The organism is Bacillus sp. FSL K6-1033, from assembly GCF_038630765.1.
GTDB classification, from domain to species: Bacteria; Bacillota; Bacilli; order Bacillales; family Bacillaceae; genus Bacillus; species Bacillus altitudinis.
Genome location: NZ_CP152041.1, coordinates 3,588,612 through 3,646,282 on the forward strand (window position 1 = coordinate 3,588,612; position 57,671 = coordinate 3,646,282).

52 protein-coding genes, 2 pseudogenes and 1 riboswitch (1 of these 55 only partly in view) are annotated in these 57,671 nt (G+C 39.2%); of the genes and pseudogenes, 26 read left to right on the forward strand and 28 right to left on the reverse strand.

Annotated elements, in window-relative coordinates; translation table 11 throughout:
- The 9 genes from MHH31_RS18410 to MHH31_RS18450 form a co-directional block, all read left to right on the forward strand.
- On the forward strand, positions 1-900 hold the 3' portion of the coding sequence (locus MHH31_RS18410; RefSeq protein ID WP_045033658.1) for a glycosyl hydrolase 53 family protein. Its footprint begins 309 nt before the window's first position; only the last 900 of its 1,209 coding nucleotides appear in the window; its start codon lies beyond the left edge, outside the window; the stop codon is at positions 898-900.
- Positions 901-923: 23 nt separating this feature from the next.
- On the forward strand, positions 924-3,005 hold the full coding sequence (locus tag MHH31_RS18415) for a beta-galactosidase (RefSeq protein ID WP_342495095.1): 2,082 nt from the start codon (positions 924-926) through the stop codon (positions 3,003-3,005).
- Between the two features lie 154 nt (positions 3,006-3,159).
- Positions 3,160-3,813 carry a YIP1 family protein gene (locus tag MHH31_RS18420; RefSeq protein WP_025208265.1) on the forward strand — a complete coding sequence of 218 codons (654 nt, stop codon included), beginning with the start codon at positions 3,160-3,162 and terminating at the stop codon, positions 3,811-3,813.
- 23 nt (positions 3,814-3,836) lie between these two features.
- Complete coding sequence (locus MHH31_RS18425; RefSeq protein WP_025208266.1) at positions 3,837-4,181, forward strand: uberolysin/carnocyclin family circular bacteriocin; 345 nt, start codon at positions 3,837-3,839, stop codon at positions 4,179-4,181.
- Between the two features lie 66 nt (positions 4,182-4,247).
- Complete coding sequence (locus MHH31_RS18430) at positions 4,248-5,945, forward strand: hypothetical protein (protein ID WP_342495096.1); 1,698 nt, start codon at positions 4,248-4,250, stop codon at positions 5,943-5,945.
- Positions 5,942-6,649, forward strand: coding sequence for an ABC transporter ATP-binding protein (locus MHH31_RS18435; RefSeq protein ID WP_342495097.1), 708 nt, complete (start codon positions 5,942-5,944; stop codon positions 6,647-6,649). The genes MHH31_RS18430 and MHH31_RS18435 overlap by 4 nt, the downstream gene beginning before the upstream one ends.
- A complete protein-coding gene (locus MHH31_RS18440; protein WP_025208269.1) occupies positions 6,646-7,179 on the forward strand; it encodes a stage II sporulation protein M in 534 nt (177 codons plus the stop codon). Before MHH31_RS18435 ends, MHH31_RS18440 begins: the two co-directional genes overlap by 4 nt.
- Before the next feature lie 9 nt (positions 7,180-7,188).
- Complete coding sequence (locus MHH31_RS18445) at positions 7,189-7,485, forward strand: hypothetical protein (RefSeq protein WP_041508030.1); 297 nt, start codon at positions 7,189-7,191, stop codon at positions 7,483-7,485.
- A gap of 257 nt (positions 7,486-7,742) precedes the next feature.
- Entirely contained in the window at positions 7,743-9,071 is a 1,329-nt protein-coding gene (locus tag MHH31_RS18450; RefSeq protein WP_024720446.1) for a citrate:proton symporter, read from the forward strand.
- Between the two features lie 44 nt (positions 9,072-9,115).
- Here MHH31_RS18450 and MHH31_RS18455 read toward each other — a convergent pair whose 3' ends face one another.
- The 7 genes from MHH31_RS18455 to MHH31_RS18485 all read right to left on the reverse strand — a co-directional run bounded on the left by MHH31_RS18455 (position 9,116) and on the right by MHH31_RS18485 (position 15,872).
- Complete coding sequence (locus MHH31_RS18455; RefSeq protein ID WP_007497283.1) at positions 9,116-9,544, reverse strand: DUF4064 domain-containing protein; 429 nt, start codon at positions 9,542-9,544, stop codon at positions 9,116-9,118.
- Between the two features lie 26 nt (positions 9,545-9,570).
- Positions 9,571-10,521, reverse strand: a complete 951-nt coding sequence (locus MHH31_RS18460; protein ID WP_135009501.1) for an ABC transporter permease subunit — start codon at positions 10,519-10,521, stop codon at positions 9,571-9,573.
- The gene (locus tag MHH31_RS18465; RefSeq protein WP_268356620.1) at positions 10,518-11,447 is read right to left on the reverse strand and encodes an ABC transporter ATP-binding protein; all 930 of its coding nucleotides are present in this window, start codon (positions 11,445-11,447) and stop codon (positions 10,518-10,520) included. The genes MHH31_RS18460 and MHH31_RS18465 overlap by 4 nt, the downstream gene beginning before the upstream one ends.
- Positions 11,448-11,775: 328 nt before the next feature.
- Positions 11,776-12,108, reverse strand: coding sequence for a zinc ribbon domain-containing protein YjdM (locus tag MHH31_RS18470; RefSeq protein WP_052320572.1), 333 nt, complete (start codon positions 12,106-12,108; stop codon positions 11,776-11,778).
- Positions 12,109-12,201: 93 nt separating this feature from the next.
- The gene (locus MHH31_RS18475; protein WP_342495098.1) at positions 12,202-13,341 is read right to left on the reverse strand and encodes a glycerate kinase; all 1,140 of its coding nucleotides are present in this window, start codon (positions 13,339-13,341) and stop codon (positions 12,202-12,204) included.
- A 29-nt stretch (positions 13,342-13,370) separates the two neighbouring features.
- The gene (locus MHH31_RS18480) at positions 13,371-14,642 is read right to left on the reverse strand and encodes a GntP family permease (RefSeq protein WP_178929708.1); all 1,272 of its coding nucleotides are present in this window, start codon (positions 14,640-14,642) and stop codon (positions 13,371-13,373) included.
- Positions 14,643-14,759: 117 nt separating this feature from the next.
- Positions 14,760-15,872, reverse strand: a complete 1,113-nt coding sequence (locus MHH31_RS18485; protein WP_138279194.1) for a sugar diacid recognition domain-containing protein — start codon at positions 15,870-15,872, stop codon at positions 14,760-14,762.
- A 160-nt stretch (positions 15,873-16,032) separates the two neighbouring features.
- Here MHH31_RS18485 and MHH31_RS18490 point away from each other — a divergent pair, with 160 nt between their 5' ends.
- The 5 genes from MHH31_RS18490 (at position 16,033) to MHH31_RS18510 (ending at position 22,942) form a co-directional block, all read left to right on the forward strand.
- A complete protein-coding gene (locus MHH31_RS18490) occupies positions 16,033-16,683 on the forward strand; it encodes a TetR/AcrR family transcriptional regulator (protein ID WP_342495099.1) in 651 nt (216 codons plus the stop codon).
- A 69-nt stretch (positions 16,684-16,752) separates the two neighbouring features.
- The gene (locus tag MHH31_RS18495) at positions 16,753-18,006 is read left to right on the forward strand and encodes an MFS transporter (protein ID WP_342495100.1); all 1,254 of its coding nucleotides are present in this window, start codon (positions 16,753-16,755) and stop codon (positions 18,004-18,006) included.
- Positions 18,003-20,330: an ABC transporter permease gene (locus tag MHH31_RS18500; protein ID WP_342495101.1), complete on the forward strand. Its 2,328-nt coding sequence runs from the start codon at positions 18,003-18,005 to the stop codon at positions 20,328-20,330. Before MHH31_RS18495 ends, MHH31_RS18500 begins: the two co-directional genes overlap by 4 nt.
- A 13-nt stretch (positions 20,331-20,343) precedes the next feature.
- Entirely contained in the window at positions 20,344-21,105 is a 762-nt protein-coding gene (locus MHH31_RS18505) for an ABC transporter ATP-binding protein (protein WP_024720456.1), read from the forward strand.
- A gap of 658 nt (positions 21,106-21,763) precedes the next feature.
- Positions 21,764-22,942: an aspartate phosphatase gene (locus MHH31_RS18510; protein ID WP_024720457.1), complete on the forward strand. Its 1,179-nt coding sequence runs from the start codon at positions 21,764-21,766 to the stop codon at positions 22,940-22,942.
- A 93-nt stretch (positions 22,943-23,035) separates the two neighbouring features.
- Here MHH31_RS18510 and MHH31_RS18515 read toward each other — a convergent pair whose 3' ends face one another.
- The 5 genes from MHH31_RS18515 to MHH31_RS18535 all read right to left on the reverse strand — a co-directional run bounded on the left by MHH31_RS18515 (position 23,036) and on the right by MHH31_RS18535 (position 29,538).
- The gene (locus MHH31_RS18515; protein WP_008347382.1) at positions 23,036-23,884 is read right to left on the reverse strand and encodes a PRD domain-containing protein; all 849 of its coding nucleotides are present in this window, start codon (positions 23,882-23,884) and stop codon (positions 23,036-23,038) included.
- Positions 23,885-23,915: 31 nt separating this feature from the next.
- Complete coding sequence (locus MHH31_RS18520) at positions 23,916-25,382, reverse strand: glycoside hydrolase family 1 protein (protein ID WP_008347383.1); 1,467 nt, start codon at positions 25,380-25,382, stop codon at positions 23,916-23,918.
- Between the two features lie 4 nt (positions 25,383-25,386).
- Entirely contained in the window at positions 25,387-27,246 is a 1,860-nt protein-coding gene (locus tag MHH31_RS18525) for a beta-glucoside-specific PTS transporter subunit IIABC (protein WP_212357181.1), read from the reverse strand.
- Between the two features lie 330 nt (positions 27,247-27,576).
- Positions 27,577-28,530: a hypothetical protein gene (locus MHH31_RS18530; RefSeq protein ID WP_342495102.1), complete on the reverse strand. Its 954-nt coding sequence runs from the start codon at positions 28,528-28,530 to the stop codon at positions 27,577-27,579.
- 114 nt (positions 28,531-28,644) lie between these two features.
- The gene (locus MHH31_RS18535; protein ID WP_342495103.1) at positions 28,645-29,538 is read right to left on the reverse strand and encodes a hypothetical protein; all 894 of its coding nucleotides are present in this window, start codon (positions 29,536-29,538) and stop codon (positions 28,645-28,647) included.
- A gap of 182 nt (positions 29,539-29,720) precedes the next feature.
- On the opposite strand from MHH31_RS18535, the gene MHH31_RS18540 reads away from it, so the two are divergent.
- A complete protein-coding gene (locus tag MHH31_RS18540) occupies positions 29,721-30,272 on the forward strand; it encodes a PadR family transcriptional regulator (protein ID WP_008347390.1) in 552 nt (183 codons plus the stop codon).
- Positions 30,273-30,276: 4 nt separating this feature from the next.
- Positions 30,277-30,765 carry a DUF4188 domain-containing protein gene (locus tag MHH31_RS18545; RefSeq protein ID WP_268430801.1) on the forward strand — a complete coding sequence of 163 codons (489 nt, stop codon included), beginning with the start codon at positions 30,277-30,279 and terminating at the stop codon, positions 30,763-30,765.
- A 10-nt stretch (positions 30,766-30,775) separates the two neighbouring features.
- Here the strand turns inward: MHH31_RS18545 and MHH31_RS18550 are convergent, their stop codons facing one another.
- Positions 30,776-31,399 (reverse strand): CoA pyrophosphatase, encoded by a 624-nt coding sequence (locus MHH31_RS18550; protein WP_008347394.1) that lies wholly within the window; start codon positions 31,397-31,399, stop codon positions 30,776-30,778.
- A 170-nt stretch (positions 31,400-31,569) separates the two neighbouring features.
- Here MHH31_RS18550 and MHH31_RS18555 point away from each other — a divergent pair, with 170 nt between their 5' ends.
- Both MHH31_RS18555 and MHH31_RS18560 read left to right on the forward strand, forming a co-directional pair.
- Positions 31,570-31,776, forward strand: a complete 207-nt coding sequence (locus MHH31_RS18555; protein WP_008347396.1) for a helix-turn-helix transcriptional regulator — start codon at positions 31,570-31,572, stop codon at positions 31,774-31,776.
- Complete coding sequence (locus MHH31_RS18560) at positions 31,773-32,453, forward strand: DUF3169 family protein (RefSeq protein WP_342495104.1); 681 nt, start codon at positions 31,773-31,775, stop codon at positions 32,451-32,453. The genes MHH31_RS18555 and MHH31_RS18560 overlap by 4 nt, the downstream gene beginning before the upstream one ends.
- Positions 32,454-32,500: 47 nt before the next feature.
- Here MHH31_RS18560 and MHH31_RS18565 read toward each other — a convergent pair whose 3' ends face one another.
- Complete coding sequence (locus MHH31_RS18565) at positions 32,501-33,847, reverse strand: amino acid permease (RefSeq protein WP_342495105.1); 1,347 nt, start codon at positions 33,845-33,847, stop codon at positions 32,501-32,503.
- Between the two features lie 162 nt (positions 33,848-34,009).
- Positions 34,010-34,089: riboswitch (glycine riboswitch) on the reverse strand.
- Positions 34,090-34,365: 276 nt separating this feature from the next.
- Here MHH31_RS18565 and MHH31_RS18570 point away from each other — a divergent pair.
- The 3 genes from MHH31_RS18570 (at position 34,366) to MHH31_RS18580 (ending at position 38,132) form a co-directional block, all read left to right on the forward strand.
- Positions 34,366-35,382 (forward strand): LacI family DNA-binding transcriptional regulator, encoded by a 1,017-nt coding sequence (locus MHH31_RS18570; protein ID WP_007497313.1) that lies wholly within the window; start codon positions 34,366-34,368, stop codon positions 35,380-35,382.
- Between the two features lie 647 nt (positions 35,383-36,029).
- On the forward strand, positions 36,030-37,211 hold the full coding sequence (locus MHH31_RS18575) for an MFS transporter (protein ID WP_342495106.1): 1,182 nt from the start codon (positions 36,030-36,032) through the stop codon (positions 37,209-37,211).
- A gap of 18 nt (positions 37,212-37,229) precedes the next feature.
- Entirely contained in the window at positions 37,230-38,132 is a 903-nt protein-coding gene (locus MHH31_RS18580) for a shikimate 5-dehydrogenase (protein ID WP_008344408.1), read from the forward strand.
- A 47-nt stretch (positions 38,133-38,179) separates the two neighbouring features.
- Here MHH31_RS18580 and MHH31_RS18585 read toward each other — a convergent pair whose 3' ends face one another.
- From MHH31_RS18585 to MHH31_RS18620, 8 genes and pseudogenes are all read right to left on the reverse strand, one after another.
- Positions 38,180-39,373, reverse strand: coding sequence for an MFS transporter (locus tag MHH31_RS18585; protein WP_024720468.1), 1,194 nt, complete (start codon positions 39,371-39,373; stop codon positions 38,180-38,182).
- A gap of 779 nt (positions 39,374-40,152) precedes the next feature.
- Positions 40,153-40,413 carry a hypothetical protein gene (locus tag MHH31_RS18590; protein ID WP_234833504.1) on the reverse strand — a complete coding sequence of 87 codons (261 nt, stop codon included), beginning with the start codon at positions 40,411-40,413 and terminating at the stop codon, positions 40,153-40,155.
- Between the two features lie 17 nt (positions 40,414-40,430).
- Positions 40,431-40,817, reverse strand: a complete 387-nt coding sequence (locus MHH31_RS18595) for a hypothetical protein (RefSeq protein WP_342495107.1) — start codon at positions 40,815-40,817, stop codon at positions 40,431-40,433.
- A gap of 21 nt (positions 40,818-40,838) precedes the next feature.
- Positions 40,839-41,327 carry a DUF2247 family protein gene (locus tag MHH31_RS18600; RefSeq protein ID WP_342495108.1) on the reverse strand — a complete coding sequence of 163 codons (489 nt, stop codon included), beginning with the start codon at positions 41,325-41,327 and terminating at the stop codon, positions 40,839-40,841.
- Positions 41,317-41,438 (reverse strand): annotated as a pseudogene (locus tag MHH31_RS18605) (tRNA-Val4); the annotation flags it as partial. The gene MHH31_RS18600 and the pseudogene MHH31_RS18605, both read right to left, overlap by 11 nt.
- A gap of 49 nt (positions 41,439-41,487) precedes the next feature.
- Positions 41,488-41,817, reverse strand: a complete 330-nt coding sequence (locus MHH31_RS18610) for a hypothetical protein (RefSeq protein ID WP_135009491.1) — start codon at positions 41,815-41,817, stop codon at positions 41,488-41,490.
- Between the two features lie 10 nt (positions 41,818-41,827).
- Positions 41,828-43,546, reverse strand: coding sequence for a T7SS effector LXG polymorphic toxin (locus tag MHH31_RS18615; protein WP_342495505.1), 1,719 nt, complete (start codon positions 43,544-43,546; stop codon positions 41,828-41,830).
- Positions 43,547-43,747: 201 nt separating this feature from the next.
- A pseudogene (locus tag MHH31_RS18620) lies at positions 43,748-44,981 on the reverse strand (TerD family protein).
- A gap of 160 nt (positions 44,982-45,141) precedes the next feature.
- On the opposite strand from MHH31_RS18620, the gene MHH31_RS18625 reads away from it, so the two are divergent.
- Complete coding sequence (locus MHH31_RS18625) at positions 45,142-45,303, forward strand: hypothetical protein (protein WP_025208294.1); 162 nt, start codon at positions 45,142-45,144, stop codon at positions 45,301-45,303.
- Positions 45,304-45,354: 51 nt separating this feature from the next.
- Here the strand turns inward: MHH31_RS18625 and bglA are convergent, their stop codons facing one another.
- Positions 45,355-46,794: a 6-phospho-beta-glucosidase BglA gene (bglA, locus tag MHH31_RS18630; protein ID WP_342495506.1), complete on the reverse strand. Its 1,440-nt coding sequence runs from the start codon at positions 46,792-46,794 to the stop codon at positions 45,355-45,357.
- Positions 46,795-46,803: 9 nt separating this feature from the next.
- A complete protein-coding gene (locus tag MHH31_RS18635; RefSeq protein ID WP_342495109.1) occupies positions 46,804-48,702 on the reverse strand; it encodes a beta-glucoside-specific PTS transporter subunit IIABC in 1,899 nt (632 codons plus the stop codon).
- Positions 48,703-48,856: 154 nt separating this feature from the next.
- On the opposite strand from MHH31_RS18635, the gene MHH31_RS18640 reads away from it, so the two are divergent.
- Entirely contained in the window at positions 48,857-49,567 is a 711-nt protein-coding gene (locus tag MHH31_RS18640) for a GntR family transcriptional regulator (protein WP_342495110.1), read from the forward strand.
- A 49-nt stretch (positions 49,568-49,616) separates the two neighbouring features.
- Here MHH31_RS18640 and MHH31_RS18645 read toward each other — a convergent pair whose 3' ends face one another.
- Positions 49,617-50,627 carry a hypothetical protein gene (locus MHH31_RS18645; protein WP_342495111.1) on the reverse strand — a complete coding sequence of 337 codons (1,011 nt, stop codon included), beginning with the start codon at positions 50,625-50,627 and terminating at the stop codon, positions 49,617-49,619.
- Between the two features lie 119 nt (positions 50,628-50,746).
- Positions 50,747-52,933 carry an Ig-like domain-containing protein gene (locus MHH31_RS18650; RefSeq protein ID WP_342495112.1) on the reverse strand — a complete coding sequence of 729 codons (2,187 nt, stop codon included), beginning with the start codon at positions 52,931-52,933 and terminating at the stop codon, positions 50,747-50,749.
- Positions 52,934-53,186: 253 nt separating this feature from the next.
- On the opposite strand from MHH31_RS18650, the gene MHH31_RS18655 reads away from it, so the two are divergent.
- A complete protein-coding gene (locus MHH31_RS18655; protein WP_342495113.1) occupies positions 53,187-54,083 on the forward strand; it encodes a PhzF family phenazine biosynthesis protein in 897 nt (298 codons plus the stop codon).
- Positions 54,084-54,122: 39 nt separating this feature from the next.
- Here MHH31_RS18655 and MHH31_RS18660 read toward each other — a convergent pair whose 3' ends face one another.
- Positions 54,123-54,983, reverse strand: coding sequence for a LysR family transcriptional regulator (locus tag MHH31_RS18660; protein ID WP_342495114.1), 861 nt, complete (start codon positions 54,981-54,983; stop codon positions 54,123-54,125).
- A gap of 153 nt (positions 54,984-55,136) precedes the next feature.
- Between MHH31_RS18660 and MHH31_RS18665 the strand changes: the two genes are divergently transcribed.
- Positions 55,137-56,810 carry a DUF2075 domain-containing protein gene (locus MHH31_RS18665; protein ID WP_342495115.1) on the forward strand — a complete coding sequence of 558 codons (1,674 nt, stop codon included), beginning with the start codon at positions 55,137-55,139 and terminating at the stop codon, positions 56,808-56,810.
- Entirely contained in the window at positions 56,776-57,081 is a 306-nt protein-coding gene (locus MHH31_RS18670; RefSeq protein WP_096882108.1) for a nucleotide pyrophosphohydrolase, read from the forward strand. Before MHH31_RS18665 ends, MHH31_RS18670 begins: the two co-directional genes overlap by 35 nt.
- Before the next feature lie 83 nt (positions 57,082-57,164).
- On the opposite strand, the gene MHH31_RS18675 is transcribed toward MHH31_RS18670, so the two are convergent.
- Complete coding sequence (locus tag MHH31_RS18675) at positions 57,165-57,671, reverse strand: LURP-one-related family protein (RefSeq protein ID WP_096882109.1); 507 nt, start codon at positions 57,669-57,671, stop codon at positions 57,165-57,167.

Below are 57,671 nucleotides of genomic sequence, written 5' to 3' on the forward strand. Positions count from 1 at the left end.
TTAAATACCGCCATTGCTCTCTCGAAACGTGCAAAAGCACAAAATATGAAAGTGCTGCTTGATTTTCACTACAGTGATTTCTGGACCGATCCCGGTAAACAGTTCAAACCGAAAGCTTGGACCAATCTCTCCCAAAGCGATTTAGAAAAAGCTGTTGGCACTTACACAAGCGATGTACTTAAAGCGATGAAAGCACAAAATGCCCTACCAAATATGGTACAGGTCGGGAATGAATTAAATTCAGGTATGCTTTGGCCGAACGGAAAGAGCTGGGGTGAAGGCGGCGGTGAATTTGACCGACTCGCTGCTTTGCTAAAAGCGGGGACAAATGCTGTCCGCTCTGTCGATTCAAACATCAAAGTCATGCTTCATCTTGCACATGGAGGGGACAATGGCGCATCTCGCTGGTGGTTTGATGAAATCACCAAACGAGGCGTTTCGTTCGATACGATCGGTTTATCTTACTACCCGTATTGGGACGGGGGATTTAGCGGTCTTACTAACAACATGAATGATATTAGCGCCCGCTATAACAAGGATGTCATCGTGGTAGAAACCGCCTACGGCTTTACAACAGCAAATGGTGACAACCTCGATAACTCATTTAACCAAGATTCAGTCAATACGGCCGGTTATCCAGCATCACCACAAGGGCAGGCATCTTTTATACGAGATCTATCAGAAAAAATTTCACAAGTAAAAAACAATCGCGGGAAAGGGTTCTTTTATTGGGAGCCGCTTTGGATTCCAGCAAAAGGTGCGCCATGGTCTAGTCAATACGGGCTCGCTTATATTCAAACAACCGGCACAGTCGGGAATGCTTGGGAAAATCAGGCCATGTTTGATTTCAACGGAAAAGCCCTGCCTTCTCTTGATGTATTTAAACAAATGACACCGTAATTAAACAGATAGGACGTGACAAAATGGGAAAGCGTTACCCACTCGTTCACCCAAATGTGAAAGGCTTTTTGCATGGTGGCGACTATAATCCTGATCAATGGCTTCATATGCCGGAGATCATTGACGAAGATTTTCGATTAATGAAGCTTGCACACTGTCAAACATTCTCTATCAACATTTTCGCTTGGAGCAAGCTCGAGCCAAAAGAAGGGGAATATGATTTTGCCTGGCTGGATGATATCATGGACCGCTTGGCAGCGCAGGGAGCTCACGCCATTCTCGCCACGCCAAGCGGAGCAAGACCTGCTTGGCTCTCGCAAACATATCCAGAAGTCTTACGCGTTGAAGCAAACCGCCAGCGCAACTTACACGGACTTCGCCATAATCATTGCTTCACCTCACCGGTTTATCGAGAAAAAACGAATACACTCAATCGTTTGCTTGCTGAACGCTACAAGGACCATCCAGCGCTGATCATGTGGCACATTTCAAATGAATACGGCGGTGAATGTCATTGTGATCTTTGCCAAGAAGCATTTAGAGACTATTTGAAAGACAAATACAACCATGACCTTGAAGCTTTGAATCAAGCATGGTGGACGGGATTTTGGAGCCACACCTTTACCGATTGGTCGCAAATCGAGTCACCTGCACCGCACGGGGAGCACATGATTCATGGCATGAACCTAGACTGGAAGCGTTTTGTCACAGCACAAACGATCAATTTTTATCAAAATGAAATTGAACCACTACGAGAATTAACACCTCATGTGCCAGTAACCACCAATTTTATGGGCGACTATCCGCATATGCGTCCATTTCTTGGACTGGATTATCATCAATTTGCAAAAGAAGTCGACGTGATCTCATGGGATAGCTATCCAGCATGGCATAGCGGCAGAGAATCCACTGCAGAATTAGCGTCAAACGTCGCCTTCGTTCACGATTTGTATCGTTCATTAAAGGGCGGTCAGCCGTTTCTTGTGATGGAAAGCACACCAAGCCTCGTGAACTGGCATGAAGTGAATAAGGTGAAGCATAAAGGAATGGCACACCTCTCTGCCATGCAGGCGATTGCCCACGGGTCCGACTCCGTCCTTTATTTCCAGTGGAGACAAGGCCGGGGCGCCTCTGAAAAATTCCACGGCGCTGTTGTGGATCATTCAGGACATGAACACACGCGTGTGTTTCAAGAAGTCGCTAATTTAGGAAAACAGCTGGAGCAGCTTCAACCGATTGCGGGTACATCCGTTCAACCAGAGGTCGCCATCATATATGATTGGGAAAACCATTGGGCAATTGATGATGCGCAAGGCTTAAATAATACCAACAAACGCTATGTAGAGGCTTGCCAAACTCACTATCGCAGTTTCTGGAAAAAGGGTATCCCTGTTGATATTGTCGGGATGGAAAAGGATTTCTCATCCTATCGAGTGCTTGTGGGGCCAATGCTCTACATGATCAAACCAGGCGTGGCAGAAAAGATCGAAGCATTTGTCAAAGAGGGCGGCATTTTTGTGGCAACGTACTGGAGCGGCATGGTCGATGAAAACGACCTCTGTTTCCTCGGTGGTTTCCCTGGCCCTCTCCGCCATGTACTTGGTGTTTGGGCAGAGGAAATCAACACATTGATGCCAGATGAACACGTCTTAATGACCACAGGAAATGGACGCACCTACCATGTCGGGCAATATTGCGAATCCATTCACCCAGAATCAGCCTCTGTGTTAGGGCATTTTGAGAATGGCTGCTATGAAGGACAGCCCGCCCTTACTGTCCGTCCATTTGGCAAAGGGAAAGCATACTATATGGCTTCTGAAAATGAGCAAGCGTTTTATGATGATTTTTACGAAGATCTCATCACAGGAATAGGGATAAAACCGATCCTATCCTCTTCAATTCCAGAGGGAGTCAGTGTCCAGAAACGAACAGATGGATCGCAGGACTTTGTGTTTATGATGAATTTTACAGATAGTAAAAAGGTAATTTTGTTAGAAGATCAAATCACTTATGAAGATGCATTCCACTCTTCAAATTTAACAGGAAAAATAATACTAGATGCCTATGAATATTTTATATTAAAAAGAAAAAAAGAATGTCTTTAAAGACATTCTTTTTTTCTTTTTATGCAAGAACCAACCTTAAATTCAGCTTAAATTCAGCTTATAAACAAAATTCTAACTTGAAATAATATGGCAAAACATGATACATTATTTGTGAGAATTAGCAAAAAAACACTTTTTGAATCAAGGAGCATTTATGGATAATAAACACAACTTTATTACTCTAATACATCATTTCGTCTTTTCTCCTAAGAACTTTCTCTTAATCAAATACTCTAGTGAAAAAAATTATCGTCATTCTTGGTTTGTTTTCCTGGCTGTGTTAAGTCTGTTTTTAGGGTTTTATTTAGCTATTTTCCCCACAATCTCTACATTAATTAATCATTCTTTTAAAACAAATGGGATTGATTATACTGCTGATATGAGCATACTCATTATGATGATTACACTAGCATTAGGGATTGTTCAATTTACAGCAATGGTTCTTGTAAGCTTCTTTATAATACATATCATTGGGATATTATTTGGTGGTGTTGCTACTGCTAAAGAGTTTTTCCCAAGTTTTATTTATTCTATCATACCGGTTGCTATCAAATTTATAATTCTCATTATCTTTTCTTTCTTTTTAGGTAGTGATTTTGCATTTTCAGTTATTTATCCAAATTCTCAAAAGCCAATTGATATTATATTGAATATTATCATCGACCCCTTTTTTTGGTGGTCTACCATTCTAGGGTGTATAGCAATTAAAGAAATACACAAAATTTCCTATATAAAAACTGTCATAATCGTTTGTATAACAATGTCTTTAGGTATTATTTCTCTTTTTTCAACTAGCTTATTTTTGTAAACTGAAAGGAGGTGAATTCAAATATGAAAAATAGCAATCTTTTTAAAATTGCGAGTGTTACAAGTATAGTTTCTCTTTTTGCCATCGCTACTTTCCTTATGGGTTCTTCAGAAGGTATTGCAAGTTTAGCTTCTATTGATTTCAATTCAGGTAATCAATTTGCATTAGACCTTGCAACAAACTTAGGAATTAGTCGCAAGACCGCTTATGCTGCTATAGGTGTTATCATGACTACTGGCGATGTCCTAACAATACTTAGTCTATTAGCTGTTGTTTTGGGTGGAACTGGCCTTGTCACTGCTGCTATGGTAGCTACTGCGAAAAAATTGGCTACAAAACACGGCAAAAAATACGCTGCAGAATGGTAAAATCCAAAGTGAAGAAATTGAGGAGTATAATTATACTCCTCCTTCTTTTCGTCTAGGAGGAATATAATGCTCAACAAAAAAGTTTTTATGGCAAACTTTAAACTTACATATAGACGTACTTTAAACCGTTTGATTTACTTTTTCCCATCAAGCGAAAATTTACTAAAATCAAATAGACTTATTTTTGTTTTTACACCCTTTTTTTTAGTCTACCTTTTTATTCAATATAAGGCTTCAACTACTCTTTTGCCTAATGTACCAGTCCATATCTTATCATTAGGTACAAATTTTATTATTCTTTTTTTTGTTTTGAATATTTTAAAATCATCAACTGATGTTTTACATCGATATGTATACCCTGAAGATTTCCTTCTTTTACATACTTTAAAGACAGATCCCAAAAAAGTTCTATTATCGAGATTTTTCACAACAATTTTTCTAAATGTTTTATTCAAATTAACAATAATAGTATTCCCTATACTTTTTTTCATAAATTTTTATACAAGTAATAAATTATACCTTTTTTTATCATTTGTACCACTATTTATATTTATCTTTGGCCTTACATGCATTTACTCATTACTCACATATATCACTTATTCTAAATTTTTATACAAAATCTTGAATTCCAGGTTAATTAGTCTGTTATCTTTTATAGGAATTGCACTCTTATCTGCTCTTTCAACTACTTTTTTTGGTTGGATCGGACTTAACTACTTTTATGAAAAAGATCTTCTTGAAGCTATTGAAAATTTCATATCTGTATTTAGATTAGAGACGATATTAACAAACACATGGCTTCCTACTAACTGGTACCTACTTTCAACAAAAAGTGATATCTATTTATTTATCATATATTCTTTAGGTTTAATTGCACTAGGATTTCTTTTACTCTCTATTTCCTATCTAATAGTTTTGAAAGTGTTGATTATAAAGGAAGCAACACCTAATAATCTTTTGCCGAGAATAAAACCAATCAAATTACCTTTTTTAAATTATTTAATAAATTTCTTTCCCCGGCAAAATATCGCAATTTTAAAAAAGGATCTTACTGCTCTATTAAGAGCTAATTTTACTATCAAGAGACGCTTAGTGCTATCTGTAAATATGATTGCAATAGAATTAGGTGTATTGGTAGGAATTAGTTTAAATCAAAAGTGGTTTGACTTCTCGGAACTTTTTGTTATTTATCCAATTTTATTTGCCGTAACTTACAACACTTCTTTATTAGGAGAAGGCTTGCTTGGGATAACTTCAGCAGATGCAGAGCGCGAAAATCTATATATTTATAAGAATTCAGGCGCTTCTATCTTCAAGTTGATTGCAGGAAAATCAATACTGCATTTATCTATAATTCTTATTATAATGAATTCATTATTTTTAGTTATATTATTATTATTCAACTTAGATACTATGACTCAAATTATTTTGTATATCATGATTAATTCAATTAGTCTTATTATAGGTTCTGGCCAAGTGATAGGTACTTTCCTCTATCCTCGTTTAGACTGGGAAAATTTAGAGGATATTGGTTCGTCTGTTAAAGCCTCATTTTTTGAACATACTATTCTTGGGGTACTACTAGCATTTTACCTCCAATTGTATGGGGTCTCAGGTGCTCTCGTTACTTTTGAAATTATTGATAGGAGTATATTCTTTTTACTTATTGTGACTGGAACATGTCTATTTTTCATTGGAATTTCTCTATTTTATTATTTTTGGATTAAAAGAATAGGAACGAAACATTGGGAGATGAAAACATGAAAATTGAGAATCTATCTTTCAAATATAAAGATAAACAAATTTTAAAATCTATAAATTTAAAAATAGAGCAAGGTAAGGTATATGGATTACTAGGACCGAATGGTGCTGGAAAATCAACACTTTTAAAATGTATTCTCGGGATTATGAAACCATACGAAGGTAATATTACTATCAAGGAGAAAACTATATATTCTGAGAGATCTTCCTATCTTAAGTATATAGGTTATGTTCCTGATTCTCCTTTTATCTATCATTATTTAACCCCTAGAGAGTACCTGGAATTTATTGCTGACTTACAAGACGTACCCTCTGAAATGAAGGATAATAGAATTGAAGTTTTGTTAGATCAATTTAACTTAAAACAAAATGAGAATGATATGATTTCTACATTTTCATTTGGTATGAAACATAAATTATCTGTTGCTGGAGCCATAATTCATGAACCTGAAGTTTTAATATTAGACGAACCATTAGGTGCGTTCGATCCTCCCACTACAAAGATGATGAAAAACTTTCTTACACGTTATGCTGAACAAGGTAATACTGTGATCATGTCTACACACCTTGTTAATATCGCTCAACAACTATGTGATAGAGTTGGTATTTTAATTAACGGTGCTCTTGTTAAAGAATATGATCACCTTACAAACATTCAGCACTTTGAAGATTTAATTATAAAAGATATGGATACTTTACTAAAATGACAGGAATAATAATCAGAAATAAACGTATACTTTATATAGCAAGTATTTTATACATAGCAGGTATAGTTCTTGGGGTTATTTTTAACAATATTCTACCTAGTCTTAGTCCAGAAACTGTTGATGAAGTTACAGTTCTGGGATATTTCAAACATAACTTTGCTGCAAATTTATTTCTCATTTTCTCAATGTTTACATTTGGTATTTTGACATCTATCTTATTATTATTAAATGGATTTTTAGTAGGCTTATCCTCTTTACAAAGTATTACTGATCATGGTAACAATTTGTTATATATATTAACTGCTTTAATTCCTCATGGTATCTTTGAAATTCCTGCCATGATATTATCAGGTTCACTTGGTTTCAAATTGTTAGACTTTGTCTACTTAAAAATAAGAGGGCTACATTCCCCCAAGAAACATTTCTTTTCGGATATTTTATTTTTTACTATGGTGATATGTCTGTTGACATTACTTGCTGCTTTAACAGAAGCATTATTAACGCCCTTTTTACTAAAAAAAATTCAATAGGAGGTCCTTATGTTTATTAATAAAAAAAAGATAGATAAATTACTAGATGATCATTTAGAGGAAAACAAGGGAGATTCTAAAAACACAATTAATAGTTCTTTTATAATTGTATTTTATTTTTCAATACTCTTATCAATCTGTACTTTCTTTTTTGATTATAGATTTTTTTTAATCACTTTGTTTGGTCCAACCATTTTAGTGACTTTTATATCTCCTCCCCTACAATTTAATAAAGGAATTTATAGAGGTTGCTCTGCATTATATTTATTACTATTAATTATAGTGACATTTTTCTGGATCAAGTAAATTATCAACTGTTAATAAAAAACGTCCGAAACAGACGTTTTTTATTTTACCATTTTAAGTGGATTTTTTTCTAAATTTTTTGACATGTTGAACACCGCGCCACGATTGGATTCACCATCCTTTTTTACCATTGTATAGGTATGAAAGCGGTTGCCTAATACTCATATTTTTGATACTCTTTTTTTCAATGCAAATGTGGGATTGCATTGGTAAAAAAACAAACAAATGTAAACGGTTTATTGTAGGGGGAGGGGCTTATGTTAACGTTTGTTGGATTGTTGATTATTTTAACGATTGTTGTTTTGCTGATTTGGGGGAAAGCAAGTCCAATTGTCGCAATGGTCATGGTGCCTTTAATAGGGGCGCTCATCGCAGGATTTGGTATCAATGACATTCAAACTTTCTTTGAACAAGGGATTATCAAAGTTTTGCCAGTGGCGACCATGTTTATCTTCGCCATTTTATTTTTTGGCATTTTACAAGATACAGGGTTCTTTGAACCTGTAATTAAAGCGTTAATCAAGCTGACAAAAGGGAATGTTGTCACAGTTGCGATGGGAACTGCCTTGATTGGAGTCATCGCACACTTAGACGGAGCAGGCGCTACAACCTTTTTATTAACTGTACCTGCACTGCTTCCGCTTTATAAAAAATTACATATGAGTCCTTATTTATTGCTATTGTTAATCGGGACGAGTGCTGGATTAACCAATATGATTCCATGGGCTGGCCCCACAGGACGGGCAGCTAGTGTCCTAAATATGGACCCATCTGAACTGTGGGTACCGCTTATTCCCATTCAGCTGATCGGGGTCGTGCTCGTATTAGGAATGGCATTCATTTTAGGAAAAAGAGAAGAAAAACGAATTCGGGTGAAAATCGCGGCAAATGAAATAGCTGCTGTCCAATTAGAAGGCGCTGATTGGGATCGTGCCATTCAATCGATCAGCGAAACAGGCGATGCGTCTTTAAAGCGTTATCACTTAATGTGGGTCAATCTCATTCTATTTTTAGCTGTTGTTGTCCTTCTCGTGCTGAACGTGATTCCTGCTAGTTATATGTTTATGATTGGTCTTTCACTAGCACTTCTGATTAACTTTCCAAATGTGAATGTACAAATGGAGCGAATTAAGGCGCATGCCCCGAGTGCACTAATGATGGCAGCTGTAATTTTCTCCGCAGGTTCTTTTTTAGGAATTCTTGAAGGAACGGGCATGCTGAAGGCGATTGCAGTGGACAGTATTCACATTTTGCCAGCTTTCTTACTGCCATTTTTACATATCATTGTGGGGATATTTGGGGTTCCGCTTGATATGCTGACAAGTACGGATGCCTATTATTATGCACTTCTGCCGATTGTCGAATCGATTACATCAGAGGTTGGCGTGTCAGGGACATCTGCGGCATACGCCATGATGATTGGAAATATCATCGGCACGTTTGTCAGCCCTCTTGCACCTGCTGTATGGCTTGCCATCGGTCTTGCAGGGGTCGATATGGGGAAACATATCCGCTACTCCTTCTTTTGGATGTGGGGGTTCAGTATTGTTTTACTCATCATCGCCAAACTGATTGGCATCATATAAAAAGAAAGACATGCGCAAACCAGCGCATGTCTTTTTCTTTTGAATTATGAAGGATATTCACTCGTGTGAATATCTGTTTTCGGTTTTCTAATGAGTGACATCAATCCAACGATCAGCAACAAGATCATCGGAACGAAAGCAAGACCAACAGTTCCAATTAAAAGAGTCACAGCCGAAACCAAGAAAAGAATACCAGAAAGCACGGCACGGCGGTCTGTTTTCAAAACAATCACACCAACAAGGGCTAAGACAGCCGCAATTGCGGAAACAACCATAAACTGAACGCCAAAGGCATGAACCGATGCCTCAAGTGTTTCAACTGGCAAGGCGCTGCCTTCCTCTTGTAAAATTTCATTCATTTCTTCATAAAATGCTGGGTCCACAGAGAGCATCAATGCCCCAAAACCAACACCAATTACGTTGAGGACAATACTGATAATCCCCATAATTTTTTCACCTTTACGCTTAATCATTGATAGAAACCTCCTAAAAAGTTAAATTAACCTGTTTTTACTTCTCGCTTTTGGAAGAGTATTAAAGCAACCGCCAAGAAGATGGCCCAATAAATGACTAGGACCGTTAGTGAGAAACCTAGGGACATGCCTTCGATATAAGTAGGTGTTTCTGCGAAATACTGTACAGGATCGTTGGCAAACAATAAGTATTTCGCCCAATCAAAGAAGAACATCAAAATGCTTGTGATGGATGCTCCGACAACATAGGCTAATACACTAATTGCTATGGAAATGGCCTCACTTCTAAACACCGTTGAGATGGCAAAAGAAAGTGTCCCTAATACAACAAACATAGCACAATGCGCCAAATAATAAGAGACCATATTTGCAAACTGAGACCGTTCAATGACTTCACCATTTTGATAAGCTAAATACACATAATCATTGTTTAGTCCAAAGAATATCGCACCTAAGATAAAGGATAAGATAAATAGGACAGCGATCAGGAAAAGTGAATATAGTTGAACGGTAAAGTATTTAGACAAAAGAACCTTCAACCTGGATGGCGGACGAATCAGTAATAATTTAATTGTACCATGCTTATATTCAGCCGAGACAATTGTGGCTGCAATAATAATCACAAATACACCGACCAGCTGAAGCAAATTAGCATTTGTTTTCACATAAGTCCATGCATTTTTACCGAATTGATCGGCTGGAGGTAAATCATGTTTGATTCGATACTCATTGATCGCTATATCGGTTTCAAGGGATCTCTTATAAAATCCTATATTATCCTCTTTCAATTCTTGCTTATTTGCTTTATTGATTTCTTGCAACTCAGTTTTCCAATCACCGGATGCTTGATCTCCGTCATTTGTTTTAAGTGCAAAAATCAACGTCGCAATCATACCTAAAACAAGAAGCCCAACCATAATCCAAGTACCCACACGATAACTGATTTTCATCCACTCGTTTTGAATGAGGCGAATCATACGTCTGCCTCCTTTTTACCTGTTAAGCTTAAGAACTTATCTTCTAAGGTTTGTTTTTCTATTTTGATTTCGTACAAATGAATAGAAGCCTCGCTCAAATGACGAATCAATTGTGGCATTTTCTCTTCTAGGATGGAGAAGAATAAGTACTGCTCCTCTTCTCTAACTGCGATGCCTTCCTCAAATGCTTCAATGAGCTTTTGAGCTTCTTCAAGCTCACTTGATGCTACTTTCATTCGATAATTGACCAAATCATCCTGCTTCGTCTCTGCACGCTGATCCTCAATCGCAATCAGCTTTCCTTTTTGGATAATGGCGAAACGATCACACATCAATTCCATTTCTGACATGAGATGACTTGAAACAATGACAGCAAGACCTTCTTCCTTTGCCAGCCTTCTCAAGTAATCTCGTATCATACGAATTCCCTCTGGATCTAGTCCATTGGTCGGCTCATCTAAGATTAGCAGTTTCGGTTTATGTATCAATGCCTGAGCAATCCCCAAACGCTGCTTCATTCCTAATGAAAACGTACGGACACGCTTATGTTTCACATGCTGCAAACTAACTAGTTCTAGCAGTTCATCAATTCGACCTTCATCCACTTTTCCATTCATTCTGGCAAAATGAACAAGGTTTTGTCTTGCCGTTAAATGATTATACATTTCTGGATTTTCAATAATTGCACCGACATCTTGGATGGCATGCTGATATGAGGTTTGAATACTATGACCATTAATCAGAATGTCACCGGATGTAATGGGAGAAAGACCGACCATCATGCGAATGGTTGTCGTTTTTCCTGCGCCATTCGGCCCTAAGAAGCCAAAGACTTCGCCCGCTTGGACAGAGAAACTCAAGTCTTGAACAATCTTTTTCCCGCGAATATGCCTAGATACATTTTGCAGTTCTAAAACGTTCGTCACGTTACCTCTCCTTCTTTGTCTAAGTATCATCTATCATCTATTTCCTGATAAACACCATGATCCGTCAAAAATAGAAGAACACTTCCATATGGTACAGCAATGCCCAAAAGTTGTGAAGGGGATTAGGCAAAATTTAGAGAATCATCTGCCTTTTTTAAGGTAGAGTTAAGAAAAGCGTGAATTTTTATAAGAAAAGAGGCTTGATTTTTTAAAAAAAGAATGATTTTCAATAGGTACATATGTATGAAATGATGTTTAAGATTATACCTTTCACCTATAAATATCGAAATAAAAAAGAGGCTGATGATCGACAGCCTCTTTTCATATATTATACTTTCTTCACAAACTCCGATTTTAACTTCATCGCGCCAAAGCTAGGAATTTTACAATCAATATTATGATCGCCTTCGACTAAACGAATCCCTTTGACCTTCGTTCCTATTTTTAAAACCGAAGAAGAGCCTTTGACTTTTAAATCTTTAATCACAGTGACCGTGTCACCATCACTTAATAGATTTCCATTCGCATCTTTGACAACAAGCTGTTCCTCTTCCGCTTGTTCTAGCGACCACTCATGCGCACATTCAGGACAAATAAGCATGCTTCCATCCTCGTATGTATAGGTTGAACTGCACGATGGACAATTCGGTAGATTAGACATTTGTGTTTCCTCCAACTTTCTTTTTCATTTAGAACCATTTTACCACATTTCTATAGAAAGGGATGTGATAGAAAAGGAAACATTTTTCATCATTTACTTATCTCTTCCAAATGTCATAACAGCCGCAATATTCCTTGCTGTTCTCTCTACATGCACACTAGCATCATGCATGGCTTCAGCCAGAGTCGTGACACCAGGGACAATACTAAAAAGTGCATCAATGCCATGATCATGTACGACTGCACTGTCTTTTGAGAGGGACCCAGCGATGCCAATGACATGGAGTCCATATTGTTTCGCAGCTTTGGCTACACCGATTGGCGTTTTGCCGTAAATGGTCTGCTGATCAATCCGCCCTTCCCCTGTAATGACTAGGTCAGCGTCCTTGAGTACGTCAGCAAAATGTACGGCTTTCAGTACAATATCAATTCCCTTTTGCAGATCAGCCTGTAAAAAGCCTAATAAACTCGCACCAAGTCCTCCTGCCGCTCCTGCACCTGCCGCATCCCCAAAGGAGACATGAAGCTGCTGCTTAGCCACTTGTGCTAAATGAGATAAATTCTTGTCCAACAGTTGAACCATTTCTGTATCTGCCCCCTTTTGAGGACCGAACACAGCAGACGCTCCTCTTTCACCCGTTAAAGGATTATCCACATCACACGCCACTTCCAGACGGACTGATTGCAATCTTGGATCCAGTCGAGATAGATCAATAGAAGCTAATTGATTCAGTGATCCACCGCCCGGCGTGAGGTCTTGGCCTGCTTTATCGAGAAAAAAAGCCCCTAAACCTTGCATCATGCCAACGCCACCATCATTTGTTGCGCTTCCACCAAGCCCAATGATTAAATGCTTCGCTCCTTTATCCAGCGCTGCAAGCATTAATTCTCCTGTCCCTCTAGACGTCGTGAATAAGGGGTTCCGTTTTTCTGGCGGGACAAGATGTAATCCTGATGCTGCTGCCATCTCTATGACAGCTGTCTGACCATCTCCCAACATACCAAAAAAGGCATCCACAGGTTTGCCAAGCGGGCCCGTGACCACTTGCTTGACAATGGTTCCGCCTGTCGCATCCACTAACGATTGAACTGTGCCTTCTCCTCCATCTGCCATTGGGATTTTCATATATTCTGCATGTGGCAAAATAGAGCGAAATCCTCGTTCAATGGCACATGCTGTCTCATAAGCAGATAAACTTTCTTTAAATGAATCTGGTGCGATCACAATCTTCATCCAAAAAAACCTCGTTTCTCATTAAGTCCTCAGCCGAACAGCTGGAAAATACCAAAGATAATGGTCGATACAACGGTTAATGTCAAACCAATTAACGATTCAAAGGGCATTAATTTCAACCGTTCTTTTATATCCATTTGAACACTTCCAGCCGTTGCATGGAAAAAGCTTCCGTGCGGCATATGGTCTAGCACAGTTGCGCCAGCGTGAATCATAGCTGCGCCTGAAAGGGCAGATACACCAAGACCAATAAGAGTTCCGCTAAATACACCACTTGCAACTGCCGTCCCTGCAGTTGTCGAAGCTGTGGCTGCCGACATAAAAATTCCAGACGTTGGTGCAAGCAAGTAAGGAGGTAATCCCGAAGCGTCAAGCGCCTGAATAAATACCTCTTTCATGGAAGAATTCGATACAATTCCAGCTAATGTACCTGTCCCTAGTAACATGATCGCTACACCTGACATTTTATGCAGCCCTGACATCGCATAATCATTGAGAAACTTCCCTTTTTTCATGAAAAGAGCGCCTACAATTCCTCCTATTGGTAAGGCAATCATTGGATCAATATTTATTTGAAACAACGGCCTCAAAGCTAACAAGAGAATGGTCACAAGCGGGCCTACAAGCGCTTGTAGAAAACCAGGTACTTGAACCTCGCCTTGGTCAGCTCCCTCTTCCAAAACAGGTGTCCCTTTATTCGCAAGCTTTTTGGCTAATACATACGTGACGGCTATTCCAAACATAGCCGGAATGACACCTGCCGCCATCAGGGAAGTAAGCGGGACACCAAAGGCATCAGAGGCTGCAATGGCATTCGGATTCGGTGACATGATATTCCCCGCCTTCCCTCCTCCAATCATCGCAAGTAAAATACCCGTTTTAGAAAGTTTTGCACGCTTGGCAATGGCAAGTGCGATTGGTGCTACTGTAATGACTGCTACATCTACAAAAACACCCACCGTTGTTAAAATCATTGTTGCAAGTGCGAGTGCTAAAAGTGCCCTCGCCTCTCCAAGTTTTTTCACGATGGCCTCCGCAATAGATAACGCAGCACCCGACTCAATTAAAACACCTGCCAGTACACCTGCCGCCATGATTCGGAGAACAGCCGGAATCATGTCCTTTGCGCCTTCCATCATGACGTTCACGGTCTGCACAACATCTACACCGCCAACCAAACCGCCAATAAATGCGCCTGCCAGCATGCCATAAGCAGGTGATACTTTTCTTAAAATAAGAACAATAGCGATCACAAGCGCAGTCAATGCGCCCAATGTACTTACTGTCACATCTCCACCCATACTCCATCCCTCCTGATTGTCTTTTCTTAATTGTAAGCGTTTACCCATTGGGATCGAGTTGTGAATCCAGATGAACTTCTTTTATTTATTTCTTCATCCAGTTGTGCAAATGCACAATTAAGACAGTTGATTGTCCAATTGTGCTATGTACAGCTCCATCAACTGTTTCACATGACGAGGATCTTTTCCGGTCAATGCCTGGATTTTATCTAAACGATATCGCAGTGTATTACGGTGAATAAATAGACGATCAACGATTCTTTGTAAATCCCCGCCCTCTTCAATGTAAACCTTCAACGTTTGAACGAGTTCCGTTTCTTGTATCAGCGGATGATAAAAATCACTCCACCGTTTGCCCTCTTTGGCGGCTCTCGCTTTTATAAACAAGCTTTCAAGCTGATAAGATTCAAAAACATATATGCTTTCCTCTGGATGGAGCACCTTTCCTAATCGCAGGGCTTCTCTCGCATGCTGAAAGGACAACGGTAATTGACTCATGTCCTCAGCGACAGTTCCTACACCCACTAGCACTTGTCCATCAACTGCACCTGCCATTGTTTGCTGTAGCTGTTCGATCACATGCTTGAGTTGATGGTCACATATCGGCTGTCTTAACAGGATCAATTCATGACGGAAGGTCATGCCTAGTAAATCATCCGCATTCTTATCGTATTGAATGGCATGCATCATTTTGTGTACAGTGTCCTCAGACGATGGAATCGGCTGAAAAACAATAGCCATTCGCCGCTTGTCTAAATCCATTCCAAGCCAGTCAGCACGGTGCTTCAGCTGATGATCACCCATGTCAGACTCGGAGATGAGCTGATTCACAATTTCACTCTCTATTCGCTGCCGCCACTGGAAGCGTTCAAGCAGAAAAGATTGCTCTAAAACGAGCTCAGCTGCCATTTTCACCAGCTCGGCATGATGACGAATATCCCCTGGCTCACCCGTAATCCCAATGACACCAACAACTTGTTCCCGAAAGCAAATAGGCAGATTGATTCCGGGTCTCACGCCTTTTAAGCGGCGGGATGTCTCCTGATCAATCTCCACACTATCTCCGCTTGACAGCACTAGACGTGCTCCATCATGTTTTTGTCCAATCCTTTTTCGTTCACCAGACCCAATAATGACACCATCTGCATTCATGACATTGATGTTTTGATGTAAAATATGCATCGTACGTTCAACCATCTCTTGCGCCAATTCACTGGTTAAAAATTGCATTCAGCATCTCTCCTGAAGGGGTTTTCATTCAATGTATCATAGTGTCATTGCACAATAAATGCAAAGCTAAAAAAAACAGCCATTGACAAAGATACGCCAAAAAGTGTTTAATCGAATCAAGGGACCGACCGACAGTCTAGTCAAAAGAAAGGATGGCTTTATGAGAACCGTTAAACATCCTGAGGAACGCAAAAATGACATCTTAAATGCAGCAGAGAAGCTTTTTTCAACCAAAGGCTATCAGCAAACCACGATTATTGACATCCTCAAAGCCGTTGGCATTGCAAAAGGCACATTCTATTATTACTTTACTTCCAAAGAAGAAGTGATGGATGCAATCATTGACCGGATCATAAAGGCAGATATCATCGAGGCAAAGCGTATTGCCGCTGATCCAGATATCTCAGTGATTGATAAATTATTTCGCATCATCATGGCACAATCTCCTAAACAGGACAGTCATAAAGAAGGCATGATTGAACAATTTCATCAGCCTGCTAATGCAGAGATGCATCAAAAAAGCTTGATCAAAGCCATTACAGAGCTATCACCCGTTTTAGCAGAAGTCATTCAGCAAGGGGTAGAAGAAGGGATATTTCAAACGGATTACCCGCAAGAAACTGTCGAATTTCTCCTCGCTTCTGCACAGGTTATCTTTGATGAGGGACTTTTCCAATGGACCACAGCGGACAGCATACAACGGGCTCTAGCATTTATCGCAATCCTTGAAGCCTCATTACATGCAGAAAAGGGAAGTTTCTCCTTCCTTCTCCAACGTTTAACTGGAGAACCGGAAGACAATAATCAGTGATTGGTTACTTCAATACCAATCCTGCATACATTATAGACTGACGGTCGGTCTAAAAGGAGAGTGATTTTCATGTCGTTATCAGCCAAAAATGGCTCCACCCATTTTATCTATCTCGTTCTCGGGCAAATTATTTCCGTTTTCGGGTCTTCCTTGATTCGTTTTGTTCTATCTTTACATGTCTTGGATATGACACATCGTGTTGATTTGTATGCTCTGCTTTTCGCTTTATCCAATATCCCGCTCCTCCTTTCACCATTAGCAGGAGCAATTGCTGACCGGTTTAACAGAAGAAATTTGATGATTTTATTTGATGTTCTTACTGGCATTATGATTCTGGCTTTTTATTTCTGGTTATTTTCAGGTCATGATTCACTTTATATGATTGGAGCCGTCATGATTCTCCTTGGTGTCATGAGTACGTTTTATGCTCCTGCTGTGATGTCCAGTATTCCTCAGCTAGTGAAAGAAGACAAATTAGAACAAGCGAATGGCATCGTGAATGGCGTGCAGGCCCTTTCAGGTGTTGTCGCTCCTATCATTGGTGGCGTTTTATATGGACTCATTGGGAGCCAGGTCATCATAGGCGCTAGCAGCATTGTATTTTTTCTATCAGCATGCATGCTTTTACGGTTAAATATCTCTTTCTCACCTAGCCCACTCGCAGAACCGATGACCAAAGTACTCTTGAAAGATATGAAACAAGGCTTTTCCTATATCGGAAGCCAGTCATTTTTAAAAAGAGCCATGCTGCTTGCAGCGCTACTAAATTTCATCCTCACACCATTTTTTATCGTTGGAGGTCCCATTATTTTAAGGGTCACAATGAAAAGCAGTGACATCATGTATGGAATAGGAATGGGCATCATTGAGTTTGCCGTCATCGCAGGCGCCCTGCTAGTTGGTCTTGTAGCGAAACATTGGCGGATTCCTACTTTGTATCGCTGGCTGCTCGTCATCGCAGTCATTTTGCTGCCTATTGCTTTTTCAACATCCAAGATGGCTCTTCAATTTGGTACATTTCCAGCCTATTTTCTCTTTTTAGCAGGGTGTCTCCCAATTGCCATGCTGCTCACCATGATTTCGATCGTTGTCATCTCACATGTGCAAAAGAAAACACCCAATGCTCAATTAGGAAAAGTCATGGCCAATCTAACAATGGTCTCTCAATGTGCTGCACCGCTCGGTCAAATGATGTATGGGTTCTTGTTCAACACTTTTTCCGCTAGCATGTATGTGACCGTGTTAATCGTGAGTGCCTTGATGTTTGCACTTGCCTTCCTTACAAAAAATATGCTTCGACATGAAGGAGAATCAGCCTCATGAGATTGACGTTTATCAAGAAAGACCTAACCCGCCACCGTCTCATTTCAATCGGCTTAACCCTTTGCATCATGATGACATCATTTTTAGCAACAAGCGCTGCGCAAATGACGGTCCAGCTGAATGGTTCCATTTCTGATCTACTCCAATCAGCCAAAGCACCAGACTTTGTCCAAATGCACGATGGCAGCTTAGATGAAAAAGCGGTCGATATATTTTCAAGTAAACAGTCGATGGTGAAGGCACATCAAATTGTTCCAATGATTCCGATCGAACACGTCAGCATCAAGTTCGGGCAGGAGCCTGCTCAAGCGGGTGTGATGGATCATTTATTTGTAAAGCAAAATCGCTATTTTGATTTTCTTTTAAACGAACGAAATGAAAAGCTCACTGTCAATAAAGGAGAAGTAGCAGTCCCTATTTATTTTCAACAAAAATACCATTTAAAGATTGGCGAAAGGTTACTCATTTCAAAAGGCTCTCATCAATTCTCTTTTCAAATCAAAACGTTCTTACGAGATGCCCAAATGAATCCAAGTCTTGTCAGTTCAAAGAGATTTCTTCTGCATGATGCGGACTGGGCGGCACTGAATCAAGTGTTTCAAAAAAAGGAGTACTTAATTGAATTTTTATTGCATGATGCTGGTCAAGCAGATGCTTTTCAATCACTCTATCAATCTTCTGAGCTGCCACAACAGGGGCCTGCTGTCACATTATCCCTGCTTCGCATGCTGAATGCTCTAACAGATGGTATGGTGATCGCCATTCTCCTTCTTGTTTGCTTTCTGCTCATTAGCATTTCCCTCCTCTCTCTTCGTCTCGCTATGACCGCCGCTATAGAAGAGGATGAACGTGAAATTGGAATCTTAAAAGTACTAGGAATCCCTTTATCAAAAATCAAACAATTATACGTTGGGAAGTATGCTGTGCTTGCCTGTATAGGGTGTATAGCAGGATATTTGATGACACTCATGTTTGGTGATTTGTTTACAGCCAATATTCAGCAATATATGGGGAATCGCTTCTCTTTTATTCATCAGGTGATTCCGCTTTTGGTGTCAATTTTGACGGCAATGATCGTCATCTCATTCAGCTATACTGTCCTAAGGAGATTTGGTCAAATATCAGCCGCTCAAGCTATTCAAGGCGGCATAAGCTCACCAAGCCGTAAAAAACAAATTCCTATGTACCTCCAGAAAAACAGATTCCTCCCAGTCAATTTTTGGTTTGGCTTAAAAGATCTGTTCTCGCGAATAAAGATGTATTCAACAATTACCTGTATTATTGCGCTTTGTACATTTTTAATGTTAATGCCGATTCAGTTATGGTACACATTACAATCACCAGATTTCATCACATATCTTGGCTCTGGAAAAAGTGACCTTCGAATTGATATTCGGCAGGGAAATCATTTAGAGAAAAGTACAAATAAAATAGAGTCTATGATTAGCGAAGACCAAGACATTCAAACATCTGCCGTCTATGAAACAACTTCTCTACAAGCCAAAACAATGGAGAATACATTAGAAACGCTCTATTTAGAAACAGGTGATCTATCAGCATTCCCTCTCACCTATTTACAAGGACGGGAACCGTTGAAGGAGGAAGAGATTGCTTTATCGGTGTTGAGTGCTGACTCACTTCAGAAAAAGATAGGCGAAAAAGTCACTCTCGCCACAAATGGACAGCAAGTTCAAAAAATGGTTACCGGCATTTATCAAGACGTCACCAACGGAGGGAAAACAGCTAAAGCATTATCTCAGCCTTTTCCTCATTCATCCCTTTGGAAAACCATTCAAATACAATTAAAACAAGGAATAGATATGGCAGAGAAAAAAGCAGCACTTGAAACAAATATGTCTCCTGCAAAAGTGACAGATATGAAAGAATATGTGCATCAAACAATAGGAAGCACCGCATCTCTAGTAAAAGTGATTGCATTATTTTCAACCATCGCAGCTTTTGGAACAGCCAGCCTAATGTTAATGATGTTTCTGCACATGTTAAGGGCGAAAGATTTAAATCGTACTCACTTGTTAAGAACGATTGGTTTTTCTCAAAAAGATTTAACCTACCAATACTTAACAAGTTTTATCGTCGTTCTCTCTATTGGCGCCTTCATTGGAGCAATCGCTGTTCATACTATTGGTCCGGCATTGATGAGTGCAGGCGGAGCATCATTAGGAGCATCCAGCCTTCAGTGGTTAGCCCCGAAATGGGTTTGGATCGTGTATCCTCTCCTGCTGTTTATAGTGAATTTAACTGTCATCTCGTGGTTATTGAAGTCCTTTTTTTCTAGTAAAATCAGTCGTCATACTCTTTCATAAGGAGATGTTTCACATGGAACAATTAATTGAAGCGAAGCAATTGTCTTTACAAATTGATTCATTAAAAGGACAAAAACAGACCATTCTTAGAAATATTCACTTAACCATTAAACGTGGAGAATTTGTCACCATTATGGGACCTTCAGGGTGTGGAAAAACCTCTTTGCTTTATCAACTTAGCGGTATAGAGACATCCTCCAGAGGGGAAATCAAATATAACGGTCAACTGCTATCAGAAATGACAGACAAACAGTTAACAGCTTTGCGCTTATCAGAGATGGGATTCGTCTTTCAACACAGCCACTTACTAAAAAACCTCAATCTATTTGATAACATCATTGCTGCAGCTTACTTAGCGAAGAAAATGCCGAGAAAAGAAATCAATGAACGAGCGAAATATTTAATGGAGAAACTTGATATTGATCATTTAGCTGATAGATATTTATCAGAAGTATCAGGAGGACAGCTCCAAAGAGCCTCTATCTGTCGAGCTCTTATGAATGAACCAAACATTCTTTTTGCCGATGAGCCCACAGGTGCTCTTAATTCAAGCACCACAAAGGAAGTCATGGATATTTTTTCACAAATCAATTCTGAAGGAACAACTCTGCTTCTCGTCACCCATGATCCAAAAGTGGCCCTTTGCTCTGAAAGAATTTTGTTTATGAATGACGGTGAAATTTCAGCCCATTTAAATTTAGGAAAATACGATCGCTTTACCGCTGAGAAACGAGAGGCCTTGTTAAACAAGTGGTTACAAAACTTAGGGTTTTAATTGGTGTCAAACAGGCAGAAAGCTGCCTGTTTTATTTTTTCTTACACTCAAAGGAGTAATCCATAGTCAAACTATTTGTTTCTAGTATGATTTTGCCGTCTTCTTGTTGACAAGATTCTGTCAGCAACTCAATTTCTTTGCTATAAAAGTATCTCTTTGAGATATAAAGAGTGACTAAAACAAGTAAAAGCGTCGTCATCACAATTGTCATTTGCCAGTTTAACATTTGAAATCTTTTTTTCATTTCAACATCCTTTCTGAAAGGTCAACACTTGTCTCGGATATTCGCCTTTCTCAGTAACTACCAGTTTCTTTTCCAAAATCATCTAGCAACATCATAACTGATTTTCCCTTCTAGATCGACCTTTCATTGTTCTTCTCTCATAGCTAAAAAAGCTTTATTTCATATATTCGGATGGTATTTTCGACCATAAACTTAAAACTAATAGTATCTATCACGTTTTTAGACTTCCAAAAAAAGATTTTACTCATTTGAATAAACAATCAATCATCAATACAATAACGTACATCTCATGACATAAGGTCCTTTTTATTACCTCCTGTCAATCACCTCCCAGAAACGATTATATTTTACCAAAAATTGTGATATCGTTTTTTATTGAAACAGGCGAAAGGATGTTAAAGAGGTGAAATTTCCATGAAAATCATTTCAGCTGAACAGGTGGGGAACCGTTTAAATGATTGGCGAATTGCCATTCGTAAGCATGATGTGCACAATGCAAAGACAATCTACACAGAATTAAAGGAATTACTTCAAGAGATGGAAGAGAATCAGGAGGTCTTGACCTACTATTCATTGCTAGAAGGCAAGTTTAAGCTCATGTTATATGAACGAAGAGGTAAAAAACTGAATGAACCGACAGTGCTAGAATACCCTTCTAAAACAAACGACTTGATTGAATATTATTTTTACCTATATAAAGCCCTTTACGCTTCATATAACAGAGACTATGCATCAGCCATCGGACTGTTTAAAATTGCTGAGAAAAAACTACAAAACATTCCTGATGAAATAGAAGTAGCAGAATTCCATACGAAGGTCGCAAACCTATATATGATGCTTCGCCAAAGCCTGATTTCACTTCATTATATTCAGAATGCCATCGATATTTTCAAAGGTCATGATGGCTATGAAAGAAGACTGGCAGCAGCTTTTGTGATCGCAGCCACCAACTTCATGGATATTGGCGATTTCAAAAGAGCTGAGAATTACTACACAAAAGCATTACACATCTCAAATCAATTAAACGATCATTTTTTAGCATCACAGCTTTATCACAATATCAGTATTCTATATGCCGAAGTTGGAGAATCAAAAAAATGTATTGATGCCCTAGAAAAGGCTCTTAGTGATGATGACTACCTTTCATCTTGTTATTTCGAACACTCCATGTTTATGTTACTAAAAGAGCTACTCTCCATTGATGAAAAGTCGCAAGCTCTCTATTATTTTGAATTGGTCAAACAAAAACAAGAAATAGACAGAAACCCCATCTATACAGCAAAAATGAATTTTCTCTATCACCTATATTTCACTGAAGACATATCCAAAAAAGCTCAAACCTGTTTCGATGACATCAGTATTCTGAAAGAATTAAAGGATGTTGAAGGTGCCCGTGAATTAAGTGCACTAGCTGCCAAACACTTTGAAGAGCTAGGTTCAATTCACCAAGCATACCTCTTTTTGAAGGATGCCTATCAATTAGAACACACTACACTTAATTGGAGGAATTATGATGAAAAAAGTGAGTTTACTCATTTTCGCTTTAGCCATCGTTGTTTTCGGACAAACGGTGTCTTACAATTCGTTAAATGATACAAATCTTGGCCCAACAGAACGACCTATCGGAACATAAACCGATACAATACAAATAACCACTTGCCTCATTACAAGGCAAGTGGTCCACATTTATTTTAGTTCTTGATAAGAAATGAGGCGGTGAATATGTACCGCCAGATACGTAAGTTCGTCATTTGGAATAACAATACTATGCACCTGTTTAATATAATCTTTGATTTTGAAAGCTACATCCATCGCTTGAGGATACAAGTGTGCAATTTGTTCAAACAACTCATTTTCTTGATCTGATAATAATTTATTTGCGTAAAATCTTTCAACAAAGAATTTCACATGTGTAATAAATCGGCTGTAATGAATATTCTCTTGATCCATTTTCATATTCAACGTATAGCGGACGAGATTCACAATACTTCCAATCATCTTGGCATACTTCATGCCATCTTTAGAATCGGACTCTTCACCTAACGCATTAATTAAATGGAAGGCGATATTGGCCGCTTCTTCCTTTGGTAATTGTATGCCCAATGTATTGTTGACTAACTCAAGCGCATAATTACCTACTTCAAATTCTTCGGTATAGTAGTTTTTGATTTCCCAGTATACTCGATTTGTAATATTAATATTCTTCTTGTGCCGTTCTACTGCAAAATTCAAGTGGTCCATCAAGGTAAAATAGACACCAGAATTCAGACTTGAGTTTAAGCGTTTTTCAGCATATTGAACAATATGCTGAGTTAAATCGATAAACTCTTGTGGCATTGAATCTAATAGTTGGAGAAATTCCTTCGCTCTCATGTTATCGACAGACATAAACACTTGATCTGCCTTCTTTTCTTCAATCATTTGACCTGGTTTTTGTCCATAACCAATCCCCCGGCCGAATAGAACCATCTCCTGTTGGTTCTGATCTTCAGCCAGAACCACACTCGAGTTTAAAACTTTTTTGATTTTAAACATCGTCATCACCTGTTTTCATGATTGTGGTTTTTCAATCAAGCGATTCACCATTTGTTTCAATGACCTTTTTGTACCAATAAAATGAGTCTTTACGAGAACGTTTTAATGTACCGTTTCCATCGTCATCTTGATCTACATGAATGAACCCGTATCGTTTTGACATCTGTGATGTACCTGCACTAATAATATCAATTGAGCCCCAGCTCGTATATCCGAAGAGGTCAACGCCTTCTTCCACCGCTTCTCTCATTTGGCGGAAATGCTCTTTGAAATAGTTAATACGATAATCATCGTGAATTGATCCATCACTTTCAACAACATCTTTTGCACCCATGCCGTTTTCTACAATGATCAGTGGTTTTTGATAACGATCATATAATTCTATTAAAGAAATTTTCAGACCAACCGGATCAATTTGCCATCCCCAATCAGTAGATGGAAGGTAAGGATTTTTGACCCCACGGATGGTATTTCCATCCGTTTTTTCTAATCCTTCATCAGCTGATTCAGTTAAAGACATATAGTAGCTGAACGAGATAAAATCTACTGTATTTTCTTTTAAAATAGAAAGATCATCTGATTCCATTTGGATATGAATGTTTTTTCTCTCAAGCATGCGCTTGATAAGCGGTGGGTATTCACCAAATACCTGAACATCTGCATAGAAATAGTTTTCTAAGTTTTGTTTCAATGCCCGCTCCACATCATTCGGATGACAAGTGTGCGGATACGTTGTTAATTTTGTCAGCATACACCCTACTTGACTGCCTGGTATGATGCGATGACAATCTGCTGTTACGAGTGCAGAGGCAATAAATTGATGATGGAGTGCTTGATAAACCGTTTCTTCCTCTTTCCCTTCTGGGCAGCGATCAGGAATAATTCCTGCTGTAATAAAAGAGTGGCGGTGAATACTATCTATTTCATTAAAGGTAAGCCAATATTTCACATCATGTTTATAGCGTTCAAAACATACATTGGCGAACTTAACAAAGAGATCAACGACTTTTCTTTCAACCCAGCCATTATATTTCACGCTCAGCGCTAACGGCATTTCATAATGTGACAGCGTCACAATCGGTTCTATGTTGTGTTTTTTCATTTCTGCAAATAAACGATCGTAAAATTGGAGTCCTTTTTCATTTGGTTCGTTCTCTTCTCCAGTTGGGAAGATACGGCTCCATGCAATAGAAATGCGAAGAGTTTTAAAACCCATTTCAGCAAATAGAGCCAAATCCTCTTTATAGTGATGATAGAAATCAACACCTCTGCGTTTTGGATACTTTTTATCATCTGGGTCTTTCATCGCTCTATCTATATTTTCAGAAGTAACAGCTAGATGCCCTTCATAATCTTCTACACTCAAATTAGACCGGTACATCGCAATATCAGCAACAGATGGGCCCTTTCCATCTACATTCCAAGCGCCTTCTGCTTGGTTGGCGGCAATGGCGCCGCCCCATAAAAATCCTTTTGGAAAACCTTTTATTGTCGTCATATGTTTAGCCTCCTAATTGGGTGATAACCATCAATGTATCTTGGCGATTGACCTCTTGTAATGGCTGTACCTTAATATCATATTGATCTGTATTCGTGATGACAGCAAGCGTAACTGGATCGTATCCTGCTTCCATGATTTTTTCTACATCAAATTCAATGAGTAAATCCCCTGCTTGTACACGATCTCCTGCCTGCACTTTTGGATAAAAATACTGTCCTTCCAACTGTACAGTATCAATGCCAATGTGGAATAATACTTCCACCCCTTTGTCCGTTTTCATACCAAGTGCATGGTTTGTTTCGAACAGCAAGGTGACCTCACCATCTACTGGTGCATATAACGCTCCTTCTGAAGGAACAATGGCAATTCCGTCTCCCATGACCTTTGAAGAGAAAATATCATCTTTTACTTCAGATAGTGAGATCATTTGACCAATCACAGGGCTTTTGAAAGTTTCCCCTGCTCCAATTTGTTCAGCAAATGCTTCTTGATCATTTGTCTTTTCTTCTACTTTTTTATCCTTACCTAATACAAAAGCAGCGATAAAAGCAACAACGAAGGAAATGACAGCTCCAATGACAGCAAACATTAGATTTCGTGGAAGCTCATCTGATATAAACATCGACATACTTGCTAATCCAGGACCAACAAGTACAAAGGCCTGTATACCAACTAATCCAATGAAGATCCCGCCAACAAACGAACCAATCATGACACTTCCAAGTACGCGTTTATTTTGAAGTGTCACACCATACAAAGCAGGCTCTGTGATGCCAAAAAATGCTGAAATTCCTGCCGAAATGGCTGTTGATCTGAGTACCTTGTCTTTCGTGCGTAGTGCCACTGCGAAACATGCTCCACTTTCCGCAATATTATGCGCAAGTGATGCTGGTAAATAAAGTGCTTCTTTCCCGAGGTTCCCCATCGTTGTCACTGCATAAGGGACCATTGCTTTGTGCATGCCTGATGCAACCATAAACGGGAGTACCGCTGCTAAAATTGCGACAGCTACCCAGCCTACTGTATTAAACATCGCAAGAATAACGGATGAAAACCCTTGTCCTGCTGTAAAACCAAGTGGTCCTAATAACAGTAACGTAACTGGTACAGTAATGACTAATGACATCATTGGGACAAAGAAAATCCGAATTGGTTTTGGTGAAAATCGTGTGAAGAATTTTTCCATTTGAGCGTAAAGCAATACAGAAAGGATTGCTGGAAACACTTGATACGCATAAGCTATATTTTTTACGTCGAATGACATTAATTGCGCACCTTCAGTAAGCATGGCTGTCATGTTCGGAAGAAGGAGTGCACCGACTGCTGATAATGCGACCAGTGGGTTTACCTTTAGTTTATTTGCCGTTGTGACAGCGACTAGTAATGGCAGGAAGTATAGTGGTGCGTCACCCACCATGTTCAGTATTTGATAGGTTTGGCCTTTTGCATCCACCCAGCCTAATAAAGAGAAAAGGAGAAGAAATGATTTTAAAATCCCTCCGCCTGCGATAGCCGGAACAAGCGGCTGGAAGACACCCACAATGAAATCTAATAGAACTGTGCCTGCTTTTCTTTTTTCTTTTGGCTGATTGGATGGCATGCTTTGCCCAGACGAGCTGCCGCCCATTAAATTTGTTACCTGTTGATACACTTCAATCACGTCATTCCCAATGACCACTTGGCATTGTCCTGACATTCTGACAGCTATGACACCTGGTGTTTTTTCTAATGCTGGTACATCTGCTTTTTTCTGATCAATTAGTGTGAAGCGAAGTCTTGTTGAGCAGTGTTCAAGGTGCGCAATGTTTTCTTTACCACCTACATGCTGTAAAACATCTTTGGCGACTTGTGTGTAATCCATTTTTTCTCCTCCTTTTCTCATACATGAGACCTATATTTTGGCAATAAAAAAAGGACCTAAAACGACAAATTAAAGAAATTCATCGTTTTTAGATCCTGCCTGCATGACCAGTCACATGTCTAATTTATTTATATTGGATTTGTTTTTAGTATATATTGATTATATGAAAGCGTCAACATTTATTTTTCTGAAATTTATTAAGGTCTATATACCCAAAATACTTTTCTTTATTTACTTAAAGCAACTCTTTTGTTCCTTCTATCATCAATCAACAAAATGTTTCTCCATAAAAAACCAGATAAGTTGATTCACTCATCTGGTTTAAGATGCCTATTTTCTCTTTTCTTCTGCTTTCTTTTTAAATGCTTTCGCTTGTTTTTCATATTCCTTTTTCGTGACAGCTTTTAACTCTACCGAATCGCCTGTCATGATATATGGTTTAGGGAGTTTTTTATATTCCTGACGCGTGAAAGCTCTTAACTCTATTGTACCGTTGGTCTTTTTAATTGGCAGTTTGATTGATTTTGCATCTCGATCAGTCGAACCTATCAGTACACCTTGTTCAATTATAGGATCATAGCTCATGTCTAAAAATCCTCCACCATCCGTAAAGCCTCCGACTTCTAATTTCATTTCTTTATATGGCTTACAACCATCTTCAGAAACAGTTGTTATTAGAAAAGAGCCGAGCCATCCATTCTCAATATGCATGCTGTCCATTTGTAAAAATAGTTGTTTGTCCTCTGCCGTATATAGAAAACCATATACCTTCGCCACTTTATCCCTGAAATGTCTCATATTTTCATAAAATCTAGTTTCTGATGTATCAACTAGATGTTGATGTCGATCTTGAATTTGTTTGTGATACGAATCTAGCTTTTTTCGATTGATTGCTTTATATATCCTGCTTTTCTTATCACCTTGTTTTTTTACAGATAGGTCTTTCCCAGACATTTGAACTTCGTATATGATTGTTTCTTTGCCTTGTTTGACTCGAAATTCATAACCGTTTTCCTTTGAACTCCCAGACACTACATATTGTTTTTTATATATTTTGGGATCCCACCATATTTCTTCTATATACTTTTCATTCAAATGCCCCGTTACTTTGCCTTTATTCTCAGATATCTCAAACCAGTTCATTCTATCCTTCGTTTTATACGCAAATGCATAGGCATGATTCAATGAATTCTTTTGTGCGACTGCTTGATATGCTGTCCAGCCGCCTCCACCTAAGATGAGTACTGCCAGGATAGACACGACCCACATTTTCAATTTACTCATACGTACCTCCACTAATATATGATTTAAAAAACCTTCATGATCCCTATTTAGATATTCAACTCAATTCTGATCGCCCTGAATGCCATTCACAACATTCACCTGTTCCAACACGATCTACTTTTGCCATTCTTTCGCCTGCTTTTTGAATGCTTCTGTTTGTTCTTGATATTCCTCTTTCGTGACCGCTTTAAATTCTATTGTCCCGCCTGCCATTTTAAAAGGAAATTTAATGTATGTTGCGTCTCGGTCAGTTTCACCTAAAATAAAACCCTTTTCAATTGCAGGATAAGTACTCAAATCAAACATCATCCCATCTGAAACTCCACCAGCTGTATGTTTCGTTTCTTTATAAGGTTCACCACCATCTCCTGGGGCCTTTCTCATTAGAAAAGAACCTGCCCATTCAGACTGCATATACATTCGTTTTACTTTTAGAAATAGTTGGTACGAACCATCCTCTGCCGTATACAGATAACCATAAGCGCCTGTTACTTTCTTAATGAAGTTTCGTACATAATCATGAAATCTATTTTCCGTGTCATCCATCAGTTTCTCATATCGAGTATGAATGTCCTGTTGAACAGCACGTAGGTTTTTTTGATCAACTGCTTTGTATGTGATGCTGTGCTTTTCACCTTGTTTTTTCACAGAAAGATCTTTTTCGGCAAGGTGAACTTCATATGTGACCGTTTCTTTCCCTTGCTTTACATAAAATTCGTAACCGTTTTCAATTGATTTCCCAGTTAATTGATATTTGTTGATAAATAGATTGGGATCATAATGCCTTTTCGGATTTTCCTCTAAAATGGTTTCATTCAGATGACCTGTTACTTTTCCGTTTCTTTCCGTTACCTTGAACCAGTTCACACGATCATGAGTCTTATATGCAAAGGCGTAGGGATGATTCAAACCACTCTTTTGTGCGATCGCTTGATATGCTATCCAGCCGCCTCCACCAATCAGAAGTACCGCCAGAATAGTCATGATCCAGATTTTTGATTTACTCATATGTCCCCTCCAAACTATGATCGTTCACTCTATATGAAGGATTCATCTCATTGATTAACCAATCAGTGATCTCTTCACCTCCTTTCTAGCATTTATTTTTTTCTCATACCTCTTGTATCTGCAGTTATACATCGTTTATTATATATCTAAATGATATATCTTTTAGATAGGTGTGTTGATCAATGAAAAAATACAATGATACGACGTATGCGATTTTGGGGATTTTGACGACAGATTGTAAGTCTGGGTATGAAGTGAAGCAATTAATTGATAGGAGCTTGCATCACTTTTGGAAAATTAGTTATGGACAAATTTATCCAGCTTTAAAGTTAATAGTCGAGGAAGGGCTTGCGAAGGTTTCACCCGCTTCTACAACTGGGCGCTCAGACAAGCGGGAGTATCATCTGACTGAAAAAGGGCTGGACACGTTGAGGCAATGGCTGGCGCAGCCGCTCGATCAAGTACCATCAGAACGAAATGAAGTGTTATTAAAGTTATTCTTTGGTCAATATCTTTCGTTTGAGAAAAAATTGGTGCTTTTACAGGATTATGAGAGGCAGCTCCGTATCCGTTATGAGACATATGTTGCGATTGAACAAAACATTCAAGAGCTGTATCCAGATGAAGCTGATGCGAAGTATTGGCTGTATACGTTAGATTACGGAAAGAAAGTGGCGCAGGCTGGAATTGATTGGTGCGTGGAGACCTGTGAATCAATGAAGAAAGAAGGATGAACAAATGAAAAAAAATATACGTGCTGGCAGGTATACAACAGACAATTCTGAACCGATTGTTGTGTTCATTATCGGCATGAGAATCAATAAACGCTGGGCTGTCCATCAATGGCTGCCAGTATTTAAGGCGATGCCGGGGATGATCAAAGAACTTTATACACATAAAGAAGAACTTGGTTTTCTCGGGACAGAAAATTACTTCGGTTTACGCACCACCACCATGATCCAATATTGGAAATCAACAGAGGATCTCCTTGCTTACGCCAAGATGGAGAAGCATTTGGCTGCTTGGAAAGGATTTAACCAAAGAGCACGAAATAATGACGCGGTCGGAATTTATCATGAAACGTATCAAATTCAAGCCGGATCATATGAATCTATCTACGTGAACATGCCTTCATATGGATTGAGCCAAGCTAAAGCGCCCATCCTAATTGGAAAAGGGAATGGAAAAGAAACCGCAAAAGAACGCCTTTCTACAACAAATTCCTAGAGCTGATTCTCTAGGAATTTCTTTTTGCAACCATCACAAAATGTTTTAATATGCGGGCAGTTAATCCCCAAATGGTGTAACGATCGTAATCATAAAACCACTCCTCAATCGAACGACTCCCCCAGCTGTATTTTTCACCATTCATGATTTTTTCATAAGGAAAATCCTCTCCTGGTGTTGGCTGCACCGATACATGGTGTAAGTATGGTTCGTATTGGCTGAGCCATGATAGAGGCACAGTAAAGGTCTCCTCTACTTCTTCTTGATTAAAGGAATGTTTGACCTGCTGTTCATCAATGATTCCGACAAATGGATATACAACAAAGGATGGAGAGGCAATATAAGGACTGAGCTGTCCTAACACCTTGACGGATTCGGGCGGAATCCCTAGTTCTTCATATGTTTCCCGCAGTGCAGCTTCTTGTGCGGTTTCACCGCCGTCGAGTTTGCCTCCTGGGAAGCTAATATCGCCAGGTTGTTTTCTCATCGTCAGTGATCGCACTTCAAATAAAACATGCCATTCCCCGTCTACTTGCACCAAAGGGACAAGGACTGCCGCTTTGAACGCTGTCTCTTCTCCGATAAATAGCGGCTGTGATTGATGTAAGTCACTTTTTAATTGATCAATGAACATGGGCATCACCTATTTTCTGTTTCTCTTTTCTTTAGCGTATCATTGATTTCCTTTTGAATAAAGGCGATCTTTCTGACAATTATTTTTATCATTTTGACAATTATATTTGTCAAAATGAATATAATACTTTACAATCAAGATAACATTTTGATCAAAGTTGAGGTGACAGAATGAAAAATCGGCTAAAAGAGCTGCGGGCACGTGATGGTTTAAACCAAACGGAGCTTGCGAAACGGGCAAAGGTTTCCCGCCAGACGATCAGCTTAATGGAACGAGATGAATTAATGCCGTCTCTCTTACTTGCTATGAGGCTTTCACGTATTTTTCAAGAACCCATTGAACATATTTTTCTATTCGAGGAGGATGAACTCACATGAAAACTGTATACAAAATGCTCTTAGGTGCTCTCCTTGGTTTTCTCGGTGCTTACTGTTTACTGGCAGCCGAATTTGAGCTGACACTTCTGCAAGCTGCATTTGAAGCGACTCTTGTCATCACTGGCTTGACAGTTCTATTCATCATTTATTGTTTTTCAGGCATTTCGCGCATGAAGAAAAGAATCTCTCTTTCAGTATCTGGTGATGAGGAGGATGAACTCGAGGTAAAACAGTACCGAACCTTTACTGATGTAACGTTAGCTAATACGGTGAGTACTATTTTATCGATCATTGCAATTGGTATTTCCATCGTAACCGAGCAACCACTCTGGCTGATTCTCGCAAATGCTGCCTTATTTTTGATCACCGTCATTCTTTCTTATGCATCGACCTCTGTCCTAAAGCTCGTCTATCCTAATCGTCACCTACCTAGTCCAACCGATAAAGATTATGGCAAAAAACTGCTCGCCATTTCTGATGAAGGCGAAAAGCATGTGATGCTCGATGGGCTTTTTCACACTTTTCAAATGATGAATATTTTATTGACCGGTGCCATGTTTATTTTGATTGTCTATTCTCTTGGCGCCAATCACTCTCAGCTCTTCTCCATCATCGTCGTTGGACTTGTTCTGATCATACTTAATGCATACTATATGTTGAAGATTCGAAATCGTTAAATAAGCAAAAGCACAGCCATTTAAAAAGGCTGTGCTTTTTTCGTTCATTATGCTGAACGACGTTTCTGTCGTGCATAAATCAAAAATAAGAACCCAAACCATACTGGTGTCAATAACAGGGCTGGACGTGTTGCATCAGCGAAAAGCATGATGACAAGAATGGCAGCAAAGAGCACAAGAACCGCTATATTCACAAAAGGTGTAAATGGCGCTTTAAAGGTAGACGCCTTATACAGTTCAGGACGTGTCTTTTTATATTTCAAATGGCATATTAAAATAATACTCCATACCCAAATGAAACAAATGGCACTGATTGTTGTCACAATACCAAAGGCTTGTTCAGGAATTAGCTTGCTTAAAAGAGCCCCTACTGACACCACAATCGTCGACACAAACAGGGCATTACTTGGAACAGCGTGCTTATTCAGACGGCCAAAAGATGCCGGTCCTTGTTTTTGATGACTGAGATTATACAAAATTCGGCTCGTTGAGAACATACCGCTATTACAAGCAGACGCCGCAGATGTCAGGACGACAAAGTTGATGAGTCCCGCCGCTACTGGTATCCCAATGAGCCCAAAGGTTTTCACAAAAGGACTTTCTGATGCACTGAGTTCTGTCCATGGGTTGATGCATAGTAATACAAAAATCGCACCTACATAGAAAAATAGAATTCTTAATGGAATTTTATTAATCGCAGACGGGATATTTTTTTGCGGATTCGCTGTTTCTGCTGCTGACACACCGACAAGTTCCACGCCCACATACGCAAAAATCACCATCTGGAATGACAATAAGAAGCCTGTCACACCATTTGGAAAGAATCCTCCGTGTGACCACAGATTCGTTACCGTCACGGGCCCTGCATCTGTTTGGAAACCAATGATTAACAGGACAATTCCAACGCCAATCAACAGTAATATCGTAATCACTTTAATCAGTGCAAACCAAAATTCCATTTCTCCAAAAAGCTTCACCGTTAATAAATTAAATCCTAGCAAAATCAATAAACAAATAATAGCAGGAATCCACTGCGGAATATCAAACCAGTACTGCACATACACCCCGACCGCAATAACATCCGCCATCGCTGTCATAATCCAGCAAAACCAATACGTCCATCCTGTCACAAAGGAAGCCCATGGTCCAAGATAATCCTCTGCTATATCCGTTAAAGACTGATAGCCCGCCTTAGATAAGAGCAATTCTCCAAGTGCCCTCATGACAAAAAAGATGGCCATTCCGACAATTAAGTACGCAAAAATGATCGATGGTCCTGCCAATTGAATGGCTTTTCCAGACCCTAAAAACAGCCCAGTTCCAATCGTTCCGCCAATGGCAATTAATTGAACATGACGGTTTGATAAATCTCGCTTTAACTCTTGTTGTGCCAATTCCAACACCCTCCTACGACACGATCCTATACTGAAATAATGAACTCTCAAAAAGTCCATAAAAAAAGAGATTGGATGCGCTCCAATCTCACGGTCATAAAAGAATAGCAAAATAGAGAAAAGCAATACACAGTATGATCCATGCATCACAAATACAATATTTCGTACTCTTCTGTCCTTTTGCCTGAGATTGTGAACCCTTCGGCGCCGCACATACATGCGGTCTCTCCAGAAGCTGCTCCTGCCATAGTGTGACCCACAGCAATCATAGCCTTCGATATTTACTTTAAATGTTGCTATTTCTGAATAATTTTATATTTTACGCCTCTAAAAGAAAGCTGTCAATGGTAATCTTTTAAGATGTTGTTTCCTCCTTATCTGAAGCTGATATGACATCACTTCATCAACACCCCTTGATTAAGGTATAATGAAACAAAGAATGTTCGGCTCGTTTGGTGGAGACATCCATCTTGATGATGAACCATAGTTAGGCAATCCAATGAAGTTGGTGAAGACAAATGAAAAAAATGAACAAACAGCGTGTGACATTACAAGAAGTCGCTCGGCATGCCGGTGTATCGACTTCAACGGCCTCACTCGTTGTTCGCAACAACCCTAGGATCTCTGAAGCCACCCGGAAAAAAGTGCTGCAATCCATGGAGGATTTGGGATACGTGTACGATCGCGTCGCTGCCAACATGCGGTCGAAAAGTTCAAATATTGTAGGTGTGATCGTCACGGATATTTCAAACACCTTTATTTCTGAATTTTTAATCGGTGTGCAAACCACCCTTGAGTCACTTGGCTATACCGTTTTACTTGGGACAACCTTTGATAGTGTAGATAAGCAGGAGCGGCTCATCTCCACAATGGTAGAGCACCGAGTGGGTGGAATCATCTTAAATCCAGCATCGAAAAGTTCGACACGAACGGTGAAACAATTAAACAACATTCGCACACCAAAAGTATTGGCAAACCGTGAATTAGCAGATGTCCATTGTGATTATGTCGGCGTTGATTATGAACAAGGCACTTGGATGGCGGTCCGTCATCTTCTTCAAAAAGGGCATCGCCGCATCGCTTTCTTAGGCGGAGTCAAATCCTCTTCGACTTGGATTGAACGGATGAAAGGGTTCAAAAGAGCCCATGATGATGAGGACCTGACGATGGATGAATCTCTTATTATCGATATGGTGCCTACCCGTGAAGGCGGGAAAGAAGCCCTTGCCCAAGTGATTGACCTTCCCGAACCACCTACTGCTATTTTTTGCTTCAGTGATTTAGTGGCGTTTGGGGTGATTCAAGAATTGGCAGCGCGTGACATCAAGCCTGGTGAAGACATTGATGTAGTTGGGTTCGATAACATCCCTGAAGCGGAGATGTATCACCCGCCGCTCACCACAGTCTCATCATTTCCACGATCCATTGGAGTCAAAGCAGCCAACCTCTTGTATCATAAAATGAACGAGCAGGATGAAGAACTGCAGCGATTGATATTAAAGCCTCAACTTCATATTCGAGAAACCTCGACATGATCATGAAAAGGAGAATTGCAAAGCGATTCTCCTTTCAGATTGTTGACAAAGGGCTAAAATGAACTTTATTTTAGCCCTTTGTCTTCTTTTCAGCGTGATAGAAAACCTTTGCAGTCTAGGAAGGACGAGCACTGGCACGGAGCGAATTTGACATTCGTGAGTACCAGCGCACAGGACTGACAAAGAATGCGAGGGTTTGTCTACACGCTGAAAGGAGAATTGCAAAGCGTTCTCCTTTTTTTATTGAGCAAGTCAACTATTTCTTTATTACATTTTTCTTTTTTTAAATCACAAAGTCATAAACTTGACACATTTTAAACGCAGGAGTATATTTATCTCGTTGCTTCTTTTAGTATATCGTTATACCTTTTGAGAACATATCGTTATTTATGATATCAACTACAGTTAAAGATGGATCTTTTGATTCTGATCAAATCGAGGAAGTCCATCAACTTATGATAACTGTTATTATTTTTAATTATTTAGTAGAACGATGTACTTATTTGAAGAACAGATGAATATTCATTATTTTTTCATCAATCACACAAGGGGTGTTGTGATGGACTTAATATTATTTACGTTTAAGGAAATAACAAAGGGTAACAAGAATTTGGCCCGAACAGGGTTTCAAATATAGGAGTGGGAACATGAAAAATCCATACATTAAATCATCACTTGGCATGTATTTAAACTACTTCATGCTAGGCATGATCAATATTATTGTGGCATCAAACATGGAAAGTTTATCTGAACGCTACCATGTAGATATTCCAAAAATCAGCTTGCTTGTATCAGCAATCGGGATCGGTAAATTAATTGCTCTCTTTTTCTCTGGCCGGCTGGCAGACAGCTGGGGGCGAAAACCTGTCATTATTACAGGTAACTTTCTCTACTTATTATTCTTAATTGGAATTCCAATAACGACCAATTATAAATTGGCTTTCATTTTTGCCATTTCCGCAGGGATTGCGAACTCATTACTTGATTCAGGAACATATCCTGCTTTGACAGAATCATTTCCTAAAAAAGCAAGTTCAGCTTCTGTGTTAGTGAAGGCGTCTGTATCAATTGGTGCGACTGTTCTTCCATTTATCTTGGCATTCCTTATTGCACATGACATCTTCTGGGGCTGGGCATTCTTTGGGCTAGGACTTCTTTATTTACTTGTAGGCATTTACTTGATCTTTATGCCGTTCCCAAATCATAAGCAAACGGCTTCTCAAAACGATCTTCCCGTTCAAGAGCAAATGAAGGAAGAACCGAAAATGTTTGGTGAAGGTTTAGCTGTTGTACTTATGGGATTCACGTCTACTGCATTATTTGTCGTATGGCAAACTTGGCTTCCACAGCTCGGGTTGAAATTGATTGGGCTTGGCTCAGGACAAGCGACACAGCTTCTTTCTTATTTTAGTATTGGTGCACTCGTATCTGTTCTATTGCTTTCAATCGTATTAGATAAATTCATTTCACCGATTATGGTCGCCATTATTTACCCAATCGGGGCATTCCTTGCCATGCTTTCACTATTTCAAATTGAAACGTACGGCATTGTCATTGTTAGTACCTTTTTCTTAGGATTATTTACAGCCGGCATTTTCCAGTTGGCGATGAGTATTATGATGAAATTATTCCCTACAAACAAAGCAACGGCTTCATCATATGTCAACATTGCGGCAAGCTCAGCGTTTATCCTTGTTCCGCTGATTACAAGCGGACTCGTCAGCACGTACGATATTAAAATGACTTTATTCTTCGATATGATCATTGCGGTCATCAGCGTATTGTTAGCAGTCTTTGTTTTACGACGCATGAAAAAATTGTTTAGATAATTAAAGGAGATGTCAATCATGACAAACATACATGAACGTAATATTGATGGAAAAACAAAATTAGTCGGTCTTCTTGCAACACCAATCGGACACAGCCTGTCACCACGGATGCACAACCTTGGCTATACACTCACAGGAATCAACTATGCTTACCTTGCTTTTGAGGTAGGAAATGATGAACTAGAAGCAGCAGTAAACGGGATGAAAGCAATGGGTGCAGCTGGATTTAACGTATCCATGCCGAACAAAATGAAAGTACTTGATTACTTAGATGAACTAGATGATTCTGCAAAATATACTCGCGCAAGCAACACAGTTGTGAACAAAGATGGCAAGCTGGTTGGTTACAACACAGATGGTCTTGGTTATGTAAGAAACTTAATTGAACATGGCGTTGAATTAGCTGGACAAAAGGTTACACTCGTTGGATCTGGCGGCGCTGCAACACCGATCGCCATTCAGCTTGCACAATCAGGTATTCGTGAAATTAGTATTTTTGCTCGTAATGATCAATACTTTGTTCAAGCAGAAGAAAATGTAAATTACATCAACAACGAAATGAAATCATTCGGTGTCAAAGCGAATATTTTCCCACTTGAAGACAAAGACGCTTTCCGTCGTGAAGTAGCTGAAAGTGCGATCTTAGCAAACGGGACAAGCCTTGGCATGAAACCATTAGATGAGCTTAGCATTATTGACGATACCCTTGATGTATTACGCAAAGACTTAATCGTAACAGATGTCGTCTACAACCCGCAAAAAACAAAACTTCTTGCTCAAGCACAAGAAGCTGGTGCCAAAACGATTAACGGTCTTGGCATGATGCTATGGCAAGGTGCCCTTGCGTACAAACTCTTTACTGGCGAGGATATGCCAGTTGAACAAGTCAAACAAATTCTGTTTGAAAATGACCGTTTCTAAACGAAACACATAAAAAAGACGACCTCCGCTTTGGAAGTCGTCTTTTTTTATTCGTGTATCATCACACGGCGATATCGATAAAGGATATACACCGCGCCGATGATCGCCACAACAGCCACACCCGCATCAAATATAAAGATTTGCAAAATGGTCGAGTGGGTTTCGATCAAACCAGTGACGACTGGAATCACAATGGCGGACACTCCGCCTGCTGTTGAGATAATTCCTGTCATCGTCCCTTTGTTTTTCCAGAAGAACTCAGCCATTACGGTTAACGTCAGCTGAAAGACACCAGCTGTTGAAAAGCCCAATACAAAAGCATTGACGGTCCCGATGACTGGAGACTTCACGACCAATAGCACACAGATAGAGGCTAATGTAATAATCGGATAGAGTAGCAGCACGGTGACCGGACGAACAATGCGGCGCAAAAGAAATGCGAGCAATAAGACAGACAGCAAACCACCCATGCTATAGTAACTAAGCAGCTTCACAGCACTGCCAGAAGCCATTCCCAATATTTCCTCACCGTACGTAGGCAGCCAAATTTGCGGCAAGGCGTACAGACCATTTGATGTAAAACTGATCACAATCAGTGCGACCCCTTCTCTCCAAAACGTAGGCTCTGATGAGAAGCGAGGAAGTCCATCATGCTCCGTCACCTGAACTTGCTCCACCTTGCGATGATTCGGAAATGGCAATGTCCACAGCATCATCACATTCACTAAATAGATAAAAGCAGGTACAAAAAACGCAAATCCATAAAACAGATCATGCTCTGCTAAAAAGAAAATAGCGAGCGGCAGAATGGTCGCCCCAATCGAAATAAACGCCTTCACCATCACATTTGCAGATCCCGAGTTTTGAGGAAAAGCTTCCATTAAAGCCGGATACGTCCCTGCATCCATCGCCGAATTCGCCACCCCTGCCAAAATCGCAAACGCAAACGCGATTTGATAATTCGGAGACAATGGGATTCCGATGAGGAACACCGCCATCAGCACCCCGGAAACCAAAATGACTGGCTTTCGTCCAAAACGATCTGACAGTACGCCCGATAGACCATACGTGAGCACCCTGCCAATACCGAGTGCAGATATCATATAACTTATCCCCGCACTATTTGTATCTAATTGTTTGATCAAAAATGGCATATTAGAAGCCAAAATAATATTGACCATACCTAATAAAAAATAATTGATATAAAGACTAGAAGCCGTTCTCAAATACGGATTCCTCATGCTGACACACCCCTCAACACATTGCAATGAAGTGACAAATAATGGTTACGCTTACAAGATTCATGCGTGAGGAGAAACAGCTTTGCAACCTTCACGTACTTGAAACAACTCATCATTTCATACAGCTTACATGCCCTTCATTTATCAAGCATCTCTTCAAATTTTCACTAGCTCTTATTTTATATGAATGTGAAAGGTAATGATAGTGAATTGCTTAAATTTGAGGGAAATGGTGATAGAAAAAATCCCTCTAAACTCACATCCCCCAAAGACTAAACTCATAAAAATATTCTTTACGCTCTATGCATCATCCAAAATGAAAATCCTCGGCTATTAAAATGAAATCTCCGTATCCACTTGAGAATTTGATGGGCTCAAGAAGTTTCGTTAAATGATGAAACACTTCATCTACATTCATCAAGAGCGATTCAATTTCATGTTCTCGGAAAAAAAGCAATCTCCCTTGTTTAGGAAGTCGCTATCACCCTTAAGGCTATTTCGGTTAACGTTGTGTAGGCTTTTCTATATGCTCTAGTTAGTTGTCTCCATGTATTTGACTTTTATGTTCTCTCGATTGAAGGAAAGTAAATCCCTGCTGACAAAACAAATGATTTTCTTTGATCTCTAAAAAAGGGGGAAATGAAACAACCAGTCACCGAAAGAGTTTCGACAACTGGCTGTTTCATACGGTGTTTTGCTCCCAGTCTCACAAAACGGGAGGGCAAGTCCCAAATGTGGGGATTGTTTAAAATATTACGGATTATTCTCTTTTAGAGATACTATGAATGGCTTTGTATTCGCTCCTGTATTTTCTGGGTATGATCTTGATTTAAAATCATTGCCAATTCGGCCTCATCTAGAACAGATCCCCATCTAAAGATAATTTCACCATTCAAACCATACTTCAAAAAAAGCGCTTGATAATCTACTTCATGACTATTCTGATCCAATCCTGTGAAAAACAAATCTTTTATAGGTTCCTCTGTGAGCATAGAATCTCTTCTACTGGCAATCATGAAACTAGATTGATACTGATCCACTATTCGCAATGCCTTATCTAAATCAGATTGAGGACTTTGGCCATACTGACATAAAATTGATTTTCTTGTTCATCTAAAAGTAATTCTGGCCCCTTTTCAAAACCTGAAGTATTTATTTCCGAATCAATTGATTTCCATACTTTTCGGAATCTCTCTATTCGCGAATGTACATCATTTACTTTCTTACTTAGAAAGATATAAACATGGTAATTAGTTAATTGCCCGCTAAAAATTTCGATTAATTCATTTTGACAATAACTTTGAAAAGCCTCTATTCCACCATCATTTAAAAAGTGATATCCGTTTATACTATATACACTTAACTGTTTACATTCATTTATTTTCTGATCTAACCACTTATAGTAGTTTGTCACACCTTGTTCGAATTCAAGTTTTATTTTCATTAGTCACCTTTTAATCAGTAATTAAAATTGCTCGAATTGGACAACTGCTTTTTCTTTTTGTAAAAACTCATCAAAAAGAGATACTAATCTATTTATATTCTCTTCTTTTGAATACAGTAACGGATTATAACCATCTGAAGGAGGCATATAATGAATAAATGGTTCCATATCCTCAGGGTAACCAAAATCAGCGTATACTTCACACAATTCATCCAATAACTCTTCAGGTGACTTCTTATTTTTTTCTTTTAAGTGAGACGTTATACCATATCTCCATTTCCTTTTTTCAATGTCCCATTGGCTAGATTCTTCTTCTACCAAATCATTGTATAATTCTACTAATATCATTTGGAGTTTTCTATAATCCTCATCTGGATCGCCAGCACCCCAAGCTAATTCTAGGATTAAAGATTTTTCATATTCAGTACGATTAGATAAATATTCCACTACATACTTGCTTATTTCTTTGTATGAGATCAAATCTAGCCTAATTCCTACATATATACTCATCTACTTCTTCTACTGTTGAAATATCTTGTATAAAAAAAGACTTATTTCTTCTGGTAGTATTATTGCTAAATCATCAAATGGATCTTCCTTAAATTCATATGAATACCTCATATAAGTTAATCACCTTCGTATTAAAGGTTTACTCAGTTAGGTTTAATTTTCACAAATTTAAAGTAGTCTTTACCTTGTCCAAAAGTATATAAACTTGTGCCTTCTGTTCTGGAGTTTCAGCAACATACTCCATACAAATTTCTTCCAAGCAACTATAGAAATCTAGATTATCCATCACAATTTCATGATAAGATGCTGTGTCCATAAATATCATTACTCCATTATTAAATTCAACATCCTCTGAATGCTCTGGAAGTTCATATCCCATCATATGATCTTGCCAAGGTTCTCTGTGGGACAAACACTCTAACACCTCAACTAAATCATTCTTCAAAAAAGAAAAAAAGTCTTGAACAATCGGCTGCATATTGTTTAACATCAAAATCCTCCTAATTACTATATTTTTTCCATTCTAATACTGGGTACAAGCTTTCAATTTCTCCTGTTTTTGGATTTTTCCACCCTTCAAATTTTAAACCATTTGATGTACCTTGTATTACATGTTGACCGCCTCTAGTTACATACTCAGTACCATTTTCCATTGCCTCTTGGCCATATTTGTAAATTTGTTCATCAGTAAATACATTATCATCATAAACAGTCTTCTTATGAGTAGAGGCTTTAAATTCTTTTGTATACATACCACGCTCTTGTTTTGCTATTTTATAGTACACATCATTTATTCCATGGACCGAAGGATGGCGTTCCTTTCTCTCCAATTTATAGGGAATTTCCTTTTCATTTAAATAATTGAAAAATTCCTTTTCATTATGACCACCACTTACACCTGTTTTACTAACACCTTCTGGTCGTATTAGATGATTTTTGCTATTGTCAGAATACTTATGTTTAAATCCACCTTTACCAGTACTATCCTTCATCCCCATCTTCCCATGAAATCCTTTCGCCCCAAACGGCAAAAGCATCCCCAGCGCCGCATTCATACTCGCTTCCTGTTGTTCTTTCGAGACTTTATTTCCAAACATATCTCGACCCGTAATCGCTTCGCTGAAGCCGTTGGTCGCGGTGAGTCCATATAATCCTTTTTGTGATGTTTTCAACGCATCAAAAGACTTCTGTGATGTCTTGTAAATGTCGACCGCTCTGACAGCGGCGGACGTGGCTTGAGTCGTTTTATAGACAGCTTTCCCGCCTTTGAAAATACGGCCCGCCCATCCGACGATCGGGATATAGCCTGCTGCTGCCATGCCGCCTGCGGCGACTCGCTGGCCTGCGGTAAGTTCTTCACCTGTGATCGGATCGACACCTGTTGCGGCACGTTTTGCATCGTTCACGCCTGTCAGTTCATTGACGATATTTCCTCCGTAATCAAGAGCTTTTTCATACCACGGACGGTTGGCTAGCGCTTCTTGTTCCTTTGCGATCTTGCGAGCTTCTTCTTGATCTTTTTTGATTTTTAGATATTCAGAAGTTTGCTTCTCAATATCGCTTTTTGCCTTGTAGATTTCGCTATTTTGATACGCTTTCTTGTCAAAATTCATAGGCGAAATGGATTTTCCGTCATTTGTGGCATTGATCATTTCTGCGTACAATGCCATTGTAGCCTTCTCCTCAGTCTCTGACAAAGCATATTCATCTTTTAGATTTTGATCAAGTTCTATTAAATCTTTAACCGTTTTCTTCCGTTCATCTTCCGCATCAGCAATCTTTTCGTCAAAAGTTTTACTATCAAATACCTCCAGAGAAATGAGGTCATCAATATCTTGAAAAATCGTTTTGAGTGCCTTTTTTTGATCCTTCACGATGCTTTTGGCATTCTTGATTCCCATATGTACAGCGTTGTCTAAAAAGTGTTCTTCTACAAAGGTGTCGCCGCCAAAGTTTGTATCATCAAGTGTCCCAGAAACACCTTCATGAAAGGCTTTTTGTTTATCAATGAAGCTAATAAACATGTCCACATTTCCGGCGAGTTCTTTGTAGAAGCTTTTAATGTTATCGGCACCTTTTCCAGTGAAGTCGTCACCGAGGTTGGCAACACCTTGAAGTGCCTTTTTTAAATCTATCATTTGTTCGCGGAGTTCCTGATAGTGTTTTGCCCTTGTATCCATGGCACTGGTTAGTGCTTTTGCATCAAGTATCTTGCCCAGATTAAGCCACTCCCTCCATTATTGATCATAAAGTCTATTTTACCGTGACCTCCAAAACGGAAAAATAGGCTAAATGACATAAAAAATGGAATGAACTCTCTATTCAATTTACCCTCTCATTTGGATAAACGAGTTTATCAATTGTAGGGATATAGAAAAGGCCAGACAGTTCATTATACTCTGTCTAGCCACATGTTCACGTTACTTATAGTCATTGATTGGTCCTTTATCCATCAAAACATCGATCTCATTTGAATATTTCATTTTTAACTTCGGTCTACGCTCAGAGTTTGGTTTACTGTAAAGCTCTAGTGGACGGATGATCACGCCATCATTTGTGTTTTGAAGAATACCTGGAACACAAGAATAAATTCGATCATTGTCATTTGCATGTTTCGCGTGAATCGTGACAGACGTTCCTTGATGATTATCGATACTCATAGACACTCTATATCTATAGAAAGAACCTGTTCCATTTGATTGAGCAGAGTAAACAACGGGTACCACCGCAAGGATATCATCATTTAACCTTAGTTTAATGACTTCTGTTTTCATTGATTCACGATCTCTACCGACATCTCCCATATGCTCAACAGCCCCGTTACCGTAACTTTTGAGCGCGGGAACACCTTTTGCGCCAAACATGGCCACATCTATTTGTTTTCCTGACTTCGTATAGACCAATGCGTAAATATCATAATCGGTTCCAGACTCCCAAGATACTGTAGCCGTAATCTCTGGTGTTTTTTCAATGATGATCGGTTTATGACCTTTGTCTAGACTAATTTTACCTTGAACTTTCTCTAAGCTAATAGGTGCAGCGACTTTCTCTTTAGCGGCTGTTTTCATTGGAGCAGGCTCATTAATTTGTTTTTCAGAAACCATTTGAGGAGGTGTAGAAACATCCTGTTCATCAGGTTCAACCTCCACCCCATAAAGCTTGCATAGCCCTTCCAATCCAGAATCGAAGCCACGCCAGATGGATCGTGCTTTCGTTTCACTATTTCTTATGTATAGCTCTACTACGACAATACCCTTTTCATTTGTAAAGCTTACTGGTGTTAGGTATAGCACCTCATCACCTGTTCGAATTTCTGCTTGCAGATTCTTCACATGAGAAAAGCCGATTCCTCGATCCTCTGTTAGTGTAATAGCCATCTTTGTGATTCCGACAGGCACTTTGCTCATATCAAAATTCAATTGATGTCTTTTCAACTGATCTGATATCTCTGCTGGTAAAAGTGTCGCGACACCCGTAGTACTCTCCGGCTGATTGTAAAAAATAATGCCATTATCTCCTTGAACTAGATTTGAATCTGTTAAGAGAAACGCTTAAAGAAATATCAATTGAAGATGACACTTCATAACTGATGGATAATTGCCCCTTTGGAGAGTTTAGTACGGTATTGGCACCCATTTGCAGAGTTTGATTCATTTCAACAACTCCTATTCTTTATCTACCATTTATCGTTTTTATAGACCAATTATACCAAATTGTGCAATGGAACCTATTAATATCTTTCTCTCTTTTCATCTCTGCAATGATATGAGACAATGCCACCTAAAAACAAACTACTCTCGAAAGGAGAATCAATGTGTATAAAAAAATCATCCCAGCTGTTACAGTGATATTCGGTTTTTGGATTCTTCTTCAATTAGCATTTAGCATCAATATCTTTCACAATCCAATGAATTATTTTATTGTGATCACTCTCTTTTTTCTTTGTATTCAGGCTACATTGAAGCATAGGAAATAAAAAAACCCGAACAAGCGAATCCCACGCTCATCCGGGCCAGTCATTTCTTTATTACACTTCTTCACCATTCGTTGCGATGACGTTTTGATACCAAGTAAACGAATCTTTTTTAAGACGCTTCATTGAACCATTACCTTCGTTATCGCGGTCAACATAAATCATGCCGTAGCGTTTTTTCATTTCACCGGTTGTGAATGACACGATATCAATGATGCCCCAAGGTGTGTAGCCGATGAGGTCCACACCGTCATATTCAACCGCTTTTTTCAGTGCTTGAATATGAGAAGCGAGATATTGAATTCGCTCTGAGTCATGAATAGAGCCGTCTTCTTCCACTTGATCAATGGCACCAAAGCCATTTTCCACAATGAATAGAGGGATTTGATAGCGATCGTAAAAACGATTCAATGTATATCTTAAGCCTGTCGGATCAATGGACCAGCCCCAGTCGCTTGATTTGATATACGGATTTTCTACACCATGTGGCAGTGCTCCATTGACAATGTCTCCGTTGTGATCAGATACTGCATCGCTTTTGACCGTTGTTGACATGTAGTAGCTAAAGCCAAGGTAATCTACTTTTCCTTTTCTTAAACTTTCTTCATCGCCTTCTTCAAATGGAATGTGATAGCCTTCGCGCTCAAATTCTTTTAACGCGTAGCTTGGATAGTAGCCACGCACTTGGACATCTGGGAAGAAATAGCGCTGTCTCATATATTCTTCTGCCAGCATGACATCCTCTGGGTTTGAGGAATATGGATAAATTGGCACGTGGGACACCATCGCTCCAATTTGAAAGGACGGATTGATCTCTTTTCCTTTTGCCACTGCCCATGCACTTGCAAGCAATTCATGATGGCCCGCTTGATACATGACTTCTTTGGCATTTTCGCCTTCTTTGACAGATACCCCTGAATTTGTCCAAAGGAACAACGGGTTGTTGACGTCCATTTTGTTATTGATTTCATTAAATGTCATCCAGTACGTGACCTTGTTCTTGTAACGATTGAAGCATACTTCCGCGAATTTCGCGAAATATTCAGCGACTTTTCTGCTTCGGAATCCGCCGTATTCTCTTGCCAAATGAAGGGGCATTTCAAAGTGAGACAACGTAATGACAGGCTCGATTCCATGTTTAATCAGTTCATCAAACACATCATCATAAAACTGTAAGCCTGCTTCATTCGGCTCTTCTTCATCCCCTTTAGGGAAAATTCGGCTCCAGCCGATCGATGTTCGCAAGCATTTTAATCCCATTTCAGCAAACATGGCGATATCTTCTTTGTAACGATGGTAGAAATCAATGGCTTCATGGTTTGGATAAAAAGTTCCTTCTTCTATCGTTTCCGTGATATGTCTTGGTACACCATGAGCACCTGCTGTCATCACATCTACAACACTCGGCCCTTTGCCAGCTGCATTCCATCCACCTTCGAATTGATGAGCGGCTAATGCCCCGCCCCATAAGAAATCTTTTGGTAAAGTCATTATCTATTCCTCCTATTTCACAATTGTCATCATGACGTCAGTTGGCTGACATGTCGAACGTTTCTCTACAATCACATCTTCGTATGCTTGGGTATTGGTAATGATAACAGGTGTGATTGTTTGTAATCCTTTGCTTTCAATTGCTTCCTGATCAAATGTCATCAACAAGTCACCCTTTTTCACCTTGTCGCCTTCTTTGATATTGAGTGTAAATGCCGATCCATCTAGAGAGACCGTATCAATTCCTACATGAACAAGTAACTCCACACCAAATTCAGAACGCAGACCAATCGCATGTTTTGTTGGTGCAAGCATGACGACACTGCCATCAAACGGTGCAAACAGTTTGTTATCGGTCGGATGAATGGCAAAACCTTTCCCCATCGCCCCAGAGCTAAATACGGCATCTGGCACTTTAGATAACGAAAGCATTTTTCCTGTAAGTGGAGCCGTGATCATTTCTTCATTGTTCATAGAAGTATTTGTCGTTTCTCCGTCTTGATCTTTAACAGGTGTTTCACCAGCTGACTGTTCTACCGTATCTTCTCCATATCCGAACATTTGAATAAGCACAACTGGTAAAATGAGCGCAATGGCCACACCAATCAAAATACCAATGATAGACGTTGGATAATCTGCACTGATTCCGTTCACAATGGTCAGCGGGCCAGGCAGTCCTGCATATGCAAAGTAATAAGGCGTAAAGAAGCTGGCCACAACGGCACCGACCGCTCCAGAAATACACCCGATAATAAACGGCTTTTTAAAACGTAAGGTGACACCGTAAATCGCAGGCTCCGTAATACCGAAGAGTCCTGTGATTCCAGCTGAAACCCCAACTTTCCGTGTTTCCCGATTTCTTGCTTTTAGAATAACTCCCAGCACCGCACCGACTTGAGCGATAACAGCGATGGTTTGATATGCCTGAAAGGAGTCACGTCCATATTGTTCAAAGTTCGCAAGTACCATTGGCGTGATGCCCCAGTGAACACCGAAAATCACGAGTACTTGCCAGAAACCGCCGATAATGGCCCCTGCCAGAGCTGGTACATTTTCAGCTAAAATATTGTATCCGTTTGCAATCCCATTTGCACCTGCTGTCGAAAGAGGACCGATTAATAGTATGGTTAACGGAACCATGACGACCATGCATAAAAATGGGACAAATAGCGATTTGACGACCTCATGAATTCGTTTGTTTAAGAATTTTTCTACATAGGAAAGAATCCATACTAAGAAAAGCGGTGGCAAGACGGATGATGTATAAACCGTTTCAGATAACGCAATCCCTAAAAAGGTCACACCTTCCCCTGATGCTACACGTCCGGCAATCTCTGTCCAAGAAGGACTGACAAGCGCAGCTGTACAAGCAACCGCGATATACATATTCGTTTTGAAATGCTTGGCTGCAGTTATCGCAATAAAAATGGGCAAGAACGTAAACGGTGCCCAAGAAATAAAGCTAAACACTTCATAAGTGCCTGTTTTCGAGAAGCTTGGAAATATCAAATTTATTAAGATAAGTGCACCTTGCAAAATACCAGCTGCGGCTAAAATATACACAAATGGCGCAAACACAGCGGACATGGTCGCAATGACCCGATTCAGTATCGTTCCTTTGTTTTCATTCGGCTGGTCATCATCCGACGTTTGGAGCTGAATAAGGTTGGAAAAATGCTCATATACCTCACCTACATGCTGACCGATCACAACCTGAAACTGACCACCGTTTTCCACCACTGTAATGACGCCAAGCATGGCGTTGACTGCTTCTTTTGCCTTTGGATTAGAACGCTTCAGCACCAAACGCAGCCTCGTGGCACATCTTGCGGCACTCACCACATTTTCTTCTCCGCCAACTGCTTCTAAGATGTCTTCTGCAAGCTTTTGATAATCCCTCACTTTTGACATATAACCCCCCCTTTATCACTACTAGTATATGTACATTATAATTATGCCGGTACAATTTATCAATACATATATAATTTGAGTTTGCATATCAAAGAGAAATCGAGATGTGCTATAATACAAAGACAATAAATCGTGAAAACAAAGAGGAATGGCTATGTTAAAGTATCAACAAATTGCGAGCGATATTGAAAAATATATTGTCACAAATGAGCTGCAGCAAGGAGACAAACTCCCTGTGCTTGAGACGCTCATGAATCAATTTGCTGTGAGCAAAAGTACAATTATCAAATCATTAGATTTACTCGAAAGAAAAGGGATTGTCTATCAGGTGAGGGGCAGCGGCATCTTTGTGAGAAGGCATAGACGCAAAGGCTATATTAGCCTATTATCCAACCAAGGGTTTAAAAAAGATTTAGAGGAATTTCAACTGACATCAGAAGTTCTCACGTTAGATACCGTCAAACCGCCAGAAGAAGCTGCGCTGAATTTAAACATTGAACTAGATGAGGATGTTTTCTACCTTAAACGCATTCGTTACATCAATGGACAAACTTTATGTTTAGAAGAGTCCTATTACCGGAAAACCATTATTCCTTACCTCAACACAGAAATTGCAGCCGATTCTGTATTTAAATTCATTAGTGAAGGCCTTGGTCTTAAAGTGGGCTTTTCTGACATGTACCTGCAAGTAGGCAAACTAAACGAAACTGAAGCGAAGCATCTCGGACTTAAACAAGACGATCCTGCCCTCCGCGTTGAGACCGTTTTCCATCTCACAAACGGACAGCCCTTCGACTTCTCGAAAATCACGTATAACTACATGCAATCCCAATTTTTTATTCAGGCGAATAATTATTATGGGTGATGAAAGGAAAAAGCCCCTCATTTTTGAGGAGCTTTTTTTAATGCTGGCATCATTTGTAGTAGTTATAGTCATTGAATGTTGCGATCATATCTTCTTGTGTCCCTTTTTTCCCACGATTCGTATTAAAATATAACGTTCCGTCATCGAAATCAACAGCTTCTATCTCAAAAAGAGTAAATGCACTGCTCGTTATTCGGAAAGATAGGTCATTTCTAGTAAACAACTCTTTTGAAAAATCTTTTGTTGTTGTTCCCTTTTGCTCTTTGATCATTTGGTTGATATTAAACGGATACGTGAGAATAACACTCACATTAGAAGCCCCTCCGTTGGTATCTGGCTTAGATAAAGGGACATATAATGTTCCTTGGTAAAAAGAAATTCCTTGAAGAATGTACTTCGAAACATCTACCACTGACTGATTGATCACTGCTTTTGTATAATTTAATGTAAATGTGGCCTCATACTCAAATTTTCCTGTTTGATCATTAAAATTTCCAATGAAAAAGCGATTGCCAGACCTCACAATAAATTTGTCTGCTCCAACAGAATACGTGATGCCGCTAATTGATAAATTCGTTCCTTGGTACTGAAGGACATAGGCTTTAGCCACTTTGTATGTACTTTTTTTCGTGTTCACTTGTAGCTTCACGATCTTTTTTACATACTTGACACCATCGGTCATAGGGGCTACATAAATACTAACTTGCTCATCTCCTTTTTGGGCTTTGACAGCTAAGTCATTGGCATGTCCTAAATCATAGCTAGTACTATTCGTATCAGAGTTTTTAAGAAGCTTCACTGTTCTGTTGCTTGACGAGCTGTTCATTTTAATAGAGTACAATTGTGTCAGCTGGGTTGAAGTATTTATTTTTGCAGCATAAATCATGTTATTGTTACGGTCGACACACATTCCTTGCATAGAGGTGTAGAATCCAGAGCCTGACATTCCAGTATACGTTGTATATGTGTTGAAATAACCGGATTGAGCTTGAACACTAGAAGACCACATACTGCAACAAAAGATAATAGCCGTTAGGACGACATATTTTATTTTTTTCAAGATTGGCACCATCCTATGATTAGAGTTATTAAAAAAATACGATCTGAACATAAAATCGTCACCCATAAAACGAATGACGATTGTTATAGAAATGAAGTGTTACAAATTATTGGGAAAATCTACTTCTCAGCCTTAAACGACTTTACCGTCTTACTACTCTCTGACATGCCTTTTCTTGTAACCGTGACGTAAATCTTTCCGCCCTTAGCGCCTAGTTGTTTGATGGTCACCTTCACAACCTTACCTTTAGAAACCGTTGACTGACCAATTAATTTTCCTGATTGGTTATAGATTTTAACAAGATCCTGTTTCGCTAATTGACTAACGGTGATCACGTCATTTTTCTTCTTGTTGTTGACGATGTTAATTTGGTTGCCTTTTAATGCAGAGGTTGGCTCACCTTTAAAAGAAACAGCCTGTTTGCCACTTTCCAACATCTTGTCACTGCTTCGTGTAACAAATACTTTGCCGCTCTTAGCCCCAACTTGTTTGACGTACAATTTGATGGATGAACTGTTCGCCGGTTTTGATGTGGCAAGTAATTTACCGTTTGTTGAGTAGACTTTGATGACGTCTTTTTTCTTAATCTTACTCACTGTAATGACGTCTTTTTTATTTTTAAGATTATTGATTTTGACCTGGTTGACTTTTAGAGCATCTGATTTTTCACCCTGATAGCGAATTGGTACTCGATTTCCCTCTTTTAGACCAGGCTCTTTCATGCTGATATAAAGCGTTCCACTTGTTTGACCCAATTGTTTCACGGAAATCGTCATGTTCGAGCTCGATGCAGTTTGCTGAGCAATCGCTGTTCCACCAGAAGCTTGTTTAAAGATTTTGATAACGGATTGTTTTTTGATTCCTTTTATCGTTACCGTATCGTTTTTCCCTTTATTGTTCGTCACCTTCACTTGAGATGCTGCAAGAGGAGATGTGACGATTTTTTTGACGGTTACGACTGGGAGGGAAACCTTCCTCTTCCCGCTTTGCAACGTGATCGTTACTTTAGAACCTTTTGTTAATTTTCCCGTTTTTAATTTAAAATTTTTCCCTGGGGTGATTGGAAATGGGCCATATTTCTTTTTTGTGGAACTTGTGCTGAGCTTGGACACGGCTTTTATTGTACTATTTGTAGAATCTGATTGTACTTCTACAACAGCATTAGACCCAAAGGTGCTGAAACCATTAATTGTATCACTCGAATCATCTATATCTTCTACATAAACTTTCTGTACATCTTCTTGAGATTGATCTGTTTCACTTGGGTTATCTGCCATGAAAGTCTTTACTGTAATTAAGTCACCACCGATTAATTTTGAAACAGTAACGTCATAGACACCATTAGAGTCTGTCTGACCTTCTCCAATGACTTGCCCCTCTCCATTTAATACCTTTATGATACTATCTGGAGTGGCGGTTCCACTCACTGATGTTGATAACTGCGTAAACGGGTTCAATGTTGGAGCTGTCGACTTAACATAAAAGAAATCCCTTATCAAAACGTTGTCATAAGCTGGTTCAATAATTTTTACCTTGTTTCGGTCTAAGGCCTTTAGGGTTGCTTTGTCTACATTAAACTCAAAATTACCCTCCTCATCTGCTATCATGGACTTAATAATGTCGTTTGTTTCATTGTTAGCAAAGATGATCTTAGCGTAAGGAATACCTGTCTGACCTTTTAATGATTTAGACCATTTTGTCGTAGGGCCAAGTGAAAATTTCTTAGGATTAATGATTTTTTTATATACGTCGATATTGCTGCCAGTTGTCATTTTGACTGTCAGGAATGTTCCAGCAGTTAATACAGGTGGCAGCTTTAAATGGATGGCATCATTGAATGTCCCTGACGCAATCACTTTACCATCTTGCATGACCTCAACTTTTGTGTTCTTCACTGTTTTCCCAGTTAATTCTTGAGAAGTATCATATATATCATCTAAAGAGCTAAAAGAGCCTTTGAATACATATACGTTATTTGATGCAAGTAAGGTACCGCTTTGATCATACGTATCTAAATTCAAAGTTTGACCAGCAGTCGCTTTACCAGAAAACAATTTAAAATTTCCTTTACTATCTGCTTTTGCGTAATCGTGATATCTAGATTTCCAGTTTCTAGGAAGACCCCAATCTCCGAATGCAACGATTGCGTTAGGAATTGTCTTACCTGTCAGATAATCATCACCATATTGATAACGATCAACTGTTGTTATTGTTCCACCCTCTGCGGCACTCACATTTTCTTGTATATGAAAACTCAACATCATCATACAAAGAATAGAAGCTACTACTTTCAGGACTATTTTCATAAATATATCCTCTCTTTTCCTATTAATGTGTTTATATACAAATATTATATATTTTAACCAATATAGGTACAAGGTTTAATGTTGAGCCTAAAGACTTATATAAAATCCATATTCATAGATATAGAGGGTGATGTCGATCGCTTTTTTATTTTGCATGAATCATACAAATTCATCACATCAAAAAGATTCATTTTACGAATGCATCCTACACACTTATGATGAACATAACAATATGTTTAGGAGGATTCGTCAGATGAAAGATATTAGGGTGTATCATGTCGATGCGTTTACAACTGAGAAATTTGGAGGTAATGCCGCTGGGGTGGTGTTGGATGGGGAATGGTTAACGGAGGATGAGATGCAGAATATCGCCAAGGAGTTGAACTTACCCGAGTCCGTTTTCTTGCTGCCGGCACATGATGAGAAAGCCGATTATCGAGTGAAATATTTCACTCCAACCGAAGAGGTCAATTTCTGCGGGCATGCGACGGTTGGGTTGACTTGGCTTTTAGCGACGGAGCTAGGGATGGCTAAAGAAAAATCAGGGGTGGTGTTAGAAACAAAGATCGGCCATGTTCCCGTTGTATGGCACGAAGAGAATGGCAAAGTTGTGGATGTCGAGATGACACAGGTCACGCCAAAGACGCGAGATTTTATCATCGATGTAGAAGAGCTTAGTGATATTCTCGGTATAAGCAGTGACAGGATTGATCCATCCTATCCTATAAAATTAGCAAACACCGGAAACTGGCATCTCCTGGTTCCGCTGAAACACCAGAATGACATTGATCAAGCAGCACCAAACTTAGCAGCTTTAGGAAAAATGAATAAAGAGCAGGATATCACAACGACTCATCTTTATACGTTTCAATCCACAAAAGACTGTGATCTTTATACAAGGGATTTTGCACCTGGCATTGGTATACCCGAAGATCCTGTAACGGGAGCAGCCAACGGGGCATTGGCCGGATATCTGTATTTGGAAGGGATCATTCCTCAGCAAGAAACCACTCATCTGCGCATTGCCCAAGGTGATGCAATCGGCAGACCAGGATTGCTTCGTATTACGGTCATTCCGAATGAAGCAAAGCCGGTCATTAAAGTAGCAGGTGCAGCGATTATTACCATTCGTGGGGTGATCACGCTATAAATTGATCAGCTTGAATAGAGACTCTCGTTCAAGCTGAATCTATTTAAAATGATCTTTGACTGCTTCAATCCATCTTTTAGTAGAGGGAGAGGCTGCGTTAAAAGATTTAAACGCCATATTGATTTCGCGATAAACACGGGTCTCAAGTGGAATTACGTTCGCATGAGGCACCTGAGGCGGCAAAATCAACTTCGGAATGATCGTGAGCCCAAGGCCTTCCTGAACCATAGAGATGAGCGTATTGTTGTCCCCAATCTCAAATAAAACATGGGGTTTTACGCCTCTTTCTTTTAATAATTTCTTAATGAGTCGATCACAGCCCGCTTTTGGCATAATAAATGGTTCATCTCGGAACGAAGCCACTTCCATCACCTTCTTTGTATGAAAACGATGACCCTTTTGCATGAGCACCACCAATTCATCTTGAAACAGTGGAACAGTTTCCAAATCTCTAGATGGCTGTGTTAAAAACCCAAGATCAACTGTGCCAGATGCGATCCACTCTTCAATCTCTTCATAGCCGCCTTCGTATAATTCCAATTGAATATTGGGATAACTTTTCGTAAAACGATGAATGAGCTGCGGAAGCATTTTTGAAGAAAAACTAGAGAACGTGCCGATCTTGATACTCCCCACTTCCATCCCTTGAATCAACGCCGCCTCCTGCTCAAGCAATGACGCATGATGAATGATTTGGCGAATATGGGGCATCACTCGTTCACCTGCATCTGTCAGCGACAGCCCGTTTCGATTCCGATGAAGCAGCACAATCCCAAGTTCTGACTCAAGCTTCGCCATATTATGACTCACACCCGACTGCGTCAAACCAAGCTTCTCACCGGCTTTTGTAAAACTGCCGCATTCGACGACTGTTTGAAATACTTTGTATGGGAATGTCATTCGTTTGCTCACCTCGTATTTTCATATTGTAATTTGAAAAATAGATCAAAATGTCTGATTCATCTCGAAATTCAATTTTCACCTATAACCACTGAGATATTTTGCTAAATTTATGATACGATAATAGGCAAAAAGACTACAGGGGCTTGCTAAATGAGTGAACTTTTTATTGAAAAATGCGATTTTATGACAGATCAAATTCAATCTTTACGAACCACCGTATTTCATAATCAACCTATTGTCTATATTCTTTATGATGAAAAGAAGAGACCATCTGCTTATATAGGTCAGTCAGTCCAAGCTAGCAGGCGTTTGAAAGATCATTTGAAAGACAAGAATAAGAATAAACTAACCAAAACCATTCTGATCGGACATGAACGCTTTCATCAATCTGCCTCTTATAATATTGAGACAAATCTCATAAACTACTTTATTGCGGAAAATCGTTTTCAATTAAAAAATGTTAGCCAGACGCGATCCAGGGAGATGCACCATTATTATCAGAAAGACTTTTACAATGAATATGTCTTTAATGAGATATGGACGCAACTTCAAAAAGAGGAGATCGTTACTCATTCAATTGATGCATTAAAAAATAGAGATATTTATAAACTGTCTCCCTATAAAGAATTATCACCTCAACAAGTAGAAATTAAAAATGAAATCTTATCTTTTTGTAAAGAGCATATCAAACAGTCCGGTCACCATGTGATTTCGATAGAGGGTGATGCAGGAACTGGGAAAAGTGTTTTACTAAGTTCTCTCTTTAATACGATCCAAGACTTATCAAACGATATGGAATCTATCTTAAACAAAAAGAACAATTATTTACTTGTGAATCATGCGGAAATGCTTAAAACATATCAAAATATCGCAAAAAGTCTGCCAAATCTGAAGAAGAAACAAATTATGAGACCAACCTCGTTTATCAATCAGATGACAAAGTCAGGTGATATGGCTGACATCGTGTTAATTGATGAAGCCCACCTTTTATTAACAAAAGATGATAAGTACAATAACTTCCATTATCAAAACCAACTAGAGGAGATTATCAAACGAAGTAAAATCACCATTGTCATTTTTGATCCAAAACAGGTACTCAAAATTAAGAGCTACTGGAATGAAAAATTACTCGAGGAAATAACAAACAGATACCATGCCAAGACTGTGAAACTTACAGAACAGATGCGTATGCATGCCGATACTGATACGTTGAAATGGATTGACCAGTTTGTCTCAAAACGATTATTAACTCTGCCTAAAAAACAAGAATCTTTCGAACTCAAAATTTTCGAGAATCCTAATCAATTTAAAACTGCCATTCAAGAAAAAGATAATGAAGTAGGTTTGTCCCGCATTGTATCTACCTTTGACTTTTTACATAAAAAAGATGGAGCTGCCTATATTGTAGATGAAGACGGTATCAATATGCCATGGAATTTTACAAATGATAAATGGACATGGGCTGAACATGCAGATTCAGTTAGAGAAGTGGGCTCAATTTATACAGTTCAAGGATTTGATTTAAATTATGTCGGCGTCATACTTGGCCCTTCTATCAGCTATGATGAAGAAAAGGATGAACTTCTCATTGACACGTCAAATTATAAAGATACAGGTGCATTCACATCCAGAAGTGACATGTCAGAAGAGGAAATCAAACAGGCAAAAGAAAAGATTATACTAAACTCAATTAACGTTCTGATGAAGAGAGGCATTCACGGGCTTTATATTTATGCAACAGATGAAAAATTGAGGAGAAAACTACAAGAATTAAAAGGGGGAGGCATATATGACCGAGATCAAAGATTTAATACATTCGATTAATCAATTTCGAGATGATCGAAACTGGAGAAAATATCATAATCCAAAAGACTTGGCCATATCAATTTCGATAGAGGCAGCTGAGCTGCTTGAAGACTTCCAATGGAAAAATAATGAGGAAGCTCTTGAGGCAAACGAAGTTAATATTCAAGAGGAAATAGCAGATATCTTAATATATTCACTAATGCTTTGCTCAGACCTTAATCTAAATGTGAAAGAAATAATTAAAGACAAGTTAATAAAAAATGGACAGAAATATCCCATTGAGAAGTAAAGAAACCTGATTTGTTTTAATTATAATGAAGAAGAGGCTCATAACACTCTTCTTCATTTCGGCCTTTATTTTAAATTTATAATTTAATTCATCGTTGTCGTCGACGAAGACCTAGACGCTGCTTCATCCGCTTTCACACAATCAATCGCAACAACCAATGCAATCATCACAGGCTCCATCTCTTCTTTCAAAATATCCACCTTGTAGCTATCCCCCCAAGTAAACCATTCCTTCTTTACCTGACCGATCACTTCGCCGCTTTGCAGCACTTGGAAATTCATATCCCACCAGTTCCCTTGTACTTCGATACCAGCAGCATCAATTGAATATTTTGCTTTGAAGAACGTAAACTCTTTTTTGATCGTCAATACCTCTTGCCCACCGACTTCTACTAAAAACTTCGGTAAAAAGCTAAACATTTTCTTCGTGATTACAGCAATGACTTCTCGTTCTGTATTCAAAATGGTAAACGTCTTTGGCACCTTCATAAAGCTGCCTTCGACCACATATACATCATTCTCCTGTTGGTCCTTTACCGTAAACCTGCCGCTCAGACTAAATACCTTTTGCTTCATATACAGCTGCTTCAT

Bases quoted from the DNA above. Each gene is read 5' to 3' on its own strand.
- MHH31_RS18485 (WP_138279194.1), bottom strand. From the start codon at position 15,872: ATGCAATTTTTAACCAGTGAATTGGCGCAAGAGATGGTTGAACGTACG.
- MHH31_RS18445 (WP_041508030.1), top strand. From the start codon at position 7,189: ATGTTTATTAATAAAAAAAAGATAGATAAATTACTAGATGATCATTTA.
- MHH31_RS18675 (WP_096882109.1), bottom strand. From the start codon at position 57,671: ATGAAGCAGCTGTATATGAAGCAAAAGGTATTTAGTCTGAGCGGCAGG.
- MHH31_RS18650 (WP_342495112.1), bottom strand. From the start codon at position 52,933: ATGAAAATAGTCCTGAAAGTAGTAGCTTCTATTCTTTGTATGATGATG.
- MHH31_RS18570 (WP_007497313.1), top strand. From the start codon at position 34,366: ATGAAAAAAATGAACAAACAGCGTGTGACATTACAAGAAGTCGCTCGG.
- MHH31_RS18430 (WP_342495096.1), top strand. From the start codon at position 4,248: ATGCTCAACAAAAAAGTTTTTATGGCAAACTTTAAACTTACATATAGA.
- MHH31_RS18490 (WP_342495099.1), top strand. From the start codon at position 16,033: ATGAGAACCGTTAAACATCCTGAGGAACGCAAAAATGACATCTTAAAT.
- MHH31_RS18635 (WP_342495109.1), bottom strand. From the start codon at position 48,702: ATGTCAAAAGTGAGGGATTATCAAAAGCTTGCAGAAGACATCTTAGAA.
- MHH31_RS18530 (WP_342495102.1), bottom strand. From the start codon at position 28,530: ATGAGTAAATTGAAAATGTGGGTCGTGTCTATCCTGGCAGTACTCATC.
- MHH31_RS18555 (WP_008347396.1), top strand. From the start codon at position 31,570: ATGAAAAATCGGCTAAAAGAGCTGCGGGCACGTGATGGTTTAAACCAA.
- MHH31_RS18560 (WP_342495104.1), top strand. From the start codon at position 31,773: ATGAAAACTGTATACAAAATGCTCTTAGGTGCTCTCCTTGGTTTTCTC.
- MHH31_RS18420 (WP_025208265.1), top strand. From the start codon at position 3,160: ATGGATAATAAACACAACTTTATTACTCTAATACATCATTTCGTCTTT.
- MHH31_RS18455 (WP_007497283.1), bottom strand. From the start codon at position 9,544: ATGATTAAGCGTAAAGGTGAAAAAATTATGGGGATTATCAGTATTGTC.
- MHH31_RS18435 (WP_342495097.1), top strand. From the start codon at position 5,942: ATGAAAATTGAGAATCTATCTTTCAAATATAAAGATAAACAAATTTTA.
- MHH31_RS18585 (WP_024720468.1), bottom strand. From the start codon at position 39,373: ATGAGGAATCCGTATTTGAGAACGGCTTCTAGTCTTTATATCAATTAT.
- MHH31_RS18550 (WP_008347394.1), bottom strand. From the start codon at position 31,399: ATGTTCATTGATCAATTAAAAAGTGACTTACATCAATCACAGCCGCTA.
- MHH31_RS18440 (WP_025208269.1), top strand. From the start codon at position 6,646: ATGACAGGAATAATAATCAGAAATAAACGTATACTTTATATAGCAAGT.
- MHH31_RS18450 (WP_024720446.1), top strand. From the start codon at position 7,743: ATGTTAACGTTTGTTGGATTGTTGATTATTTTAACGATTGTTGTTTTG.
- MHH31_RS18425 (WP_025208266.1), top strand. From the start codon at position 3,837: ATGAAAAATAGCAATCTTTTTAAAATTGCGAGTGTTACAAGTATAGTT.
- MHH31_RS18480 (WP_178929708.1), bottom strand. From the start codon at position 14,642: ATGGGTGGAGATGTGACAGTAAGTACATTGGGCGCATTGACTGCGCTT.
- MHH31_RS18595 (WP_342495107.1), bottom strand. From the start codon at position 40,817: ATGAAAATAAAACTTGAATTCGAACAAGGTGTGACAAACTACTATAAG.
- MHH31_RS18670 (WP_096882108.1), top strand. From the start codon at position 56,776: ATGACCGAGATCAAAGATTTAATACATTCGATTAATCAATTTCGAGAT.
- MHH31_RS18640 (WP_342495110.1), top strand. From the start codon at position 48,857: ATGTTAAAGTATCAACAAATTGCGAGCGATATTGAAAAATATATTGTC.
- MHH31_RS18505 (WP_024720456.1), top strand. From the start codon at position 20,344: ATGGAACAATTAATTGAAGCGAAGCAATTGTCTTTACAAATTGATTCA.
- MHH31_RS18500 (WP_342495101.1), top strand. From the start codon at position 18,003: ATGAGATTGACGTTTATCAAGAAAGACCTAACCCGCCACCGTCTCATT.
- MHH31_RS18520 (WP_008347383.1), bottom strand. From the start codon at position 25,382: ATGACGACAATAAAAGGTTTTCCAAAAGGATTTTTATGGGGCGGCGCC.
- MHH31_RS18610 (WP_135009491.1), bottom strand. From the start codon at position 41,817: ATGTTAAACAATATGCAGCCGATTGTTCAAGACTTTTTTTCTTTTTTG.
- MHH31_RS18665 (WP_342495115.1), top strand. From the start codon at position 55,137: ATGAGTGAACTTTTTATTGAAAAATGCGATTTTATGACAGATCAAATT.
- MHH31_RS18655 (WP_342495113.1), top strand. From the start codon at position 53,187: ATGAAAGATATTAGGGTGTATCATGTCGATGCGTTTACAACTGAGAAA.
- MHH31_RS18495 (WP_342495100.1), top strand. From the start codon at position 16,753: ATGTCGTTATCAGCCAAAAATGGCTCCACCCATTTTATCTATCTCGTT.
- MHH31_RS18535 (WP_342495103.1), bottom strand. From the start codon at position 29,538: ATGAGTAAATCAAAAATCTGGATCATGACTATTCTGGCGGTACTTCTG.
- MHH31_RS18575 (WP_342495106.1), top strand. From the start codon at position 36,030: ATGAAAAATCCATACATTAAATCATCACTTGGCATGTATTTAAACTAC.
- MHH31_RS18525 (WP_212357181.1), bottom strand. From the start codon at position 27,246: ATGGATTACACACAAGTCGCCAAAGATGTTTTACAGCATGTAGGTGGT.
- MHH31_RS18540 (WP_008347390.1), top strand. From the start codon at position 29,721: ATGAAAAAATACAATGATACGACGTATGCGATTTTGGGGATTTTGACG.
- MHH31_RS18580 (WP_008344408.1), top strand. From the start codon at position 37,230: ATGACAAACATACATGAACGTAATATTGATGGAAAAACAAAATTAGTC.
- MHH31_RS18510 (WP_024720457.1), top strand. From the start codon at position 21,764: ATGAAAATCATTTCAGCTGAACAGGTGGGGAACCGTTTAAATGATTGG.
- MHH31_RS18470 (WP_052320572.1), bottom strand. From the start codon at position 12,108: ATGTCTAATCTACCGAATTGTCCATCGTGCAGTTCAACCTATACATAC.
- MHH31_RS18515 (WP_008347382.1), bottom strand. From the start codon at position 23,884: ATGTTTAAAATCAAAAAAGTTTTAAACTCGAGTGTGGTTCTGGCTGAA.
- MHH31_RS18460 (WP_135009501.1), bottom strand. From the start codon at position 10,521: ATGATTCGCCTCATTCAAAACGAGTGGATGAAAATCAGTTATCGTGTG.
- MHH31_RS18660 (WP_342495114.1), bottom strand. From the start codon at position 54,983: ATGACATTCCCATACAAAGTATTTCAAACAGTCGTCGAATGCGGCAGT.
- MHH31_RS18545 (WP_268430801.1), top strand. From the start codon at position 30,277: ATGAAAAAAAATATACGTGCTGGCAGGTATACAACAGACAATTCTGAA.
- MHH31_RS18475 (WP_342495098.1), bottom strand. From the start codon at position 13,341: ATGAAGATTGTGATCGCACCAGATTCATTTAAAGAAAGTTTATCTGCT.
- MHH31_RS18415 (WP_342495095.1), top strand. From the start codon at position 924: ATGGGAAAGCGTTACCCACTCGTTCACCCAAATGTGAAAGGCTTTTTG.
- MHH31_RS18600 (WP_342495108.1), bottom strand. From the start codon at position 41,327: ATGAGTATATATGTAGGAATTAGGCTAGATTTGATCTCATACAAAGAA.